The 56432-nt window shown below is 67.3% G+C and carries 49 protein-coding genes, 1 tRNA gene, 1 pseudogene and 1 riboswitch (1 of these 52 running past the window's edge); of the genes and pseudogenes, 32 read left to right on the top strand and 19 right to left on the bottom strand.

Annotated elements, in window-relative coordinates; translation table 11 throughout:
- Nucleotides 1-147 precede the first annotated feature (147 nt).
- The 3 genes from B5F79_RS04900 (at nucleotide 148) to B5F79_RS04890 (ending at nucleotide 4495) form a co-directional block, all read left to right on the top strand.
- Complete coding sequence (locus tag B5F79_RS04900) at nucleotides 148-786, top strand: RpiB/LacA/LacB family sugar-phosphate isomerase (RefSeq protein WP_087218203.1); 639 nt, start codon at nucleotides 148-150, stop codon at nucleotides 784-786.
- Between the two features lie 248 nt (nucleotides 787-1034).
- Nucleotides 1035-3161 (top strand): HelD family protein, encoded by a 2127-nt coding sequence (locus tag B5F79_RS04895; protein WP_087218200.1) that lies wholly within the window; start codon nucleotides 1035-1037, stop codon nucleotides 3159-3161.
- Between the two features lie 83 nt (nucleotides 3162-3244).
- Complete coding sequence (locus B5F79_RS04890; protein WP_087218196.1) at nucleotides 3245-4495, top strand: AlbA family DNA-binding domain-containing protein; 1251 nt, start codon at nucleotides 3245-3247, stop codon at nucleotides 4493-4495.
- A gap of 43 nt (nucleotides 4496-4538) precedes the next feature.
- On the opposite strand, the gene B5F79_RS04885 is transcribed toward B5F79_RS04890, so the two are convergent.
- A complete protein-coding gene (locus tag B5F79_RS04885; protein WP_087218192.1) occupies nucleotides 4539-5348 on the bottom strand; it encodes a fructosamine kinase family protein in 810 nt (269 codons plus the stop codon).
- Between the two features lie 329 nt (nucleotides 5349-5677).
- On the opposite strand from B5F79_RS04885, the gene yihA reads away from it, so the two are divergent.
- Entirely contained in the window at nucleotides 5678-6265 is a 588-nt protein-coding gene (gene yihA, locus B5F79_RS04880; RefSeq protein WP_087218189.1) for a ribosome biogenesis GTP-binding protein YihA/YsxC, read from the top strand.
- Between the two features lie 19 nt (nucleotides 6266-6284).
- On the opposite strand, the gene B5F79_RS04875 is transcribed toward yihA, so the two are convergent.
- The gene (locus B5F79_RS04875; RefSeq protein ID WP_087218186.1) at nucleotides 6285-6857 is read right to left on the bottom strand and encodes a manganese efflux pump MntP; all 573 of its coding nucleotides are present in this window, start codon (nucleotides 6855-6857) and stop codon (nucleotides 6285-6287) included.
- Nucleotides 6858-7178: 321 nt separating this feature from the next.
- Here B5F79_RS04875 and B5F79_RS04870 point away from each other — a divergent pair, with 321 nt between their 5' ends.
- The 3 genes from B5F79_RS04870 to B5F79_RS04860 all read left to right on the top strand — a co-directional run bounded on the left by B5F79_RS04870 (nucleotide 7179) and on the right by B5F79_RS04860 (nucleotide 9552).
- Nucleotides 7179-8039 (top strand): transporter substrate-binding domain-containing protein, encoded by an 861-nt coding sequence (locus B5F79_RS04870; protein ID WP_087218183.1) that lies wholly within the window; start codon nucleotides 7179-7181, stop codon nucleotides 8037-8039.
- A 75-nt stretch (nucleotides 8040-8114) separates the two neighbouring features.
- The gene (locus tag B5F79_RS04865) at nucleotides 8115-8768 is read left to right on the top strand and encodes an amino acid ABC transporter permease (protein ID WP_241147253.1); all 654 of its coding nucleotides are present in this window, start codon (nucleotides 8115-8117) and stop codon (nucleotides 8766-8768) included.
- Nucleotides 8761-9552 carry an amino acid ABC transporter ATP-binding protein gene (locus tag B5F79_RS04860; protein WP_087218179.1) on the top strand — a complete coding sequence of 264 codons (792 nt, stop codon included), beginning with the start codon at nucleotides 8761-8763 and terminating at the stop codon, nucleotides 9550-9552. Before B5F79_RS04865 ends, B5F79_RS04860 begins: the two co-directional genes overlap by 8 nt.
- Before the next feature lie 98 nt (nucleotides 9553-9650).
- Here B5F79_RS04860 and B5F79_RS04855 read toward each other — a convergent pair whose 3' ends face one another.
- Both B5F79_RS04855 and B5F79_RS04850 read right to left on the bottom strand, forming a co-directional pair.
- Nucleotides 9651-13763 carry an FtsX-like permease family protein gene (locus B5F79_RS04855; protein WP_087218176.1) on the bottom strand — a complete coding sequence of 1371 codons (4113 nt, stop codon included), beginning with the start codon at nucleotides 13761-13763 and terminating at the stop codon, nucleotides 9651-9653.
- A gap of 2 nt (nucleotides 13764-13765) precedes the next feature.
- A complete protein-coding gene (locus B5F79_RS04850; RefSeq protein WP_087218173.1) occupies nucleotides 13766-14467 on the bottom strand; it encodes an ABC transporter ATP-binding protein in 702 nt (233 codons plus the stop codon).
- A gap of 204 nt (nucleotides 14468-14671) precedes the next feature.
- On the opposite strand from B5F79_RS04850, the gene B5F79_RS04845 reads away from it, so the two are divergent.
- Complete coding sequence (locus B5F79_RS04845) at nucleotides 14672-15217, top strand: TetR/AcrR family transcriptional regulator (protein WP_087218170.1); 546 nt, start codon at nucleotides 14672-14674, stop codon at nucleotides 15215-15217.
- A gap of 237 nt (nucleotides 15218-15454) precedes the next feature.
- Here B5F79_RS04845 and B5F79_RS04840 read toward each other — a convergent pair whose 3' ends face one another.
- Nucleotides 15455-16300 (bottom strand): DegV family protein, encoded by an 846-nt coding sequence (locus B5F79_RS04840; RefSeq protein WP_087218167.1) that lies wholly within the window; start codon nucleotides 16298-16300, stop codon nucleotides 15455-15457.
- Nucleotides 16301-16325: 25 nt separating this feature from the next.
- The gene (locus B5F79_RS04835) at nucleotides 16326-16793 is read right to left on the bottom strand and encodes a MarR family winged helix-turn-helix transcriptional regulator (protein ID WP_087218164.1); all 468 of its coding nucleotides are present in this window, start codon (nucleotides 16791-16793) and stop codon (nucleotides 16326-16328) included.
- 487 nt (nucleotides 16794-17280) lie between these two features.
- Between B5F79_RS04835 and B5F79_RS04830 the strand changes: the two genes are divergently transcribed.
- The 3 genes from B5F79_RS04830 (at nucleotide 17281) to B5F79_RS04820 (ending at nucleotide 20453) form a co-directional block, all read left to right on the top strand.
- The gene (locus B5F79_RS04830; protein WP_087218161.1) at nucleotides 17281-17859 is read left to right on the top strand and encodes a hypothetical protein; all 579 of its coding nucleotides are present in this window, start codon (nucleotides 17281-17283) and stop codon (nucleotides 17857-17859) included.
- Between the two features lie 85 nt (nucleotides 17860-17944).
- Nucleotides 17945-19714, top strand: coding sequence for an ABC transporter ATP-binding protein (locus tag B5F79_RS04825; RefSeq protein ID WP_087218158.1), 1770 nt, complete (start codon nucleotides 17945-17947; stop codon nucleotides 19712-19714).
- Nucleotides 19707-20453, top strand: a complete 747-nt coding sequence (locus tag B5F79_RS04820) for an energy-coupling factor transporter transmembrane component T family protein (protein WP_087218155.1) — start codon at nucleotides 19707-19709, stop codon at nucleotides 20451-20453. Before B5F79_RS04825 ends, B5F79_RS04820 begins: the two co-directional genes overlap by 8 nt.
- A 187-nt stretch (nucleotides 20454-20640) precedes the next feature.
- Here B5F79_RS04820 and B5F79_RS04815 read toward each other — a convergent pair whose 3' ends face one another.
- The 3 genes from B5F79_RS04815 to B5F79_RS04805 form a co-directional block, all read right to left on the bottom strand.
- The gene (locus tag B5F79_RS04815; RefSeq protein WP_206391042.1) at nucleotides 20641-21546 is read right to left on the bottom strand and encodes a PepSY domain-containing protein; all 906 of its coding nucleotides are present in this window, start codon (nucleotides 21544-21546) and stop codon (nucleotides 20641-20643) included.
- 140 nt (nucleotides 21547-21686) lie between these two features.
- The gene (locus B5F79_RS11130; RefSeq protein WP_206391040.1) at nucleotides 21687-22511 is read right to left on the bottom strand and encodes an anti-sigma-I factor RsgI family protein; all 825 of its coding nucleotides are present in this window, start codon (nucleotides 22509-22511) and stop codon (nucleotides 21687-21689) included.
- Nucleotides 22508-23251, bottom strand: coding sequence for a sigma factor (locus B5F79_RS04805; protein ID WP_087218152.1), 744 nt, complete (start codon nucleotides 23249-23251; stop codon nucleotides 22508-22510). The genes B5F79_RS11130 and B5F79_RS04805 overlap by 4 nt, the downstream gene beginning before the upstream one ends.
- A 255-nt stretch (nucleotides 23252-23506) precedes the next feature.
- Here B5F79_RS04805 and recQ point away from each other — a divergent pair, with 255 nt between their 5' ends.
- Nucleotides 23507-25393 (top strand): DNA helicase RecQ, encoded by a 1887-nt coding sequence (recQ, locus tag B5F79_RS04800; RefSeq protein WP_087218149.1) that lies wholly within the window; start codon nucleotides 23507-23509, stop codon nucleotides 25391-25393.
- Here recQ and thpR read toward each other — a convergent pair.
- Nucleotides 25390-25923: an RNA 2',3'-cyclic phosphodiesterase gene (gene thpR, locus B5F79_RS04795; protein ID WP_087218146.1), complete on the bottom strand. Its 534-nt coding sequence runs from the start codon at nucleotides 25921-25923 to the stop codon at nucleotides 25390-25392. The genes recQ and thpR overlap by 4 nt on opposite strands.
- Before the next feature lie 153 nt (nucleotides 25924-26076).
- On the opposite strand from thpR, the gene B5F79_RS04790 reads away from it, so the two are divergent.
- Entirely contained in the window at nucleotides 26077-27405 is a 1329-nt protein-coding gene (locus tag B5F79_RS04790) for a Y-family DNA polymerase (protein ID WP_087218143.1), read from the top strand.
- Complete coding sequence (locus B5F79_RS04785) at nucleotides 27398-27730, top strand: hypothetical protein (protein WP_087218140.1); 333 nt, start codon at nucleotides 27398-27400, stop codon at nucleotides 27728-27730. The genes B5F79_RS04790 and B5F79_RS04785 overlap by 8 nt, the downstream gene beginning before the upstream one ends.
- 172 nt (nucleotides 27731-27902) lie before the next feature.
- Here the strand turns inward: B5F79_RS04785 and B5F79_RS04780 are convergent, their stop codons facing one another.
- Nucleotides 27903-29417, bottom strand: coding sequence for an aminotransferase class I/II-fold pyridoxal phosphate-dependent enzyme (locus tag B5F79_RS04780; RefSeq protein ID WP_087218137.1), 1515 nt, complete (start codon nucleotides 29415-29417; stop codon nucleotides 27903-27905).
- A 227-nt stretch (nucleotides 29418-29644) separates the two neighbouring features.
- Between B5F79_RS04780 and nth the strand changes: the two genes are divergently transcribed.
- On the top strand, nucleotides 29645-30307 hold the full coding sequence (gene nth, locus B5F79_RS04775) for an endonuclease III (RefSeq protein ID WP_087218134.1): 663 nt from the start codon (nucleotides 29645-29647) through the stop codon (nucleotides 30305-30307).
- 31 nt (nucleotides 30308-30338) lie between these two features.
- Here nth and B5F79_RS04770 read toward each other — a convergent pair whose 3' ends face one another.
- Both B5F79_RS04770 and B5F79_RS04765 read right to left on the bottom strand, forming a co-directional pair.
- Complete coding sequence (locus B5F79_RS04770) at nucleotides 30339-32831, bottom strand: excinuclease ABC subunit UvrA (RefSeq protein WP_087218131.1); 2493 nt, start codon at nucleotides 32829-32831, stop codon at nucleotides 30339-30341.
- Nucleotide 32832: 1 nt separating this feature from the next.
- Nucleotides 32833-33252: a peptide deformylase gene (locus B5F79_RS04765; RefSeq protein WP_087218128.1), complete on the bottom strand. Its 420-nt coding sequence runs from the start codon at nucleotides 33250-33252 to the stop codon at nucleotides 32833-32835.
- A 435-nt stretch (nucleotides 33253-33687) separates the two neighbouring features.
- On the opposite strand from B5F79_RS04765, the gene B5F79_RS04760 reads away from it, so the two are divergent.
- Both B5F79_RS04760 and B5F79_RS04755 read left to right on the top strand, forming a co-directional pair.
- Nucleotides 33688-34263: a tRNA (cytidine(34)-2'-O)-methyltransferase gene (locus B5F79_RS04760; protein WP_087218124.1), complete on the top strand. Its 576-nt coding sequence runs from the start codon at nucleotides 33688-33690 to the stop codon at nucleotides 34261-34263.
- A 6-nt stretch (nucleotides 34264-34269) separates the two neighbouring features.
- Entirely contained in the window at nucleotides 34270-34710 is a 441-nt protein-coding gene (locus B5F79_RS04755; protein WP_087218120.1) for a GNAT family N-acetyltransferase, read from the top strand.
- Here B5F79_RS04755 and B5F79_RS04750 read toward each other — a convergent pair.
- A complete protein-coding gene (locus B5F79_RS04750; protein ID WP_206391037.1) occupies nucleotides 34695-35300 on the bottom strand; it encodes an alpha/beta hydrolase in 606 nt (201 codons plus the stop codon). The two genes, B5F79_RS04755 and B5F79_RS04750, sit on opposite strands and share 16 nt — an antisense overlap.
- A 207-nt stretch (nucleotides 35301-35507) precedes the next feature.
- Between B5F79_RS04750 and B5F79_RS04745 the strand changes: the two genes are divergently transcribed.
- The 4 genes from B5F79_RS04745 (at nucleotide 35508) to B5F79_RS04730 (ending at nucleotide 39200) form a co-directional block, all read left to right on the top strand.
- The gene (locus B5F79_RS04745; protein WP_087218116.1) at nucleotides 35508-35876 is read left to right on the top strand and encodes a GntR family transcriptional regulator; all 369 of its coding nucleotides are present in this window, start codon (nucleotides 35508-35510) and stop codon (nucleotides 35874-35876) included.
- Between the two features lie 36 nt (nucleotides 35877-35912).
- Nucleotides 35913-36803, top strand: coding sequence for an ABC transporter ATP-binding protein (locus B5F79_RS04740; protein WP_087218113.1), 891 nt, complete (start codon nucleotides 35913-35915; stop codon nucleotides 36801-36803).
- Entirely contained in the window at nucleotides 36803-37528 is a 726-nt protein-coding gene (locus tag B5F79_RS04735; protein WP_087218110.1) for an ABC-2 transporter permease, read from the top strand. The genes B5F79_RS04740 and B5F79_RS04735 overlap by 1 nt, the downstream gene beginning before the upstream one ends.
- A gap of 307 nt (nucleotides 37529-37835) precedes the next feature.
- Nucleotides 37836-39200, top strand: a complete 1365-nt coding sequence (locus B5F79_RS04730; protein WP_087218107.1) for a PFL family protein — start codon at nucleotides 37836-37838, stop codon at nucleotides 39198-39200.
- A gap of 84 nt (nucleotides 39201-39284) precedes the next feature.
- On the opposite strand, the gene murB is transcribed toward B5F79_RS04730, so the two are convergent.
- Nucleotides 39285-40208, bottom strand: a complete 924-nt coding sequence (gene murB / locus B5F79_RS04725) for a UDP-N-acetylmuramate dehydrogenase (protein WP_087218104.1) — start codon at nucleotides 40206-40208, stop codon at nucleotides 39285-39287.
- A 75-nt stretch (nucleotides 40209-40283) separates the two neighbouring features.
- Nucleotides 40284-40425: riboswitch (FMN riboswitch) on the top strand.
- A gap of 5 nt (nucleotides 40426-40430) precedes the next feature.
- On the opposite strand from murB, the gene B5F79_RS04720 reads away from it, so the two are divergent.
- The 5 genes from B5F79_RS04720 (at nucleotide 40431) to B5F79_RS04700 (ending at nucleotide 48538) form a co-directional block, all read left to right on the top strand.
- On the top strand, nucleotides 40431-41006 hold the full coding sequence (locus tag B5F79_RS04720) for an ECF transporter S component (RefSeq protein WP_087218100.1): 576 nt from the start codon (nucleotides 40431-40433) through the stop codon (nucleotides 41004-41006).
- A gap of 36 nt (nucleotides 41007-41042) precedes the next feature.
- Nucleotides 41043-42800, top strand: coding sequence for an ABC transporter ATP-binding protein (locus tag B5F79_RS04715; RefSeq protein WP_087218097.1), 1758 nt, complete (start codon nucleotides 41043-41045; stop codon nucleotides 42798-42800).
- A complete protein-coding gene (locus B5F79_RS04710) occupies nucleotides 42801-43604 on the top strand; it encodes an energy-coupling factor transporter transmembrane component T family protein (RefSeq protein WP_087218093.1) in 804 nt (267 codons plus the stop codon).
- A 96-nt stretch (nucleotides 43605-43700) separates the two neighbouring features.
- Entirely contained in the window at nucleotides 43701-47447 is a 3747-nt protein-coding gene (locus B5F79_RS04705; RefSeq protein ID WP_087218090.1) for a phosphoribosylformylglycinamidine synthase, read from the top strand.
- A gap of 125 nt (nucleotides 47448-47572) precedes the next feature.
- Complete coding sequence (locus B5F79_RS04700; RefSeq protein ID WP_087218087.1) at nucleotides 47573-48538, top strand: DMT family transporter; 966 nt, start codon at nucleotides 47573-47575, stop codon at nucleotides 48536-48538.
- A gap of 141 nt (nucleotides 48539-48679) precedes the next feature.
- On the opposite strand, the gene B5F79_RS04695 is transcribed toward B5F79_RS04700, so the two are convergent.
- The 4 genes and pseudogenes from B5F79_RS04695 to B5F79_RS04680 form a co-directional block, all read right to left on the bottom strand.
- On the bottom strand, nucleotides 48680-48859 hold the full coding sequence (locus B5F79_RS04695; RefSeq protein WP_087218084.1) for a hypothetical protein: 180 nt from the start codon (nucleotides 48857-48859) through the stop codon (nucleotides 48680-48682).
- A gap of 38 nt (nucleotides 48860-48897) precedes the next feature.
- Nucleotides 48898-49128: pseudogene (gene rhuM, locus B5F79_RS04690) on the bottom strand (RhuM family protein); the annotation flags it as partial.
- Between the two features lie 178 nt (nucleotides 49129-49306).
- Nucleotides 49307-50485 carry an NAD(P)-dependent malic enzyme gene (locus tag B5F79_RS04685; protein WP_087218081.1) on the bottom strand — a complete coding sequence of 393 codons (1179 nt, stop codon included), beginning with the start codon at nucleotides 50483-50485 and terminating at the stop codon, nucleotides 49307-49309.
- Between the two features lie 371 nt (nucleotides 50486-50856).
- Nucleotides 50857-51372, bottom strand: coding sequence for a hypothetical protein (locus B5F79_RS04680; RefSeq protein WP_087218078.1), 516 nt, complete (start codon nucleotides 51370-51372; stop codon nucleotides 50857-50859).
- A 148-nt stretch (nucleotides 51373-51520) separates the two neighbouring features.
- Here B5F79_RS04680 and galE point away from each other — a divergent pair, with 148 nt between their 5' ends.
- The 6 genes from galE to B5F79_RS04650 all read left to right on the top strand — a co-directional run.
- A complete protein-coding gene (galE, locus tag B5F79_RS04675; RefSeq protein ID WP_087218075.1) occupies nucleotides 51521-52576 on the top strand; it encodes a UDP-glucose 4-epimerase GalE in 1056 nt (351 codons plus the stop codon).
- Between the two features lie 15 nt (nucleotides 52577-52591).
- A complete protein-coding gene (locus tag B5F79_RS04670; RefSeq protein ID WP_087218072.1) occupies nucleotides 52592-53635 on the top strand; it encodes a polyprenyl synthetase family protein in 1044 nt (347 codons plus the stop codon).
- Nucleotides 53636-53665: 30 nt separating this feature from the next.
- Entirely contained in the window at nucleotides 53666-54574 is a 909-nt protein-coding gene (locus tag B5F79_RS04665; protein ID WP_087218069.1) for a peptidoglycan-binding domain-containing protein, read from the top strand.
- A 175-nt stretch (nucleotides 54575-54749) separates the two neighbouring features.
- Nucleotides 54750-54824 (top strand) — tRNA-Gln (locus B5F79_RS04660).
- A gap of 59 nt (nucleotides 54825-54883) precedes the next feature.
- A complete protein-coding gene (glmU, locus tag B5F79_RS04655; RefSeq protein WP_087218066.1) occupies nucleotides 54884-56278 on the top strand; it encodes a bifunctional UDP-N-acetylglucosamine diphosphorylase/glucosamine-1-phosphate N-acetyltransferase GlmU in 1395 nt (464 codons plus the stop codon).
- Nucleotides 56279-56432, top strand: partial view of a ribose-phosphate diphosphokinase gene (locus B5F79_RS04650; protein ID WP_087218063.1) — the 5' end (the start) only. The gene runs 845 nt beyond the window's last position; only the first 154 of its 999 coding nucleotides appear in the window; it begins with the start codon at nucleotides 56279-56281; the stop codon falls past the right edge of the window. It abuts the gene before it with no gap.

Below are 56432 nucleotides of genomic sequence, written 5' to 3'. Positions count from 1 at the left end.
TCTTATTGTACTCATTAGAAACGCTTCGTCACTTGTAATTTTCGCCATCGCCGCAAAACATGTCCGCATCACGTTCAAACACATCACGTTTACGCATATAGTTACGTTTAACCAGTAGTGTTTCAGACATGCTCACAGGAGGGTCGCATGAGAATTGCCATCGTCAGCGAGGACAGCCAGTGCACCAAGAACCCCATGCTCGAGGGAGCGCTGAGAAGGGCAGTCGAGCCCCTGGGGCACACGGTGTTCAACTATGGGATGTACGGGGAGGACTCGAACCCCATCTCATACGTCCAGACCGGAATCCTCGCGTCGGTCCTTCTCAACGGCGGCGCCGCGGACTTTGTGGTCACGGGATGCGGAACGGGCGGCGGGGCAATGCTCTCGCTCAACAGCTTTCCCGGCGTCATCTGCGGATATGTGACCGATCCGCTCGACGCCTTCACCTTTGCCCAGATCAATGGGGGCAACGCGGTATCCGTGCCCCTGGCCCTCAAGTGCGGGCTGGGACAGGAGCTCGGCCTCAAGTACACCTTCGAGAAGCTCTTCTCCTCGCAGCTGGGGGGAGGATACCCCGCCGAGAGCGCGGCCTCGGAGCTGGAGGCGCGACAGACCCTCGACGTGGTTCGCGCGAACAACTTCCGCCCCTTCGCCGAGCTCCTGGAGAACCTTGACCGAGACCTGACGAGAGGGGCGCTCTCCGGAGAGCGCTTCCAGGAGCTCTTCTTCGCAAACGCGACGGATTCTGCGGTGGCCGCAAAGGTAAGGGAGATTCTGGAGCTCTAGGGTAGCAAGAAGAGCGTGCCACCGTCCTTCTCGCCAGCCCCCGTTGTTACAGCCTCGAGAGCGTAACAACGGGGGCCAACATCCAAGTTCTGGCACTTTGGGCCTCATTCTTACACTCTCGGGAGCGTAAGAACGGCAGGAACGGCAGGAAGGGCACGCCTCCGTCCTTCTCGCCCCGCCTGTACGCGGGCGCCGGGATGCCGTACCATTGATAACTCGATATTCCGCGCGGCGGCAGGAGGAGGCACATGGCCGAGAACGTCGAGGGCGTCCAGGGCGCTCACGCAGACGACCCGATCTTCCAGCAGGAGCAGGCCCACCTCACGGAGCTCTACGCCAAGCTCCTCCAGATCAGGGACGACCTCACCGAGGAGCTCGGCGCCGGCGAGGCGAGCGCCCGCCAGGACCTCATAGACATGTCCGAGGAGGTGCGCCTGGACTTTGGCGGCGCGGACGAGACCATCGAGACCCTCGCCGCGATCGAGGGCCTCAACGCCGTCATCGACGCCCACAACCAGCACCACGACTTCAACGTGGACAAGCTCCGCCGCGTGATGCTCCTGCTGCTGCAGCCCTACTTCGCCAAGGTCACGCTCGAGATGCGCCCGGGCCGGCCGCCGCGCGACGTCTACATCGGCGCCGCCGGCATGACCGACGAGCGCAGCCGTCCCCTCGTGGTGGACTGGCGATCCCCCGTGGCGGAGACCTACTACAACCAGCAGATGGGCCCCACGAGCTACGACGTCGACGGGAAGACCCGCACCGTGAACCTCCTGCTGCGCCGCCAGTTCGACATCGTGCGCGACCAGCTCAACATGTACTTCGACACCACGGTGGCCATCCAGGACTCGCTCTTGCTGGGCGCCCTCAAGAAGCACCACACGGAGAAGCTCCAGGCCATCACCGCCACCATCCAGCGCGAGCAGAACGAGGTCGTGCGCCACGAGGACGTGCCGGCGCTGCTGGTCAACGGCATCGCGGGCTCCGGCAAGACGTCGGTGCTGCTGCAGCGCATCGCGTTTCTCCTCTACCAGGAGCGCAAGACGCTCGACCCCAGCCAGGTGTGGCTCTTCACGCCCAACAGCGTCTTCGAGAACTACATCGACACGGTGCTGCCCTCCATGGGCGAGGCCAACCCCCAGACCTTCACCTGGCGCGCCTTCGTGAACGCCCAGGGCGCCGGCGAGCGGGACCTTGGCCTCGACACCCCGCCCGAGGCGCTGCGCCGCATAGACGCCGCGGCGGGAGACCTCGAGCTCGAGCCGGACGACCTGCGCGAGATTCGCCTTGACGGGGAGGTCCTGCTCAAGCTGGGCCAGGTGCAGGGCGCCGTCCAGAAGTTCTCGCAGTTCCCCGTGGGGCCGCGCTTCACGGCGCTCGTGAAGGACGAGCTCCACGACCGCCTGGAGCGCCGCTTCACGCAGATGGCCAAGGACGAGGAGCTGCAGGAGGAGATGCTCGGCATGGACGTCGAGCAGCAGGTCGAGATCTTTGGCGAGACCATCTCCCCCGAGGACGAGGCCCAGACCATCGAGTACGCGCGCAGGCTGGTGGAGTCGCGCTACTCCGCCGCGCACGACAAGATCGAGCGCCTGTCCTGGCTGCGCTTCGACCGCATTGGCATGCGCGTCCTGGGCAAGGGTGCCATCTCCGCCACCGAGTGGCTCTACCTGAGGCTCCTCTTTACCGGCACCGGCGAGAAGGACGCGCGCTTCGTCATGGTGGACGAGGTGCAGGACTACACCGAGGCCCAGCTCATGGTGCTCGCCAAGCACTTCTCGCGCGCGCACTTCCTGCTGCTGGGAGACGAGCACCAGGCCATCTTCGAGGGCACCGCGTCCTTTGGCCGCATCGCGGAGATCTTCCGCGAGACCCACGGCAGCGTGGACGAGTGCCGCCTGCTCACGAGCTACCGCTCCTCCCCGGAGATCACCGCGCTCTTCACCGGCCTTCTCGAGAAGGACGAGCAGCTGCGCCTCACCTCCGTCCAGCGCGCCGGAGTGGAGCCCGTGATTCGCACGTTCTCCGAGAAGGACGAGTACCTCGCCGCCCTGCACGCCGCGGTGGCCGAGCCGGGCGAGGGCCTCACGGCCGTCATCGCCGAGTCCGACGCCCGCGTGAGCTGGCTCTCCAAGCAGCTCGGCGACGCCGTCCTCACGGTTGGCAGCAACACGGGGCTGCCCGCGACGGGCGTGGTGCTCCTCCCCCTGCGCGTGGCCAAGGGCCTCGAGTTCGACCACGTCATCGTGCCGGACGCCCAGGCGGAGGTCTACCCGGACACGCCGCTCGCGCGCCGGCGCCTCTACACCGCGCTCTCCCGCGCGATGCACCGCGTCACCGTACTGGCCCAGGGGCCGCTCACCCCGCTGCTGTGACCCGGGTCTGTGAATTGGGGACAGTCCCCAATTCACAGAACGTGAGACAATGGGGCAACATCCAGCGCAGGCGAGGAGGTCCCATGTTCAGCCCCTTCCGCACCGAGCAGGGCACGCCCAAGACGATCGCCGAGGTCGAGTACGCCGACCTCGAGCAGCTGCGCGACCTCGAGGAGGGCTTTGCGCTGGAGCTCAAGCAGACCTTCTCGCCCAGCGTCCGCCGCAAGATCCCCAAGATCGTGGCGTCCTTTGCCAACTCGCGCGGCGGCTGGCTCGTCATCGGCGTTTCGGATGCCGAGAAGGACGTGTGCCCGGTCCCCCGCCCCTCGGCGGACGTGAGCCAGGTCATCGGCGAGCTCTGCCGACGGCACGTCTCGCCGGCCCCGCGCTTTGTCGCGCGCTTCCTGCCCGACCCCGCCAACTCCGAGCAGGGCGTCGTTCTGGTACAGGTGCTCGAGGGGGACTTTCCGCCCTACGTGGCGGACGGCATCGTGGAAATCCGCGAGGGCTCCACCTCCGGGCCCGCCGCCGGCACCGCGCTCGTGGACCTCTACGACAAGGCCACGCGGAGGCGCCTCGAGGTGCGCGCGTTCTGCGCACGCACCGTGTACTACCCCATGCCGGACGCCCGCCGCAGGGAGCTCCCCCTCTTTGACCTCTATCTCTTTAGGATGGGGCGCGCATCCGAGGAGTCCTACTCGCGCGACCGCACAAACGAGACGGCCGTCGCCATGCGCCGGGCCTTCAAGCGGCAGGGGCTCGACTGTCGCATCCAGCACGCCCATGACAGCCTGGTCTTTCGCATCCCCGCCCGCGACGAGACCGTGGTGCCGCACTCCGCGATAGAGCTCTTCCCGGACGAGTCGATAAAGCTCTCCGTGCCGGCGGTGCTCCTCGAGGGGGCGGAGCGCGAGCAGGCCCTTGCCACGATGACGAGGCGCGCGCTCTTTCCGCCGGCCGAGGGGGCGCGACTCATCGACGCCGCCGCCACGCTCAGCCGCGTGAAGCGCATGGCAACGCTGCTCGACCGCTACGTGCGCGTGCGCGAGATTCCCTGGCAGGAGTACGCCGTGGCGTACGAGCTCGAGAACATGGCGGGCGTCACCCTCTGGTCCGACGACGAGACGTACCTCGACTACGCCGAGAAGCACGGGGTGCTCTACTGCGCAACGACCGACTGCCTCTCGCGCGTTCGCTACCTGAGCGACGGGGCGCACGACACCTTCCGCGCGCGGCAGTTTGCGGGAAGCCACTTCTTCGAGGCGTGCGGCCTGCCGCTTGGCTCGCCGGACCCCGAGGACAACGCCCTCGTGGACGCCCTGCTCCGCTCCTGACGCGGTGACCCAAATGGGGGCTGACCCCATTTGGGTCACCGCGTCACGCGTAGCGGCGCGCCATCGCCAGCGTCTCGCCTATATACCATCCACCAAAGAGCACGCAGTGCAGGAGCAGCGGCGCCAGCTGGTGAAGGCCCACGCGCTCCCGCCAGCCGTCGGCGAGCGGAGAGACCTCGTCATAGCCGAGAAGGACCTCGTCGAGGAACGGGTACCCAAAGAGCGCGAGCATCGCGAGATCCGTCTCGGCGTGCCCGCCGTAGGCCATGGGGTCGATGAGGACACCGCCCGTGGGGGCGGAGCGATCCGCGTCCCACAGGACGTTGCCCGCCCAGAGGTCACCGTGCAGACGGGCGCAGGCGGCGCCCGAGTCGCGCACGAGCGTCGGCTGCGGGGCGTCGAAGTCACCGCTGGCCAGGCGCGAGGCAACGCGCTCGAGGAGCGCCTCGTCGGAGGAGTCGAAATCCCCTCGGTCAACGAGCGTCCGCACGTAGTTCATTATGCGGTGCTCGGCAAAGAACGCACCCCAGCGCGAGGACGCGTCCTCACGCGAGACGTAGGGGGTCCTGGCCCTCCCGCACCAGGGGTCTCCCGTCCAGCCGTCGGGCGGGCAGCCGTACCATGCCGCGCCCTCCGCGTGCATGTGCGCGAGCGCGGCGCCGATGCGACGCGCGGCCGCCGCAGAGGGGGCGCCCGTCGCCACGCGCTCCTCGACGAGCTCGCCCTCGTCGGCGCTCAGCACGCGCGCCACCCTGATACCGCCATGGGGCTCCGCCTCCGCCAGCCAGCGCAGCGCCGCAGCCTCGCCGGGCAGGTTGTCGCCGTATCCCGCCGTCTTCACGAACTGATCCATTGCTGCCTTCCCCCCGATTGGCCGCCCTCCAAAATGCAAATAACGCTCTCGGGTCAGTGAATACGATTCTAGAATGCAAAACGGCCTCTCGGGTCAGTGGATTATGGCCAGCGCGTCCGATTATAGTACGACTATTGATATCATTATCTGGGAAAACGCGCGTCGGCACTCTTCGGCCAGGCCGTCCCCGCCCAAAATCCACTGTCCCGAAGGGCAGAATTGCAGCCAGCCTCCTCGGCCACTGACCCGAAGGAGGTTTTTGCGAAGAATCTCGTCCGAAGCGAGTCCGCAGGTACAATGACTTACCTGTTCAGACCGAAAGGACCCACATGGCCGGCATCAACTACCAGACCGCGCGCTTCGAGGCCTCGTACGGCACCGTGGCGCAGCTTCCCGCCTCGACCACGCCCGAGGTCGCCGTTGCCGGCCGCTCCAACGTGGGCAAGTCCTCCCTGCTCAACAAGCTCTTCAACCGCAAGGGTCTGGTCAAGGTCTCGAGCACCCCGGGCAAGACCGCGAACATCAACTTCTTTGACGTCGACGGCATCCGCTTTGTCGACCTCCCCGGCTACGGCTTTGCCAAGGTCTCCCAGAAGGAGAAGCAGCGCTGGGCAGACCTTATCTCCGGCTACTTCGCGCAGGAGCGCAGCTTCAACCTCGTGATCGCGCTCGTGGACATTCGTCACGACGCCCAGAAGCTCGACCACGAGATGGTGGGGTTCCTGCAGGAGAGTGAGCTCCCCTTTGTGGTGGCGCTCACCAAGGCGGACAAACTCGGGCGCTCCAAGCAGGCCCAGCAGGCAGCCACCATCGCCAGGCAGCTCGGCATCGAACGCAATCAGATCGTCGTGACCTCCTCGGAAACCGGTCAGGGCATCGACGAGCTGCGCCGCCTCATCGCAGAGGCCTGTCTGTAAATTGGGGACTGTCCCCAATTTACAGAACGCCGAGGTGCTCCAGCAGGACCTTGAGGCCAATAAGGATGAGCACCACGCCGCCCACAATGCTCGCGGGCCTCTCGTAGCGCGCGCCGAAGAAGTGTCCCACGGCCACGCCCACGAAGGACAGGCCAAACGTGATGACGCCGATGAGCGAGACCGAGGCCACGATGTCCACCGAGAGCGCCGCGAACGAGATGCCGGCAGCCAGCGCGTCGATTGAGGTCGCCACCGCCAGCACGAGAAACTCGCGCAGGTCGATGCCGCTCGTGTCCTCGCACTCGCAGTCGTCCGCGTCCTCGTGAAACGCCTCCCAGAGCATCTTCCCGCCGATGAAGGCGAGCAGCACAAAGGCGACCCAGTGGTCGACCGGCTCGATCAGCCACATGAACTGCGTGCCCAGGGCCCAGCCGATGAGCGGCATGAGCGCCTGGAAGCCGCCGAAGAAGAGGGCGAGCACCGCCGCCGTACGCAGGTTGAGGCTGCGCATCCCCAGGCCGCGACAGATGGACACCGCAAACGCGTCCATCGAAAGTCCCACGGCAATGAGCACCAGCTCGACGATTCCCATGACGTCCCCTCTCCCGGTCCGCCCTGCGGGGCGCACCCGTCAAACAAAAAGACTCGCGACAAGGACCGCCCGGCAGGCAGGCCTTGTCGCGAGTCTCGTTGATTAAGGCGCGCCAGGCGTTGTCGCCAGCGTGTTGACGCGCCGCATGCCGCTGCCGGCATGCCACTACTCCCTCGTGTGCGCTGCATCATACCACAGCCCCTCTGTTTCGAACCTGAAAACGACCTTGCACTCCATCACGCTAAAGCGTATATTCGGGTCCTGTACTTTAGCGTAGTAAAGTCCACCGCCCAGCCACCTGGGCCGCCGAAAGGAACGCACATGAAGCGCCGCGCCACCTCGGTCCTCACCTGCCTCACCACCGCCGCGCTCGCCGCCGCCCTGCTCGTGGGCTGCGGCGGCACCCCCGCCGCCACCGACGACACCTCGGAGCCCACCGCCACCGAGGCCACCAGCGCCACGGACACCGGCACCCTCATCGTGGGCTTCGACTCCTCCTACCCTCCCTACGGCTACGTGGGCGACGACGGTGAGTACACGGGCTTCGACCTCGAGCTCGCCCAGGAGGTCGCAGACCGCAACGACTGGGAGGTCCAGCTCGAGGCCATCGACTGGGACGCCAAGGACACCCTGCTCGACAGCGGTGCCATCAACTGCATCTGGAACGGCTTCACCATGGAGGGCCGCGAGGACGACTACACCTTCTCCGAGCCCTACATGCTCAACGCCCAGGTCATCGTGGTCCGCGCCGACTCCGGCATCGCCAGCCTCGAGGACCTTGCCGGCAAGAACGTGATCACGCAGGTCGATTCCGCCGCCTACAACGTGCTCGCGGGCGATGACGCCGCGCAGGCCGACCTCGCGGCGACCTTTGCCAGCCTCGAGACCATCGGCGAGTACAACACCGCGTTCATGCAGCTCGAGTCCGGCGCCGTGGACGCCGTAGCCTGCGATCTCTCCATCGCCGCCTACCAGCTCGCGGCCAAGCCCGACGCCTACGTCCAGCTCGACGAGTCCCTCTCCGAGGAGCACTACGCCGTGGGCTTCAAGCAGGATGACGACGCCACCGCCACCACGGTCACCGAGACCCTCCAGGCCATGGACGAGGACGGCTTCGTCCAGGAGCTCTGCGACAAGTACGCCGACGACGGCATCTCCTACGAGAACTGGTGCCTCGAGTAGGCCCGTCTCATCCGTTCCTCCCAATGGGCCAAAAGGGGGCCGCCCCCTTTTGGCCCATTTCTTGAAAGGGGTCGCGTGGACACGCTCACCATGACAGGGATGCTCGCCGAGGGATTCCTCGTGAGCCTCCAGATCTTCGCCCTCACCCTCGTGGGGTCGCTGCCGCTCGGCATGCTGGTGGCCTTCGCCCGCATGAGCAGGTTCAGGCCCCTGGCCCTTCTCGCCAGGCTCTACATCTCCATCATGCGCGGCACCCCGCTCATGCTCCAGATGTTCGCGATCTACTTCGTGCCGTACTACGTCTTTGGGATTCGCCTCACCACGGACAGCAAGTGGTACGCCACGATTCTGGCCTTCATCATCAACTACGCGGCCTACTTCGCGGAGATCTACCGCTCCGGCATCCAGTCCATCCCGCGCGGCCAGCACGAGGCGGCCGAGGTCCTGGGCTACTCCAGGGCGCAGACGTTCTTCCGCATCGTGCTCCCGCAGGTGGTCAAGCGCATCATGCCCGCCATGACCAACGAGGTCATCACCCTGGTCAAGGACACCTCGCTCGCGTTCTCCATCGGCGTCATCGAGATGTTCACGGTGGCCAAGCAGCTCGTGGCGAGCCAGGTGAGCATGCTGCCGTTTGCCATCGCCGCGGCGTTCTACTGGGTGTTCAACCTGCTCGTGGACTTTGTCGCCGGGCGCATCGAGAGAAAGCTGAGCTACTACCATGACTAGCGCCGCACCTGCCGAGAAGAGCGTCGAGAAGAGCGAGGCGGCCCCCGTCGTCTCCCTCGAGCATGCGCGCAAGAGCTTCGGCGACGTGGAGGTCCTGCACGACATCTCGCTCTCCGTCTCGCCCGGCGAGGTCGTGGCCATCATCGGCCCGTCCGGCGGCGGCAAGTCCACGCTCCTACGCTGCCTCACGCTGCTCGAGCGCCTGGACGGCGGCGACCTTTCCTACGAGGACGTCTCCGTGGCCCGCGGCGGCGCCTATGGCGACAAGAACGTGCTCGCCGCCGCCCGTGCCCGCTTTGGCCTGGTCTTTCAGAACTACAACCTCTTCCCGCACTTCTCGGTGCTGCGCAACGTCATGGACGCGCCGGTGTGCGTGCAGAAGCGCGACCGCGCCGAGGCGGAGGCCGAGGCACGCGCGCTCCTGGCAAAGATGGGCCTCGCCGGCAACGAGGACAAGGTGCCCTGCCAGCTCTCCGGCGGCCAGCAGCAGCGCGCGAGCATCGCCCGGGCGCTGGCCATGCACCCCGACATCGTCTACTTCGACGAACCCACGAGCGCGCTCGACCCCGAGCTCACGGCCGAGGTCCTACGCGTCATCAAGCAGCTTGCAGCCGAGAACATGACGCTCGTCATCGTGACGCACGAGATGGGGTTCGCCCGTGAGGTCGCCGACCGCGTGATCTTCATGGACGGCGGCGTGATCGTGGAGGAGGGACCGGCCGAGCAGGTCATCGACCACCCGCGCGAGGCCCGCACGCGGGCGTTCCTCGCCCAGCGCGAGTGACCCAAAAGGGGATGACCCAAAAGGGGACAGGACGAAATTGGGATATCGCTTGATGTCCCAATTTCGTCCTGTCCCCTTTTGGGTCATCCCCTTTTGGGTCACTCCGCGGACTTGAGGGCGCCCACCATGTCGATGCGGTCGAGCGAGCGGTTGGTGATGAGGTTCACCAGCAGCGTGAACACAAAGGCCAGCACCGCGGAGATCACGTACGTGAGCGGGTCCACCACCACGTCGAAGTACAGCGACGGCATCCGCAGGATCCACGTGAGCGACCGCGCGAGGGCATAGCCCAGCGGCATGCCCATCACCACACCGATGCCCGTGAGGATGAGCGTCTCCTTGTTGATGTAGCCGTGGACCTCGGGGCGCTTGAAGCCCAGCACCTTGAGCGTCGCGAGCTCGCGCTCGCGCTCGGAGATGTTGGTGTTGGAGAGCGTGAACACCACGGTGAACGAGAGCGCCGCGGCAAGCACGATGACCACGTAGACCACGGTGTTGATGAGCGTGAAGGCACTCGAGAAGTCGCGCACGAGCTTGGCCGTGGAGACCACGGAGAGCAGGCGGTCATCCTGGGTGAGGCGCTCGGAGAGCTCGATCTGCTCCTCGCTCGTGCCGGAGAGGTGCGCGAGCACGCCGTTCATCTCGCACTTCTCGCCAAATGCGGCCGCGTAGGCGTCCGCCGTCATGAAGATGGTGTTGCTCAGGTAGTTGAGCGCGATGCCGTCCACACGCGCGACACCCTCGGCGAGCGTGCTGTCCTGGAGCGCCAGCTCGTCGCCGAGCGAGAAGCCCATGACCTGCTCAGCGTTCTTGGTGATGACCGCGCCCTCCCCCGAGAGCGAAAGCTCGTGGCCGCCCTCGTCCTCGAGCTGGGCGTAGCCCTCGAGGTCCGTCGCCTCGGGCACCACCACCAGCTGCACGGTCTCCTTGTCGTCCCCGTAGCTCACCGTGAGGCTGTCTATGTAGACGCGCACGAGGTCCTCGACCTCGGAGTCCGCAGCCAGGTCCTCCACCACGGAGTCGAGGTCGTCCGAGGAGCTCACCGCCATGAGGTCGTAGCGGGTCACGCCGGCGTCCCCGTACTGGCGCGGCGAGAGCGAGAGCACCGTGTCGCGGATGCCAAAGCCCGTGATGAGCAGCGCCACGCACCCCGCGATGCCAAAGGTCGTCATGAGGAAGCGCCGCTTGTAGCGGAAGAGGTTGCGCGCCGTGACCTTGTTGAGGAAGCTGAACCTGCTCCACACGGGGGCGATGCGCTCCAGGAGGATGCGCGAGCCCGCCTTGGGAGCCTTGGGGCGCATAAGCTCGGCCGGGGACTCCCGCAGCTCGCGCCAGCAGGTGAAGAGCGTGGCCCCCACGATGCCGGCCGCAAAGAGCGCGAAGGACAGTGCCGCGCTCCCCACGTCATAGCCGTACATGAACCCGGGCAGCGCGTACATGGTGGAGAAGATCGTGAAGATGATGGCGGGGAGCACCACGAAGCCGAGCACGTTGCCCACGATGGCACCCACGACGCACGCGGCGAGCGCGTAGAGCGCGTACTTGGAGAGGATGCGGCCGCGCGAGTACCCGAGCGCCTTGTAGACGCCAATCAGCCCACGCTCCTCCTCCACCATGCGCGTCATGGTGGTAAGGCTTATGAGCACGGCCACCACGAAGAACACGATGGGGATGACGGTGCCGATGGCCTCGATGGAGGAGGCGTCGGAGTCGACGCTCGCGTAGCTCGAGAGGCTCGAGCGGTCCTGCACGTACCACGTGGCATCCGGGATGTCCTCGATCTCCTCGCGCGCGTCGGCGATCTCCGCCAGGGCGTCGTCGCGCTCGGACTCGAAGGTCGCGCGGGCGTCGTCGAGATCGGCCTGGCCGTCCGCAATCTCGGCGAGGGCGTCGTCGAGCTGGCGCTGCGCGTCGGCCAGCTGCTCCAGGGCGTCCGCGCGCTGGCGGTCGAGCTCGGCCTGGCCGTCCTCGAGCTCGGCCCATCCCTCCGCGAGCTCGCGCTCGCTCTGCTCGAGCGTCGCCTGGGCGCTCGCGAGCTGGTCGTAGGCGTCGCGCAGCTCCTGCCAGCCCGAGTCTATGAGGGCCTGCTGCTTGGCAAACTCCGCCTCCGCCGTGGTCTTTGCCTGCTCGATGCCGGCATCGAGCTGCGCCAGGCCGTCGGTGGCCTGCGAGAGGCCCGCCGCGGCCTGAACGCGCCCGCTCGCCAGGGCGGTCGCGCTCTGGTCGCTCGAGGGGTCAGCGGTGCCCAGCGCAACGATCTGCTGGATGCCCACCTGGTAGCCCTCGAGGGCGGTCAGCTGGCTCTGGATGGCCTCGAGGCCCTGCTGCGCGGTCTCCCTGGTGGCCTCGAGCTCGTCTCGCTGGGCCGTGAGGCCGTCGAGCGTCGCCTGAAGCTCCTCGCGCTGGGCGAGAAGAGCCTCGAGCTCGGGATTCGTCCCCAGAACCACCATGCCGGGGCCCGCGTTCTCCCCGGAATCCTCGACACCAGGGTCCTCCCCGGGCTCAGCCTCGTCCTCCCCGGCACCCTCGCCCTCCCCGGGCTCGCCCGTGCCAGCCTGCTCGAGCTGGGCGATCTGCGCGTCAACGGCCTCGAGGGCCTGCTCGGTCTGGGCGATTCCCTCGTCGAGCTGGGCGAGCGCGGCGTCGATGGTCCCGATCTGCGCCGTGACCTCCTCGGCCTGCGCGGAGAGCTGGTCTGCGGTCTGGGCGAGCGTCTCGGAGACGGGCGTCAGCACCTGCGCCGCCTGCGCCATGGAGCTCGCGAACGCACCGACCGCCGCCTGCGTGGACTCCGCGTCGCTCGCGTCCGCCGCGCAGACCTGCTCCCACGAGCTGCGAATCTGCCCGGCCACCGCGGAGAGCGCCTCGCCGCCCTGGGGCAGCGCGCCGGCCATCGTCTCGAGCCCGTCCGCCATCTCCGCAACGCTTCCGTCCAGCATGGAGACGGTCTCCTCCAGGCTCCCCACCGTCGCCGCCACCTCGGCGCGCTGCGCCTCGAGGTCGGCGATGGTCGTGCCGTAGAACTCCTCCCGCGCGGCGTCGAGCTGGGACTGGCCGTCCCTCAGCTGCTGCTCGGCCCCCGGGAGGGACTCGTTGAACTCCCTGATGCCCGCCTCGAGCTCGGCGCGCCCGTCCGCGAGCTGAGCCTCGCCGTCCTCGAGCTGCGCCCGACCCTCGTCGATCTCCGCCTGAGCGTCATCGAGCTGCTGCAGGGCGTCGGCGCGCTCCTCGTCGAGCTCCGCCTGGCCATCCGCGACCTCGGCGCGCCCCTCGTCAAGCTCCGCCTGGCCGTCGGCGATCTCCTGCTCGGCGTCGGCCAGTTCCTCGAGCGCCTCGGCCTCCGCCTCGTCCACCTCCTCGGTGGCGTCCGCGCGCAGGCCCTCGCCGCGGGCGCGCTCGCGCTCGGCGCGGGCGTCCTCCACGCTCTGCTTGACCTTGTCCACGACGGACTCGTACTCCGCCGAGTAGCACAGCGGCTCGTCCGCGCCCTCAACGGTGAGGTAGACGACCGTGTAGGCCTCCGCGGTGGCGCACTCCCGCGTGACGAAGAACGAGTACTGGGAACCGCCGCTCGAGCGGAAGGACATCGTCCCCTCGCCGGCGTTGACGTCCATCGGGTCCAGCACGGAGCCCACGATCACGTACTCCCCGCGCTCGAAGACCTCGGTGGACTCGGAGTCAAGGGCGTCGAGCCCCTCGTCCTTCTCGGCATCTTGGTCCTGGGCGTCGTCGTCGGCGCCATGGAAGGTCACGGTGTCGCCGATGGAGAGGCCCGAGTCCTTGAGGTAGCGCTGCGTCACGGCTATCTCGTCTGCGCTCTGGGGCAGGCGCCCCTCCATGACCAGCGGCTCGTTCATGCCCGAGGGGGAGAGCGCCTTGACGTCGACCTTCTCGGAGACCGAGCCCACCGTGGTGTAGGCGGTCTCGACGTAGCCCCCCTCGACCTTCTCCACCCCGTTGAGGGCGGCGAGCGCGTCCACGTCCTCCTCGGTGAGACCCAGCGTGGACTGCACGCGAATGTCAAAGAGCTGCTGCTCGTCGAAGAAGGCGTCCGCCGAGTTGCGCAGGTCCACGCACGAGGCGCGCAGGCCGGTGAGCATCGTCACGCCAAGCGCCGTGATCGTGGCGAGCGCCACGAAGCGCTTGAGGCTCCCGCGCACCGTGCGCAGGATGCCCCTGGTGAAGGCGTTGTGTGACGAGGCCCCGGCCATGGCTACCACTCGATCTCTGCGATGGGCTTGGGGTGGTCGTTGGTGGTCATGCTCGTCACCTGGCCGCTCTTGAAGCGGATGAGACGGTCGGCCATGTCCGCCAGCGCGGCGTTGTGGGTCACGATGACCACGGTGATCTTCTCGTTGCGACACATGTCCTGCAGGAGCTGCAGGATCTGCTTGCCCGTCTGGTAGTCGAGCGCTCCGGTGGGCTCGTCGCAGAGCAGGAGCTTGGGGTTCTTGGCAAGGGCGCGCGCGATGGAGACGCGCTGCTGCTCGCCGCCGGAGAGCTGCGCGGGGAAGTTGTTGAGGCGCTCGGCCAGCCCCACCTTCTCCAGCGTCTCCACCGGGTCGAGCGAGTCGGGGCAGATCTGCGTGGCAAGCTCCACGTTCTCGAGCGCCGTGAGGTTGGGCACGAGGTTGTAGAACTGGAAGACAAAGCCCACGTCCGCGCGGCGGTACAGCACGAGGTCGTTCTCGCTCGCGCCGGAGAGGTCGCGGCCGTCCACGCGCACGGTGCCCGAGGTGGCGCTGTCCATGCCGCCCAGGATGTTGAGCGCCGTGGTCTTGCCTGCGCCCGAGGCGCCCAGGATGACGGCGAGCTCGCCCTTCTCAACGGTGAAGCTGGCGCCGTCGAGGGCGTTTATCTTGGCGGACCCCTCTCCGTAGGTCCGGACGACGTCCAGGAAGTCTATGTAGGCCATCGAAGCTCCGATTGCTCGACAACGTGTTGTCTAATCGAAGTATACTGAGGCCACGGGGCGAGAAGAACCATCACTCGACAGCCGCCCCGCAAGTGTCGAGCACGTGGCGGTTGACAGGGGGACAGTCCCTTTGTCACGTTATGTGATCGCATAACGTGACAAAGGGACTGTCCCCCTGTCAACCTGACCGGAGACGAGGGTGCCATGAAGAAGCAGCCGCAGGTCACCGAGCAGACGCGCGCCAACCTCCGCCAGGCGTTCTGGGAGCTCTACGCCGAGCGTCCCATCGAGAAGATCTCCGTCCGCGAGATCACGGACCGCGCCGGCTACAACCGGGCAACCTTCTACCTCTACTACCACGACGTCTACGAGCTGCTGGGCGAGATCGAGGACCAGGTGCTCGGCAACATCGACCGCCTGGTGAACGAGCACCTGCTCAAGGGCGACCGCCTGGACTTCTCCCAGCACATGGGACTCATCCTGCGCCTTGCCCAGAGGTCGCGCGCCTACACCGAGGTGCTCCTCGGCGAGCACGGCGACCCCACCTTTGGACAGCGCCTCAAGGAGATCGTGAGCCCCATCGTCGACCGCTTCTTCCTGCAGGACGAGACCGTGGACGAGCAGGGCAGGCGCATCGTCCGCGAGTTCTACCTCTCCGGCATCCTGGCCATCATCCGCACATGGACGGCGGAGAAGGACCCCATGCCCATCGACCGCCTCATCGACCTCGTGGTGCGCATCGCGCTGTAGGGGTCTGACCTCCGTTGGCGTTCTTTCCCTCCCGTGAGGGGAAGAACGGCCGCGAAGTCCCCATTTTTCGGCGCGAGCCCCTCTTTCTCCCCCTTGCGAGGGTGTAACAACGAGAGGGACGGGCCCTCCAGCGCCAAAAAGACGGCCGTTCTTACACCCTAGAGAGGAGAAGAACGGCCGCTCGAAGACCTGGACCAGCCCCCTTCTCGGGGGAGGGAAACCACCCCGCAGGCCCCGCTAGTTCTTGGCAAAGAACGCGAGCGCAATGGCGTTGGGCCCCACGTGCGTGCCGATGGTGGCACCCACGGAGGTGATGGGCAGGTCCTCCTCGGCCACCACGTCCTCCCAGATGGCGCGGTTGTCCTCCAGGTACTTCTTGAGGAGCTTCTGCGAGAGGCCCGTGTAGCCCAGCAGCACCGGCATCGTGAAGTCGATGCCGAACTTCTCGACCTGCTGGTGGAGCTGGTTGCGCCCGTTCTTGGAGCCGCGCGCCTTGCCCAGCATCACGACCTCGCCGTCCCTCACGCCCACCACGGGCTTGATGGAGAGCAGCTCGCCGATGGTGCCCACGCTCTTGGGGATGCGACCGCCGCGCTTGAGGAACTCGAGCGTGTCCAGAAGCGCGAGCAGGCACACGCGGCCCACGGCCGCCTCGACCTTCTGGGCGATCTCCGCCGCACCCAGGCCCTCGTCCGCGAGGCGCAGCGCGTAGAGCACGAGGATGCCCTGGCCGATGGTGGCGTTCTTGCCGTCGACAACGTGGACCTCGGGGTAGTCGGCCGCTGCGGTGAGAGCGCTCTGGTAGGTACCGGAGAGCGCAGAGGAGAGCGTGATCACCACGGCCTCCTCGCCGGCGGCGCGCACCTGGTCAAAGACCTGCTGGTAGGCATACGGCGTGGCCTGGCTCGTCTTGGGGAGCTCGTCGCTCTCGATGAGCAGCTCGTAGAAGCGGTCGTTGGAGAGGTCGACGCCATCTGCGTACGTGGTCTCGCCAAAGGTGATGCCCAGCGGCAGCGCCGTGAGGCGCGGGTCGCTCTGGTCGGGGATGTCAAAGCCGGAGTCGGTGATGATGCGAACGGGCATGGCGCTTACCTTTCTGCCTGGGCGGCTACTGCTCTTCTCGTCCTTCTCGCCCAAACGTCCTGAGGCGCTCGAGGATGTGGTTGAGGGAATCGTACATCTGAAGGCGCTGCCGCATGGCAAGCTCCCCGCCAGCCTCGTCGAGCACTCGGTGAATGATGTCGTCGAGGGGGCGCGCCGCCTCGTAGCCCTTCTCGGTCAGGCGCACGGGCGCGCGGTAGCGGGAGGCGTCCTCGTCCTCGGCGTCCCCCACCTCCACGAAGCCGTCCTCGGCAAGGTGCGCGATGGTGCGCGACATGGCGGCGCGGCTCACGTCCACCAGGCGCGCGAGCTCGGAGGCGGTGAGTCCCTCGGGATGCTTGACCAGGTAGTAGAGGCACATGACGTCGGACCCGCGAAAGCCCAGGCGCTTGGCCTCGGCCGTCTTGATGCGCTGAATCTCCTTGCCAAGGGCGCTGATGATGCCGACGAAGTCCTCGAAGCGCTTCTCGGTCACGCCGCTCGCCTCCCCGATCCCCAAGAAGGATGGATGGATGTTAACTACGTAACATCATTATCGCCCCGCCTCCCCGGGTATCAAGCGAGCCACGCGATATTCACACGGACCTTGACGCCGCGGTGCGATGCCTCAATTGTTTCCGGCGGGAAAATACCCTTGCGCACGCGTCGCCGCGCGCGTATCGTGTCCACAACGCGTAAGGCCCACGAGAGCACGAGAGGAGCGCCAGACATGAGCCAGACCTTCATCAACGTCAACGTTCGCACGTCCATGAACTGGTGGTGGCGCAACTTCTCCTCGCTCGGTCGATGGTGAGTCTCACGCGCCATACCCATTTGCGCTGAGAGGGCTCCCGGAAGACCGGGGGCCCTTTTCTTGTGGCAATCAGCGCCCAGGACGATAAGAACCGCAAGCCGATAAGAACCGCAAGCCGATAAGAACCTCCAGCCAGCACCTCCCGCCAGACTCCAGAAAGGAAACCGCCATGTCCGAGAACACCGCCGCCCAGACCTCCGCCGCCCGCACCGTCGCCACCGCCGACCACGGCAAGCTCGACATCCAGGCCCTCGTTCTTCTCGCCGTCCTCCTTGCCGCGGGCTTCATCCTCAACTTCACCGTGGGCAAGGCCATCTCCGGCATCTCCGGCGGCCTCATCAGCCCCGAGTTCATCATCTCCGCCTTCTGCCTCACCATCCTCGTGGTGCGTCCCAACCTGCCGCAGGCGCTCGTGATCGGCCTCATCTCCGCGGCAGTCATCCAGGTCACCACCACCTCGCCCTTCATCGACTTCGCGGCCGAGGGCATCGCCGCCATGCTCATGGCCGGAATCGTGGCCGCCGGCATGGCCTCGCCCGCCAAGAAGTTCGTCCCGCTCGCCGGCTCCTTTGTCACCACCGTGGTCTCCGGCGTGATCTTCATGCTCATCAAGATCGCCATGGTGGGCGGCGCGGCCGAGCTCGCCGCGGCCATGCTTCCCGTGGTCGTCCTCACCGGCGTCTTCAACGCCATCCTGGTGAGCGCGCTCTACCTCCCCATCAAGGCCGCCCTCAAACTCGCCGACTAGCCACCCAGGACTTGACAATCTGCCCGGGTCAAACTGTCAACTTGACAGCTGGCCCCGGGCAGATTGTCAAAAGAGAAAGGTCACCATGACCAGCGACTCCCCCATCATCAGGCTCGAGGACGTCTCGTTCTCATACGGTGGGTCCGACCACCCCGCGCTCGACCACGCCTCCCTCGACATCGCGTCGGGGGAGTTCGTTGGCGTGATAGGCCCCTCGGGCGCCGGAAAGTCCACGCTCGCGGCCGTCATGTCCGGGGCCATCCCCCATCACTACCGCGGGCAGCTCTTTGGCGCCGCCCTCGTGGACGGCCGGGACACCTGCGAGGTCACGCTCACGGACATCTCCCGCATCGTGGGCAGCGTGAACCAGGACATAGATGCCCAGATGGTAGCCTCCGTGACGGAGGACGAGCTGCTCTTTGGCCTCGAGAACTTCGGCGTGCCGCACGAGGAGATTCCAGCCCGCGTGGCGGAGGCGCTTGAGACCGCGGGCATTGCCGACCTGCGCGAGCGCGAGATCGCCACGCTCTCGGGCGGGCAGAAGCAAAAGGTGGCCATCGCTGCCATCCTTGCGCTCGCGCCGCGCGTCCTCGTGCTGGACGAGCCCACGGCGGCGCTCGACCCCGTCTCCTCGAGCGCGGTCTTTGACACGCTGCGGGAGCTCAACGCCAGCGCCGGCATCACGGTGGTGGTCATCGAGCAGAAGGTGGCGCTCCTCTGCGAGCACTGCGACCGCATCCTGGTGATGGACGAGGGGCGCCTGGCCTTTGACGGCACGCCTCGCGAGGTCTTCTCGCACGGCCGCGAGCTGCGGGCGCTTGGCGTGGACAGCCCCCGCGTGGCTCGCGTCTCCAACAGCCTTGCCGAGCACGGCATCATCGCCCCCGGCGCCCCCTGCCTCAGCGTGGCGGAGGCGCGCGACCTCATTGCGGGCCTCCTGCGCGGACGGAGCGGCGTGCGCGCGGGCGAGAAGAACCCGGCGCCCGCCACCGCCGCGAAGCCCGAGGCTCCGGACGCCGGACCCGCCGCCGAGCCCGTCGTTCGCTTCCACGACGTGAGCTTTGCCTATCCGGGCAGCCGCGCCACCGTGGAGCACCTCTCCTTCGAGGCGCGCCCCGGGGAGATCGTGAGCGTCATCGGCCAGAACGGAGCCGGCAAGACAACGCTCACGAAGCTTCTGAACGGCCTGCTCAAGCCCGCCTCCGGCGAGGTGGTCGTGGCGGGCCTCCGCACGAGTGACGCCCCCACGAGCCGCCTTGCCGCCCATGTGGCCACGCTCTTCCAGAACCCCGACCGCCAGCTCTGCAAGGACACCGTCCTCGACGAGGTCGCCTTTGGCCTCGAGCTCACGGGCGTCCCCGCGGACGAGGCGCGCGAGCGCGCCCGCGCCGTGGCGGAGCGCTTTGGCCTGCCCCTCGACGCCGCGCCCTTCTCGCTCTCCCGCGGGCAGCGCCAGATGGTCGCCCTGGCCTCCGTGGTGGTCATGGAGCCGGACGTGATTCTCCTGGACGAGCCCACGAGCGGTCTCGACTACCGCGAGTGCATGACGGTCATGGAGACGGTGCGCGAGATGGCCGCACGCGGGTGCGCCGTGGTGATGGTCTGCCACGACATGGAGGTGGTCTCGGACTTTGCCGAGCGCTGCGTGGTCATGGCGGAAGGACGGATCCTGGCCCAGGGCCCGGCGAGCGACGTCTTTGCCGACGAGGCCCTCATGGCCCGTGCCGGCATAGAGCCCCCGCAGGTCGTGCGCCTGGCGGGTGAGCTCGCGCGCACCGTCTCGCCCGCGTTTGCGGGCATCACCCAGGTCTCCGGCATCGTCGACACCGTGGAGGAGATGGTCCGCCGTGACTAGCGTCATCGACTACGTTCCCGGGAGCACGCTGCTCCACCGGCTGAACCCCGTGACCAAGCTCGCCCTTGCCGCAGCCATCGTGGCCGCGACGCTGCTGGCGGACACCTATGCCCTGCTCCTGGGGCTTCTTGCCCTCACGTTTGCGCTCGCGGCCCACGCCGGCGTGCCGGAACGGCTCGCGCGGCTGCTCAAGCTGGTGGTTCCGCTCGGCGTGGTGATGTTTGTCTTCCAGCTCCTCTTCACCCACACCGGCGAGGTCGTCTGGGGCTTTGTCACCACGGACGGCCTGGCCACGGCCCCCAAGGTGTGCCTGCGCCTCATGGGGGTGGCGCTGCCGCTCGTGCTCATGCTCACGGTGACCAGGCTCACGGACCTCGCCAACGCCTGCGTGGAGGTGCTGCACGTGCCCTACCGCTACGCGTTCACGTTCACCACGGCGCTGCGCTTCGTGCCCGTGTTCTCCCAGGAGATGAACGCGATCATGGAGGCCCAGACCGCGCGCGGGGTCGAGTACGACACGAGAAACCCCGTCCGCAAGCTCACGCTCATGCTGCCGCTCTGCGTCCCCCTGCTCGTGAGCTCCGTGGGAAAGACCGACGCCACGGCGCTCGCCGCCGAGCAGCGCGGCTTCTACCTGCGCACGCGCGAGAGCAGCTACCGCCGCTACCCGCTCGTCGCGCGCGACTGGGCGGTGCTCGCGCTCTGCGTGGCGCTCGTGGCGCTTGCCGTGGCGCTGTAGGGCGGCGGACGCCGGGCTGCCCGCGGGAGCGCAGCATACATCCTGCGTGACGTTCTTCTCGTCAACTGGGCAAACTTCCCCGGAATCGCGCGGGATGTATGGTGGCGATTCGCGACCGCTCCGCAACGACGCAAAAACGAGGCGGGCACCGGGCCCGCCTCACGCGAGAGTGAATTGCAGCCGTCAGCTAGTCGTCGTCGCGGTCGTCATCCCAGTCGTCGCGATCGTCGTCGCGGTCGTCGTCCCAGTCGTCACGGTCATCCAGGTCGTCATCGTCGTCCCAGTCGTCGTCTCGATCGTCCCAGTCGTCGTCTCGATCGTAGCGGTCGTCGTGCCAGTCATCCCAGTCGTCGCGGTCATCCCAGTCGTCGTTGCCGTCGATGTCAGCCTCGAGGACCTTGCCCGTGCGAGCGTCGACCTCATACTCGTACTCCACGCCGCCGGACGTGAACTCCATCTCGTAGACGCCGTCATCGAGCTCGTACTCGTGGTCGTTGAAGCTTGCCTCGCTCAGCCCCAGCTGAGACAAGACGATGTCCTTGGCTGCATCGAGGCCGATGTACCCGCGGTCGTCAAGCTGCTCGGGCGCCACCGCAAGGGCGTCGGACGCAAGGCCGAACCCGCCGACCGTTTCGCGAACGCCGCTCTCGATTCTGCGAAGGAAGTCCTCCCCCGGGTAGCTCGAGCCCTGCTCGAGCTTCACGACAACGTTTCGGTCGTGTCCGTCGACGGTCTGGTTGAAGTGGCCCGCCTCGTAGATCTCCCCCACGAGCTCGGAGACCACCTCCCGACACTCACGCCCCTCGTACCCGCCATAGCCGCCCACAACGCCTCGGCCCTCGTCGTTCACTCCCTCGATCTCGGTGACCAGGCCCTTGTTGTCATACTCGATCTCGATCTCGGGGTTGACGCTCAGGAGCAGGGTGCCCACCGCCTGGGAGACGGGAGTCTCCGCCTGGGCCTCGACCTGGGCCTCGTTCGTCTGCGCGGGGGGATTCGTCGTGGTGGTCGACCCGCATCCCGCGAGAACCGCCGCAAGGGCAACGCCCATCGTCGCGCTGGTAAGGATGCTCTTCAGGCTCGTGCTCTTCATGGTGTCCTCCTTGAGGTTGTCGTGCCTTCTTCTTGCCTTGCGGTGAGAGGTTGCGCAGGGGGCATCACCAAAACCGGGGTCGCTCGAAAAAAGATCTGGCGAGAAGAACGCGGGGCTAGGGACGCCGTTCGGAAGGCGGGTTAGTCATCGTCATCGTCATCGTCCCAGTCGCCGTCATCGTCCCCGTCGTCGTCGCTGTCGTCGTCCCAGTCCCCGTCATCGCCGTCGTCCCCGTCGTCGCCATCGTCGTCCCAGTCGTCGTCCCCGTCGTCGTCTTCGTCGCCAGCGGGCACGCTCGGGGGCGGCGTCTCCGCATCCCCCTCGACCGCATCGTCCGCCGCATCGTCATCCCAAGCGTCCCCCGGCTCTGGCCTCATGACGTCATCGCTTACGCCCGGCACCGTCACGGTCACCCTGTGGTCGAGGTGCACCTCCAGCTCCACGATCAGCCGGTCCTCCGTCGCGGTCTTCCACCCCTCGTCTTCGGACTCGACCGTCACCTCGATGGTCCCGCCCTCGTCGAGATAGCCCTCGTCCTCGGCGAGCTCCGCCAAGTCGTCCGTGACCTCGTCGACCGTCCGGCCGTAATAGGAGAAGCCGGCGATGAGCTCGGCGCCGTCGTTGTTCTCTCCCTCGAGGGAGACCACGCGGTCAAGCCGGTTGACCTCCATGCTCACCTCGGGATTGATCCTCATGTACACCGTGCCGATTGGCAGACGCCACAGCACGCCACCGGCAACAACGGCAACGACGAGACACGCCGCGGCGGCTATCAGCCCCACACGCCCGCGGGTTCTTCTCGCCGAGCGGGCCCCGAATTCAAGGACTTCCCCCTCCCCAAAGAGGACGACGTCCTCGACCACCTGGCCCATCTCGTATCCGAGGTTGGGAACCCGCAGGAAGCGCCCCTCCTCGTCAAGGGCCACCGCGTAGCTCAGCGCGCACTCCATGATCAGGTACCTCATCGTGCGTCACCTCCCGGGCGCTCCACAATCTTGTGGAGGTGTCCGCGGATGATCTCGAAGCCGTTGGTGTAGGCCAGCAGCAGCGCCACGAGATAGGTGCGGTGGCGCTCGAGGGTCTTCTTCTCCACCCCGGAGCCGCGGGCAAGGTCGGTGATCGGCAGCTTCTTGGTGGCGAGAAGACGCTCCAGGAGCTCGGGGTTGGCTCGGGCGTGCGCAAGGGCCCTGCCGCACGCCTCGAGCGTGCGCCGCTGCTGCGGGCAGCTCTCCGTCACGTCAAAGAGGGTTATCCCAAAGTCCCTGAGCTGCGAGGCAAATTCCGCTATCTCCGCCCGGCTCGCAAGACGCGTCTCGCGCTCCGAGATCTCGTCCTTCTCTGCAGCCAGCGTCTCAACGAGCGGGCGGTCGTCCTCGTCGTCGGACGCCGGGCGCCGCTCGTCCAGAGAGACCACCTCGGCGTGCCTGCTCTCTCTGCGCCTGAAGTCAATCAGGCGGTTTCTGATGCTCAGGGCGGCGAGGGGTATGAACGCTCCTCGCGCGCGGTCGTACGTCATCACCGCCTCGTGAAAGGCATACATGGCGATCCCCAGCTCGTCGTCTCGTCCCTCCTGCGGCGGCCGGCCCATGAACTTTGCCGTCTCCGCCTTGATGAACGGGAGGTAGCTCCGTACGAGCTCGTCGGCGGCACGCGGATCCCGCCTTGCTGCGCGAACCCGAGCGACTATCTCCCTGCTTTCTCTCATCGCTCCCCTCGGAGATAGGATGCGGACGCCGCCCCGCAAAAGCGGGGTCGCCTGGAAATCACCTGAAGCGTTCAGGATATCGGCCGCGCGGCACGAGAACGTAAGCGCTCCGTAAGCCGCGGCGAACGGTGCCGCGGCTTACGGGCGACGCACGAGCGGCACGACCCGAGCGCGACAAAGCCGCGTGGCGAGGGGCGATTTCCGTCCGGCCCAAGGCGCATAATGGGGCGAGAAGAACCCGGCGACAGGAGCCCCATGGCGGACGCGACGCCCCTCGACATACTGCGCACCACCTTTGGCTACCCGAGCTTCCGGCCGCACCAGGCGGAGATCGTGGACGCCGTGCTCGCAGGCCGCGACATCATGGCCGTCATGCCAACCTCCGCCGGCAAGTCCATCTGCTACCAGGTGCCGGCGCTCGCGCTCGCCGCGCGCACGGGCGGGCTCACGCTCGTGGTCTCCCCGCTCATCTCGCTCATGGCGGACCAGGTGGGAGCGCTGCGCCAGATGGGCGTGGCGGCAAGCTTCCTCAACTCCACGCTCTCGGCCAGCGAGCGCGCAGGCGTGCTCCACGGCATGGCCTCGGGGGCGCTCGCCCTCGTCTACGCGGCGCCGGAGCGCCTTGACGACCCGGCCTTCCTGGAGACCGTCTCCGCGCGCGGCGTGGCGCTCCTCGCCGTGGACGAGGCTCACTGCATCTCTCAGTGGGGCAACGACTTTAGGCCCAGCTACCAGCGCATCATTGAGTTTCTCGAGGCACTGCCCGCGCGTCCGCCCGTGATGGCGCTCACGGCCACGGCCACCCGCGCCGTGCGCAAGGACATTCTGGCCGCGCTGGGGCTTCGGGACCCCCTTGTGGTCGTGGCGAGCTTTGACCGGCCGAATCTCTCGTTCTCCGTCTCGCGCCCGCGAGGAGCTGCCGAGAAGGACCGCATGCTTGTTACCTTTGTCCGCCAGCGCGCCAGTCTCTCCGGCATCGTCTACTGCTCGAGCCGACGCGCCGTGGAGGAGGTCTGCGAGCTGCTGCGCGACGAGGGGCTGGCCGCCACGCGCTACCACGCGGGGCTCTCCGCGGAGGAGCGCGAGCGCAACCAGGAGGACTTCCTCTACGACCGAGCGCGCGTGATGGTGGCCACCAACGCCTTTGGCATGGGCATCGACAAGTCCAACGTGAGCTACGTGGTCCACTACAACCTGCCGCTCAGCCTGGAGAACTACTACCAGGAGGCCGGGCGCGCGGGCCGCGACGGCACCAAGGCGGACTGCCTGCTGCTCTACTCCCCCGGCGACGTTCACACGGCGGAGTTCCTGCTCTCGCGGAGCGAGCCTCGCGAGGGGCTCACGTCCGAGCAGGTCGAGGCGCTCGCCGAGCGCGACGCCGAGCGGCTGCGCCAGATGGTCTTCTACGCCACCACCACCGAGTGCCTGCGCGCCCACATCCTGCGCTACTTTGGCGAGGAGGCGCCAGCCTACTGCGGCAACTGCGGGAACTGCCTCACGGACTTCGAGGAGGTGGACGCCACCACGGACGCCCTCAAGGTGGTGAGCTGCGTCGCGCGCGTCGCCCAGCGCGGGCGCAGCGTCGGGGCGACCATGATCGTGGACGTGCTGCGTGGATCGCGCGGCGAGAAGGTCCTGCGCCGCGGCTTCGACTCGCTCTCAACCTACGGCATCATGGCCGACGTCCCCGCCGCGCGCGTGCGCGCCATCATGGACGAGCTGGTCTTCCGTGGCATCCTCGCGCGCACCGGAGGGGACTATCCCACGATCGAGCTCACCGGGCTCTCGGGGCCGTTCCTGCGCCGGGAGGCACCCTGGGACGAGCCGTTCGTGCTCAAGGTGGCGCGAGGCGCCCCGCGCGTCGAGCGCGTCCCCGCCGCCCCCGCCAAGACCCGGGCCGCCACGGACGTCTCCGAGCTGGACGATGCGGGGCGGGAGCTCTACGCTCGGCTCTCCGAGCTTCGGGGCGAGCTCGCGCGCGAGCAGGGCGTGCCGTCGTACTTCATCTTCTCCAACGCCACGCTCGTGGACATGTGCGCCAAGCGGCCGAGCACGGTCGAGGAGCTCCTCGGCGTCTCCGGCGTGGGCGCCAAGAAGGCCGAGCGCTACGGCGACGTCTTCCTCGAGAGGATCAACGGCTAGCCCGCCAAGAGGGGACAGGTGTAGAGCGGCTTGTAGCGGGCACCGTCCGGTCCGAGGATGCTCCTGAAGAGCGTGACGCGCGTCGCCTCGTCCGGAAGCGGGAACGCCAGGTCCCCCAGCGACCCGCGGGGCACGCGCGCCCGCCGCGCGAGCGTCACGTGCGGTAGGAAGTCCTTCTCGTCATAGGCGAGCCCGCGGGCGGAGAGCTCCTCGCGCACGCGGGCGGTAAGCCCCATGAGCTGCGGGTCCTTCTCGATGCCGAGCCAGAGCGTGGCGTCACGGGAGCGTCCGAAGGTACCAAGGCCGCACTGCTGCAGCGGCACGGGACCCCGCCCTCCGCACGCAGCGTCAAGCGCCCCCATGGCGGAGCGCGTCTCGGCCTCTCCCACCTCGCCGAGAAACGCGAGCGTGATATGGCGGTTCTCCTGCGACACGAAGCGGCCCTCGCAGACGCCCGCAAGACCACGCGCGAGCTCGTCGACCTCGTCCGCAAACGCCTCCGGCAGCTCTATGGCTATGAACGCCCTCATTCACCCTCCTGTCCTTCTCGTCACTATACCAGAACAAGTGTTGCAGTCTTTGTGATGCGCGCGCCCCAGACGATTCGCGTCCGTCGCCAGGAGCATCATAGACTCATAAAGAGAACACGTGTTTGATTCGGCAACCGAGGGGGCAAGGGGGCGATGGAGCGCAGCTATCTCTGCATAGACCTCAAGTGCTTCTATGCCTCCGTGGAGTGCGTTGATCGCGGGAAGGACCCCTTCGAGCACCGTCTTGTGGTGGCAGACCCCACGCGCGGACCCAAGACCATCTGCCTCGCCATCTCGCCTGCCATGAAGGCGCTGGGGGTGCGCAACCGCTGTCGCGTCTTCGAGATCCCGGGGGGCATCGACTACGAGATGGCGCCCCCGCGCATGCGGCGCTACATGGAGGTCTCCGCGGACATCTACGAGCTCTACCTGAGGTACTTCTCGCCAGAGGACATCCACGTCTACTCCATCGACGAGTGCTTCATAGACGTGACCCCCTACCTCGACCTCTACGGCAAGACGCCCCGGGAGCTCGCCACGATGCTCATGGACCTCGTGCTCCGGGAGACGGGCGTCTGCGCCACCGCGGGGATAGGCACCAACCTCTTCCTCGCCAAGGTCGCGCTCGACATCACGGCCAAGCACGTGGAGGACCACATAGGCGAGCTGGACGAAGAGCGCTACAAGTGCCTCATCTGGCCGCACCGCCCCATCACGGACATCTGGGGGATCGGCCCGGGCATCGCGCGAAGGCTCGCCCGCATGGGGGCGCACGACATGGGCGGCGTGGCCCTGCTGGACGAGCGAGGGCTCTACGACGAGTTTGGCATCAACGCAGAGCTGCTCATAGACCATGCCTGGGGCATCGAGCCCTGCACCATGGCGGAGATTCACGCGTATCGCCCGCGCGCGCACTCCATGGGCTCCGGGCAGGTCCTCATGCGCGACTACAGCTTCGAGGAGGCCGGCACGATCCTGCGCGAGATGGTGGACGGCCTCGTGCTCGAGCTCGTTGACAAGGGCCTGGTCTGCAGCCATATCTCGCTCTTCGTGGGCTACGCGCACGAGCGCGGGGGCGCCGACGAGGCCGGGACGCCCGCACAGACCTTCACGGGCGAGCACGGGACGCGCGTAGTCGGCCGGCGCGGGGAGGGAGCCAACGCCTCGCGCAAGCTCGCCGAGGCCACCAGCTCGCGCGAGGCGCTCACCGCGGCGTTTCTGACCCTCTACGCTGAGGTCGTAGACCCCAACCGTGCCGTCAGGCGCGTCAACATAGCCGCAGGGGAGCTCGTGCCGGAGGAGTACGCGGAGCTCACGCTCTTCTCGGACCCCGCGGCAAACACGGCCGAGAAGAGCCTCGCCCGCGCGACGATGGCCGTGAAGCGCAGGTTTGGCAAGAACGCCCTCGTGCGCGGCATCAGCCTGAGGCCGGAGGCCACGGCACGGGAGAGAAACCAGCAGGTAGGAGGCCATCATGAGTAGTCGGGACACGGGACGCCGCGCGGAGAGGGCCGCGCAGTTCATGCCGTTTGCCGCGCTCACCGGCTACTACGACCTCGTGCGCAGGAGGGAGCACGTGTGCGAGCCGCGGCGCGATCCCGGGGAGGAGGACGCGGCGCGCATCTCGGCGGAGCTTGCCAGCCTCAAACGCGGCCAGCTCGTGCGCGTGACCCATTACGACGGCACCGCCTATGCGGAGCGAACGGGCGTGGTGAGCAGCGTGGAGCCCGAGTTTCGCGCGTTCTCGATCGCGCGCGAGCGCATCTCCTTCGACGACGTATGGAGCATCGTCCCAATCTCGTCATAGAAGGCGCTTGCCCACGACCTCCGCCAGGACATTCATAAGTTGGGTACTTTTTTCCATGAGCCTTAAATACCCAACAACTATCTCGTCAGAAAATCGCAGGCAGAAAAATGGCACCTCCCCGGTCGTACTTGAGGAGGTGCCAAAAAAGTACCCTACAAACGCAGCGTGCGGCCTAGGCCTGGCGATAGTGTGCGAAGAAGTCTGCCAGGTCGGTCATGGCCTCGCGCAGCACGCCCATGCGCGGCAGGTAGACGATGCGGAAGTGGTCGGGCTCGGGCCAGTTGAAGCCGCCGCCGCGCGTGATGAGGATGTGCCTCTCGTGCAGCAGGTCAAGGGCGAACTGCTCGTCGTCCGTGATGTTGAACTTCTTCACGTCGATCTTGGGGAAGATGTAGAAGGCCGCCTTGGGCTTCACCGCCGTGATGCCGTCGATGGCGTTGAGCGCCTCGTAGACGTAGTTGCGCTGCTCGTAGACACGGCCGCCCGGCTCCACGTAGCGCTCCACGCTCTGGTAGCCGCCGAGCGCCGTCTGCACGATGGACTGGGCGGGCACGTTGGAGCACAGACGCATGTTGGAGAGCATGTTTATTCCGTAAATGAAGTCCTGCATGCAGCGCTTGTTGCCGGAGAGAATCATCCAACCGATGCGATACCCCGCCACCATGTGGGACTTGGAGAGGCCGGAGAAGGTGACGCACGGCAGGTCGGGAGCGAGGGAGGCGATGGAGATGTGCTCGTAGCCGTCCATGCACAGGCGGTCGTAGATCTCGTCCGAGAAAATCATGAGCTGGTGGCGACGAGCGATCTCAACGATCTGCTCGAGCACCTCGCGCGGATAGACAGCGCCCGTGGGGTTGTTGGGGTTGATGATGACGATGGCCTTGGTGTTGCTCGTGACCTTGGACTCCATGTCCGCGAGGTCGGGCGTCCACTCGGCCTGCTCGTCGCAGAGATAGTGCACGGGGGTACCACCCGCGAGCGTGGCGCACGCGGTCCAGAGCGGATAGTCCGGGCTGGGGATGAGGATCTCGTCACTGGTGTCGAGCAGCGCGTTCATGCAGAGCTGGATGAGCTCGGAAACGCCGTTGCCCGTGTAGATGCCGTCCATCGTCACGTTGGGCAGGTGCTTGAGCTGCGCGTACTGCATGATGGCCTTGCGCGCGGAGAAGAGGCCGCGGGAGTCCGAGTAGCCCTCGCAGTCCGGCAGCTGCTGGCGCATGTCGTAGACCACCTCGTCGGGGGTGCGGAAGCCAAACGGGGCGGGGTTGCCGATGTTGAGCTTGAGGATGCGCGTGCCCTCGTCCTCCATGCGGGCCGCCTCGTCGGCAACAGGACCGCGGACGTCGTAGAGAACGTTGTCGAGCTTGTTGGACTTCTTGAACTCTCGCATGGTGCTGCTCCTCTTTGTGGTTGCGCTGTCAGACGGGGTCGTGGAGGCGGTCTCAGGCCGCGCGGAAGCTCGCCCCCCGTCCCCCGAGGCGAGCCAGGCCTCCTCGACGTCCAGAATCGAGGAGAGCAGGCGCATCACATTGGCGCGCGGCACGACCTTGCCGCTCACGTACTGGCTGACCTGGCTCTTTCCGAGCTTCTCCCCAAGCTCGGCAGCGATGTGGATGAGATCCGCCTGCTTGAGGTTCTTCTCGGCCATCACCTGCTGCAGGCGATCGGCGAAGGTCGTTCCGTCCATCACGGCTCCTTGAGGTTCAATTTGAGAGTCAAATTGAACTAGATGGGCTCATAAGTTCAATATCAAGCACTCTACCACAGAATCAAATTGAACTTCTCAGAAACTTGCACAAAACGGTGCACAAAACGGGACGTGCCTGAAGCATGCAACTTTCTGCATGTTTCAGGCACGTCCCGTTTTGTGCAAGCTATCATCTTGGTCACGCAAGAGAGCCGGGAGGGAGCGCCATGCCGCGAGAGACCAAGCAGGCCAAAATCGACCGCGCCGTCGAGGTGTGCCGCCGCCTTGACGAGAAGTACGGCCCCGTCGAGTGCTTTCTCGACCACGAGAGCCCCTTTCGCCTGACGATTGCCGTCCTGCTCTCCGCTCAGACCACGGACGCGCAGGTCAACAAGGTCACACCGGCGCTCTTCGAGCGCTTTCCCACGCCCGAGGCCATGGCCGCCGCCTCGCCCGAGGAGGTCTCCGAGTACATTCGCAGCCTCGGCTTCTACAAGTCCAAGGCGCGTCACTGCGTGGAGTGCGCGCAGATGATCGTCTCGGAGTTTGGCGGAGAGGTCCCGCACACGATGGAGGAGCTCACGCGCCTTCCCGGCGTGGGGCGCAAGACCGCGAACATCGTCATGAACGTGGGCTTTGGGATCGTGGAGGGGATCGCGGTGGACACGCACGTCAACCGCATAGCGCACCGCCTCGCGCTCTCCCCCAAGACGCACGAGAAGGAGCCCCTCAAGACCGAGCAGGACCTCCTTCGCCTGCTGCCGCGCGAGCTCTGGGGACCGGTCAACCACCAGTGGATCAAGCATGGCCGCGACACCTGCTCCGCGCGCTCCCCCAAGTGCGACGGCTGCGTCCTCGAGGACATCTGTCCGAGCGCCCACCGCTGCTAGGGCTATCTGTAAATTGGGGACTGTCCCCAACTTACAGATAGCGACCGGTCACGCTCTGCTCGCATGCGGCAACCTGCTCGGGCGTGCCCGCGCACACGATGCGCCCGCCCGCGTCACCGCCACCGGGCCCCATGTCGATGATCCAGTCCGCACTGGCGATCATGTCCAGGTCGTGTTCGATCACCACGACGGTGGCACCGTTCTCGATGAGGCGCTGCAGCACGCCGAGAAGGACCTCCACGTCAAGCGGGTGCAGACCGATGGTGGGCTCGTCAAAGACGAAGAGCGAGCCTGCCTGGTCGCGCGTGAGCTCGCTCGCGAGCTTGAGACGCTGGGCCTCGCCGCCCGAGAGCGCGGGCGTGGCCTCCCCCAGCGTGAGGTAGCCGAGACCGAGGTCGTGCAGCACCTCGAGCTTGCCCTTGGCGGAGCGCAGCCCCGTCTCCGACAGGGCCTCCCGGGCCTGGTCGACCGTATAGGAGAGCAGCTCCGGCAGACTCAGGTCGCCTGCCAGGCGAACCTCCCACGCCTCCCGCGCGTAGCGCGCGCCGCCGCAGTCCGGGCAGGGGATGTCCACGTCCGGCAGGAACTGCACGTCGAGCGATATCTGTCCCGTGCCGTCGCACGTGGGACAGCGCAGCGACCCGGTGTTGTACGAGAACGCGCCAGCCTTGAGGCCGCGATCGCGGGCCTCCGGAAGCTTGGCGTAGGCACGTCGCAGATCGTCGAGGACGCCGGAGTAGGTGGCGACCGTCGAGCGCACGTTGGCCCCAATGGGCGTGGCGTCGATGAGGTTGGCGCGGCGCAGGCCCTCGGCCTCGACCGAGCGAACGTGCGCCGGCAGCGGCTCGCCCGCGATGGCGGCCCGCAGGGCCGGAACCAAGCTCTCCAGCACGAGCGTCGTCTTACCGGAGCCCGAGACGCCCGTCACCGCCGTGAGCCGCCCGCGGGGGATCTCGACCGCGAGCGGGCGCACGGTGTGGATGGCGTCCGTCTCGAGGCGCAGCGACCCCGCCGAGAAGACCTCCCCTGCCGCGGCCCGTACACGAGCGCGCACGCGCCGCGCCCCGGAGAGGAAGGGGCCGATGCGCGACGCCGGGTTCTTCTCGACCTCCTCGACGCTGCCCTGGGCGATGACGCGACCGCCGTCCGCGCCCGACCCGGGACCAATCTCGATCAGGTGGTCCGCGCGGCGCAGCACGCGGACGTCGTGGTCCACCAGCACGACGGAGTTGCCGTCTGCCAGCAGGTCGTCCACCACGCCGAGCAGGCCCTCCACGTTGGAGGGATGGAGGCCTATCGACGGCTCGTCAAGCACGTAGAGCACGCCCGTCGTGCGGTTGCGCACCGCTCGCGCCAGCTGCACGCGCTGGCGCTCGCCCGTCGAGAGCGTGGAGCTCGCGCGATCGAGCGAGAGGTAGCCCAGGCCAAGCTGGCGGAGGCGGCAGATGGGCTCGTCCGTCTCGGCGCAGATCGCCCGCGCCATGGGCCGCATCTCCTCCGGCACGAGCCCTGGCACCGTGGGCACCCAGGCATCGAGCTCGTCGAGCGTCATCGCCGTGGCGTCCGCGAGGTTCATGCCATCGATTCGCGGGCCGCGGGCTGCGGCAGAGAGGCGCGTGCCACCGCAGTCCGGGCACACGTCCTCGCGCAGGAACCGAGACACGCGCGCGAGGCCCTTCTCGTCCTTGGCCTTGGAGAGCGCGTTTTCCACCGTGCAGACCGCGTTGAAGTACGTGAAGTCCAGCTCCGCGAAGTCGTCGCCCTTCTTGGACCGGTAGAGGATGTGCTTCTTGACCGCGGGGCCGTGGAAGACGATGTCGCGCTCCTCGGGCGTGAGCTCGCAAAACGGCACGTTGGTGCGCACGCCCATGGCGCCGCACACCTGCTTCATGAGGTCCCACATGAGCGAGCCCCACGGCAGCACCGCGCCGTCGTCGATGGATATGCTCTCGTCGGGCACGAGCGAGGCCTCGTCAACGGTGCGCACCACGCCGGTTCCGCCGCACGTCGTGCACGCCCCGCCGCTGTTGAAGGCGAGGTCCTCCGCGCCGGGTCCCATGAACTCCACGCCGCAGACGGGGCAGCGCGTGGCACGGCCCAGGGCGACGTCCATGGAGGGTGGCACGCGATGCCCGTTGGGACAGACGTGGCTGCCCAGGCGCGAGAAGAGAAGTCGCAGGTAGTTGAGGAGCTCGGTGGAGGTGCCAAAGGTCGAGTGGACGCCCGGCACCGCGGGGCGCTGGCGCAGGGCGAGCGCAGCGGGAACGTGCAGCACCTCGTCCACGGTGGCTCGCCCCGTCTGCGAGATGCGACGGCGCGTGTACGTGGAGAGCGCGTCGAGGTAGCGTCGCGAGCCCTCCGCGTAGAGCGTGCCCAGCGCAAGCGAGCTCTTGCCCGAACCAGAAACGCCGGCAACCCCCACGAGCTCGTTCAGGGGGATGTCGACGTCGATGTTCTTGAGGTTGTGGACGCGAGCGCCCCGAACCTCTATGTGGTCCGGGGCGACCTCGGCGCGAGGAGACATGCTAGACCAGCTTGCCCTTGCAGTGGTCGACCATGTGCTGGATCATCTGCGCGGTCCAGCCCACGTAGTCGCGACGACGGGCCTTGAGCTGCCCGTCCACGAGGTCGTCGAACGACACCTTGATCTTGGCAAAGCGCGTGACCTTGGAGACCTCCTCGTGCGTGAGGCAGCTCTCCTCAACCTTGGCTCCACCCAGGCCCATGAGAATCTTGGGGTTGTACATGACGTGGACTTCGTCCTTGTCATCCTGGAAGGCGATGATGGCCTTGGTCACGCCGATCTGGTTGGCCGCCAGGCAGACCGCGTCGTCAATGGAGGCAAGCGTGTCAACGAGGTCCTGCGCCACGGGGGCGTCCTCGGCGGTCGCGGGCTCGCACGGAGTGGAGAGGATGGCGTCGTCGTGCACCAGGTCCTTGATCATGAGGTTCCTTTCGAACTGCGTGTTGCTGTCTTGCTGCTCACGATAGTATAGCGGGCCGTGGCGGCGCGATGCCTGCCGTCGAGCCCTGAGATCTCATGCCGCCGTGCAGCGTCCCGCGCTCCCCGCCTCACCCGCAAGGAGCGTGCCGGCACGGCGGTCTTCCGCCGTGCAAAACAAGCCTTCGGGTCAGTAAATCCAGCATCAGACTGCAAAACCCGCCTTCGGGTCAGTGGAAATCTGCTCGTCAGCAATGAGCATGACAGCGTTATCGCAGATATGATTATCATTATTTTAATTGCTTTGCTTCATATCGTCCCTCTGGAGGCAAAATCCACTGACCCGAAGGCAAGTTTTGCATTCGAATCGGAGATATCCTGTCCCGAAGGCGTGTTTTGCACATCCCTAGTTCTGCCCGCCAGCGAGGAGCTGAGATAGATGTTCAACATCGTGCTCGTGGCGCCGGAGATTCCGGCGAACACCGGAAACATTGGGAGGACGTGCGTAGTCACGGGATCGCGCCTGCACCTCGTGGAGCCGCTCGGCTTCTCGCTTGACGAGAAGTCCCTGCACCGCGCGGGCCTCGGCTACTGGGAGAACCTCAATGTCACGGTGCATGAGAGCTGGGACGCGTTTCTCACTGCCGCCGGACCGGACGCGCGCCTGCATCTCCTCACAAAGAAGGCGCGGCGCACCTACGTCGAGGCTCGCTACCAGGACGGCGACTACCTTGTCTTTGGCTGCGAGAGCGTGGGCCTGACCGAGGAGCTGCTGGCGGCGCACGCGCCGTGCTGCGAGCGCATCCCCATGCTGCCGGACGTCGCCTCACTCGACAACGCGCAGAGCTGGGGCGCGCCGGCCCAGAAGGACGACCACGCCGCGCTGCTCGCCCAGGACGTCTGCGGCAACTTCGTGAACCCGGAGGACTACCGCATCAGCGCGCTCAATCTCTCCAACGCCGCGGCCATCGTGCTCTATGAGGCGCTGCGTCAGACTGGATTCAAGGGAATGTGAGGATCCGTGAACAGCTATTTCATCGTCACCGAGCGCACTCCGGAGCTCATCGACCAACTCACCCGCGTGTGGGAGAGCTCCGTGCGCGCCACGCACGACTTTCTCTCCGAGGGCGAGATTGCCGAGATCAAGCCGTTCGTCCCGCAGGCACTCGCGGGCGTAGAGACACTTGTCGTAGCCGAGAGGGACGGCGAGCCCGTGGGCTTCATGGGCGCGCAGGATGGCCGCCTGGAGATGCTCTTCCTTGACCCGGACGTGCGCGGCCAGGGTCTCGGCCGTCAGCTTCTCACCCACGGCATCGAGCGCCTCGGCGTGACCGAGCTCACCGTAAACGAGCAGAACCCGCAGGCGGTGGGCTTCTACGAGCATATGGGCTTCTCAACATACCGTCGCACCGACCTCGACGAGGAGGGCCGCCCCTACCCGCTGCTCTACATGCGTCTGTAAATTGGGGACTGTCCCCAATTTACAGAGTCCAGCACAGAAAGGCCCGTGGCGAGGCGCTCGGCCAGGTGTTGCATGTGGTTGCCGGGGCCGAGCGCCACATCCACCCTGCAACCGTGCTCTCGCAGGATGTCCGCACAGGAGGCAAGGTCCTCCTCCACGTGGCGAAACGGCAGCCCGGCGCGCTTCTCCTTCTTCCCCACCGAGAAGAACGCGTAGCGTCCGACGCAGTCCGGCGCATTCGTGCGCAGCCACTCCACCCAGCCCTCGTACCAGACCGAGCCCGAGAGGCACGCGCATGCCGAGAGGCGCGGCTCGCGCACGAACGCATAGAGCGCAAAGAGTCCGCCGAGCGAGTAGCCGCAGATGGCATGGGGTCCGGGAGTCCGGTCCAGCAGCTCGGCGAGCGAGGCGAGCGTCGCGTCCGCACGGCCGCCAAAGTCCCTCTCGCCCGGGCGCAGCGCGGGGGCAGGCCACGGCGTGAGCGCATCGCCCCAGTTAGCAACCGGCACGCTCGTCACGCGCGACCGCAGTCCCTCCGACGCGTCCGCAACAGGGAGCGGATGCTCAGGCGAATCGATGACGTAGATCACGGGCACCTCCTTTACGTCAAAGATACTCGCATGCGGTTTTGCAGATGACACGCGTACGCTTTTCCAAATTCCCCCTTGCACTGTGTATAGGTGAGTATATACTGTACTTATCGGATATACACGGTATGCCGAGGGAGAGGCCGAGACGTCCGGCCGCTCCCACCGCCCCAGGGGGACGCCCCGACGGGCGAGCAGGAAGGACACGACTTGGACATCATCATCTCCAACTCCAATGGCAAGCCCATCTACGAGCAGATCACCGACCAGATCAAGGCGGCGATCGTCTCGGGCGAGCTCGCGGAGGGCGAGCGGCTGCCCAGCATCCGCGCCCTGGCCAACAGCCTTCGCGTGAGCGCCATCACCACCAAGCGCGCCTACGCGGACCTGGAGGCCGCCGGCCTCATAGAGACCGTGCAGGGCAAGGGCACCTACGTGGCCGGCGGCAACGCCGAGCTCATCCGCGAGGAGCAGCTTCGCCAGGTGGAGGCGCACATGGCGCGAGCGGTGGACGCCGGCCGCGCGATGGGCCTCACGGACGACGAGCTCGGCGAGATGTTCGCCCTGGCACTGGAGTGATGCGCGAGAAGAACCTCGCGTAGAAAGGACGTCAGCATGAGCAGCACCCTCATAGAGGCCAGCGGGCTCACCAAGCACTACGACGGGTTCTCGCTGCAAGGCGTGGACCTCACGGTCAACGAAGGCGAGGTCGTAGGCTTTGTGGGCCAGAACGGCGCCGGAAAGTCCACCACCATCAAGGCGCTTCTCGGCCTCTTCCCCACCGACGGCGGCACCTCCAGCGTGCTCGGCTGCCCGAGCGAGGAGCTCTCCCGCACCTCGGGCGCAGCCACCAAGGAGCAGGTCGGCGTGGTCTTTGACGCGATCTCGCTCCCGGAGCACCTCAAGGTGGCGGACGTCAGCCGCATCTACGCGCGCGCCTACGCCACGTGGGACGCGCATCGCTTTCAGCGCATGACCACGGAGTTTGGCCTGGACGCCAAGAAGACGGTGAAGGAGCTCTCCCGCGGCATGGGCATGAAGCTCAGCCTAGCCTGCGCGTTTGCGCACGACGCGCGCCTGCTCATCCTGGACGAGGCGACGGCGGGCCTGGACCCCATGGCGCGCGACGAGGTTCTGGACCGCCTGCGCGACTTCGTGGCCGAGCCGGGACATGCGATCCTCATGAGCAGCCACATCACGAGCGACCTCGAGCGCATCGCGGACCGCATCGTCTGCATCGACGCCGGCAGCATCATCTTTGACCTGCCCAAGGACGTCATCACGGACGAGATGGGCATCGCTCGCTGCCGCGTGGCGGACCTCGAGAAGATCGCGGACGCGGGCATGGTGCCAGAGCACGAGCTTCGCTACCTGCGCCACGACTACGGCATCGACGTGCTCGTCCCCGACCGCTACGACTTTGCCCGTCGCTTCCCGGAGATTCCCTGCGACCGCATGACCATCGACGACTACATGACCCTCACCCTGAAGGGCGGTGTCCGATAATGAAGCGCGCCTACCTGATTGAAATGACGGTCTTTCGCGACTACGCCCGCCAGCTTGTGGGGCTGGGGCTTCTCGTCTCCTTGTGCATCGGCCTGGGCATGCAGACCCCGCTGGCGATGCCCGCAACGCTGACCTGCATGTTCTTCATGATGAGCGCGATGGGCCTGGCCGCCTACGACCAGCTCAACCACTGGGAGCTCTTCAGGCTCACGCTGCCTCTCTCCCGGAGGGACGTCGTGCTCGGCCGCTACGCCGCCATCGTGACGTTCGGCCTGCTCGGCATGGCCGTGGGCCTGGTGGGCGCCCTCATCTCCATCGGGGCGGTCAGCGCGCTGGGCATCGGCGGCGAGGTGGGCGAGGCGTTCGCCCTCGACGCCGACCTGCTGGGGCCCATGGCCTTTGTCACGAGCTTCACCCTGCTCATAGGATCGGTGGTGGCGAGCGTGGTGACGCCACTCTACTTCCGCCTGGGCCAGACGCGCGCCACGCAGATTCTGCCCACAGTAATCGTGCTGCTCTTTGTAGTCCCGGTCGTCATCCTTGGCAACAGCGGCATGCTCGACGGCGGCATCCCGGGCATGGAGCTCGTCTCCGCAGCACTCGAGGCGCTGGAGACGCCGGCGGGCATGGCCTGCGGCGTGACTGCGTGCGTCGCCTTCTCAGCCGTGGTGCTGGCAATCTCCGCAGCGGTCTCGCTCAAGCTCTACGAGCGGCGCGAGCTGTAGCAAAGGACGGAGAGCCACGACGGTCAATGCCGGCCCGGCATGGCGGCAGCCGACGATGCCGAGCTGCCGCTGGGGCGTTGATACGCTCCGCAGGGTGTAACAACCGGGACGAACCTACCCGATTCCTGGATTTGAGTCCCGTTGTTACGCTCCGAAGAGGGGAACAACGGGAACCGGCAGCCTGAACCCCGCCCACGGCCCAATGCCCCATGACGTGCCGGCGTCTACCACGCCCGTTCTTCTCGCACGCCCTCCCTTGCCCTTATCTATAATGAACGGCTACAGCAACCCGCGACGAAAGGCCCGCATGGACATCACACCGCAGGAAGTGGCCGAGACCCTCTCCATGGTCTCCGAGCAGAACCTCGACCTTCGCACCATCACGATGGGCATCTCGCTCGCCGGCTGCGCGGACGAGGACATGGGCCGCATGTGCGACAAGGTCTACGACCGCATCACGCACACAGCAGAACACCTGGTGGAGACCGCTGACGACCTGCAGGCCGAGTACGGCATCCCCATTGCCAACAAGCGCGTCTCCGTGACGCCCATCGCGCAGATCGCCGCCGGCTGCAAGGACGAGGACCTCTCCCCGCTCGCGCACGCCATGGACCGCGCTGCCGAGACCCTGGGCATCGACTTCATGGGCGGCTTCTCCGCGCTCGTCCAGAAGGGCATGGGCAACGCCGACCGCCGTCTCATCGCGAGCGTGCCCGAGGCGCTGGCCACCACGGACCGCGTGTGCTCCTCCCTCAACATCGCCTCCACGCGCGCCGGCATCAACATGGACGCCGTGCTGCTCTCCGCCGAGACCATCCTCGAGTGCGCGCGCCGCACGGTGGACATCGACTGCTACGGCGCCGCCAAGTTCGTGGTCTTTGCCAACATGGTCGAGGACTCGCCGTTCATGGCGGGCGCGGTGCACGGCTCCGGCGAGGCCGACGCCGTCATCAACGTGGGCGTCTCCGGCCCCGGCGTCATGGCCGCGGCGCTGGCGGAACTCCCCGAGACCGCGAGCCTCATGGACGTGGCCGAGAAGATCAAGCAGACCGCCTTCAAGATCACGCGCGCGGGCGAGCTCATGAGCCGCGAGGCGAGCCGTCGCCTGGGTGTGGAGAAGGGCATCGTTGACCTGTCCCTCGCGCCGACGCCTGCCGCCGGCGACTCCGTGGCCCAGATTCTCGAGACCATAGGCGTGGGCGAGTGCGGCGGCCCCGGCACCACCTGCGCGCTCGCGCTGCTCAACGACGCCGTCAAGAAGGGCGGCGTCATGGCGTCCTCCAGCGTGGGCGGCCTCTCCGGCGCCTTCATCCCCGTCTCCGAGGACGCCGGGATGATCCGCGCGGCCGTGGACGGCGCGCTCTCCCTCGAGAAGCTCGAGGCCATGACCTGCGTCTGCTCCGTGGGCCTGGACATGATCGCCGTTCCCGGGGACACCTCGGTCGAGACCATCGCCGGCATCATCGCGGACGAGATGGCCATCGGCGTCATCAACACCAAGACCACGGCGGTGCGCCTCATCCCGGCCATCGGCAAGGCGGAGGGCGACATGCTCGAGTTCGGCGGCCTCTTCGGCTCCGCGCCGGTCATGCCCGTCAACAAGTTCGCAGGGTCCGTCTTCGCGCACCGTGGCGGCCGCTTCCCGGCGCCGCTCAACTCGCTGAAGAACTAGCGCATCCGGCAGCTGACAGAAAGAGGCGCGGGGTCGAGGTTCTTCTCGGCCCCGCGCCTCTGTGATCTGAGCGGTCTCGCGTCCCTACCCCAGGAAGCGGACCTCGGGCTCCAGGCGCACGCCAAACTGGCGCTCGACCTCGTCCTGCACGTGCTCGATTACGGCATGGACGTCCGCCGCCGTGGCGCCTCCCACGTTGACGACGAAGCCGGCGTGCTTGGTGGAAACGGCGGCGCCGCCGACCTGGTAGCCCTGCAGCCCGGCGTCCATGATGAGCTTGCCGGCGAAGTGGCCCTCGGGACGCTTGAACGTGGAGCCCGCGCTCGGCAGGTCAAGCGGCTGCTTGTCCTCGCGCTGGCGCATGAGGTCGTCCATAGTGGCGCGAATCTTCTCGGGGTCGCCCTTGTCCAGGTCAAAGGTGGCGGAGAGCACCACGAGGCCGTCGGAGGCAACGCGGCTGCGGCGGTAGCCAAGGTCGAGGTCGGCCGCATCGATGGTGTCGAGGGAACCGTCCGGCATCACCACGCGAACGCACTTGAGGACGTCCGCGACGCACCCGCCGTAGGCGCCGGCGTTCATGAAGCACGCGCCGCCCACCGAGCCCGGGATCCCGCACGCGAACTCGAGGCCGGAGAGCCCCAGCTCGCAGGCCATCTCGGAGGCCTCGCGCAGGTCCACGCCGGCCTGGCACGTCATCTCCGTGCCGTCCACCGAGACGCCCACCAGCCCGTCCGCCACCGCAACGATGACGCCGCGGTAGCCCTCGTCCGAGACCAGCAGGTCGGAGCCGCGCCCCAGGACAAAGCGCTCGACGCCCGCCTCGTCGCAGGCGCGCAGGACGTCGCGGACCTCGTCAAAGTCCTCGGGAATCACGTAGAGATCGGCCGGACCCCCCACCTCGAAGGTGGTGTGCTCGCTCATGGGCTCGCCCTCGAGCACGTTCTCCTCTCCGACGATGGCACGCAGGCGCCACTCGAGGGGCTCTCGACCGCTATCGCTCTCGGACATGTCGACCTTTCGACGGGTACAGGGTTGCTCATCAGTATACGCGGTTCTTCTCGTCAGAAAGTGATACGCTACAGAGGTCAGTTTCAGGGCGGGGTGAAAGTCCCCACTGGCGGTAACGGCGGCGTGCGCGCCCCGAAGTCCGCGACCCGCTAAAAAGGCGGCTGACCCGGTGAGAGTCCGGGACCAACGGTTACAGTCCGGATGGAAGAAACGGAGGCCGTCATGGCTGCTTCCACGCATGTCTCTCACGACACCCACTCCACCACCGCAGGCGGGGCCTGGTCAACCCGGCGCATCGCGACGACGGCGCTCTTCTGCGCCCTCGCGTTCGTCCTCACCTTCGTGGAGATTCCCATCTTCCCGCCCGCGCCGTGGCTCATGTACGACCCGTCGGGCATCGTCGCGTTTGTCGCCGCGCTCGCGTTTGGGCCGAGCACCGGCACCATCGTGGTGGTTCTTCCCTGGGTGCTCAAGACCCTCTTCAGCTTCAACCCGTGGGGCCACCTCATGGCCATCATCGCGGGCGTGGCGCTCTGCGTGCCCGCCGCCATCATCGCGCGGCGCATGGGCGGGACGCGCGGGCTCGTGGCCGGCATGGTCGCCGGCGCCGTCATGGCGCTTGCCGCGTGCATCGTGGGCAACATCATCGTCACGCCGCTCTACACCGCAGTCTCCACGACCGACGTGATCGCCATGATCGTGCCCATCCTGCTGCCCTTCAACGCCCTCAAGATCGTCATCAACTGCGTGGTCACGGGCCTCATCCAGAAGCCCGTCTCGCAGATGGTCTCCAAGTAGCCGCGCCGGCCGACACCAGGAAGTGCCGAGAAGAACGTGAGCCCCGAGCCCTCCCCCATACGCCTCTCCCACGTGAGCCTCTTCTACGAGGGGGGCGTCGTCGCGCTTGACGACGTCTCCCTCGAGATCGCGCGCGGCGAGCGCGTGTGCGTGCTGGGGGCAAACGGCTCCGGAAAGTCGACGCTCGCGTCCGTGATCTGCGGGCTTCTCGCCCCGGACGAGGGCGAGGTGGAGCTCGCGGGCGAGCGCGTGTGCGCAGGCGGCAGACCGGACCTCGAGGCGTACCGGCGCGCGCGGCGCTCCCTCGGCCTCGTGTTCCAGAACCCGGACGACCAGATCGTCACGAGTGTGGTGGAGGACGACGTTGCCTTTGGCCCGGAGAACCTCGGCCTGCCGCGCGAGGAGATAGCCTCGCGCGTAGCCCGCGAGCTGCACCGCGTTGCCATGGACGACTACGCGCACGCGGACCCGTCGCGCCTCTCCGGCGGCCAGAAGCAGCGCGTGACCATTGCCGGGGCGCTTGCGATGGAGCCCGCGGTGCTCGTGCTCGACGAGCCCGGCTCGCTTCTTGACGTGCGCGGTCGCTCCGCGATCCTGCGCGTGATGGGGCGGCTCGCCAACGCGGGGACCACCCTCGTCCACGTGACGCACTTCATGGAGGAGGCCCTCGAGGCGGACCGCGTCATCGTGCTCGATCGCGGACACGTTGCCCTGGAGGGAACGCCGGAGGAGGTCTTCTCCCATGGCCACGAGCTCACCGAGCTTGGCCTCGAGGTGCCCTTTGCCGCGCGCCTCTCCCAGCGTCTGGGCCTCCCCTGGACCTGCAGCGAGAAGGACGTGGTAGACAATCTCTGCAAATTGGGGACAGTCCCCAATTTGCAGAGATCTTTGATATCCGAAGACCCGCAGCGCATCAAAAGTGTGTGTGAATTGGGGACTGTCCCCATTTTGCAGGTCCAGCACGTGTCTTTCTCGTACGGGCGCAGCGTGCCCGCCCTCGACGACGTCTCCTTCGAGGTGGCGGAGGGGTCCTCGGTCGCCGTCATCGGGCAGACCGGGTCGGGCAAGTCCACGCTCCTCCGCCTGCTCTGCGGGCTCGAGGTCCCTGACCGCGGCCGTGTGGTCGTGGACGGGAACGACACCTCCTCCCGCCGCGGGCGCAAGGCCGCCCGCCGCGCCATCGGCTATGTGATGCAGCACCCCGAGCGCCAGCTCTTTGCCGAGTCGGTCGAGAAGGACGTGGCGTTTGGCCCCCGCAACCTGCACCTCCCCGAGCAGGAGGTCGACAGGCGCGTGACCCAGGCCCTCGAGCTCGTGGGGCTCGCCGGGCGTCGCGACGCCCCTCCCTTCAAGCTCTCCGGCGGGCAGCGGCGCCTCTGCGCGCTCGCCGGCATCCTCGCGATGGAGCCCTCGGTGCTCGTGCTCGACGAGCCCACCGCGGGCCTCGACCCGCGCGGCCGCGCCATGCTGCGACGCGTGCTCGCGCGCCTGCGCGAGCTCGGAATCACGCTCGTGCAGGTCACCCACTCGATGGAGGACGCCGCTCGCTGCGACCGTGTGATCGCGCTCGACCAGTCGCGGCTCGTCGCCGCCGATGCGCCGCGCGACGTCTTCTCCCGCGAGAGCGAGCCCCGCCTCGTCGCGAGCGGCCTTGGCATCCCCCGCTCCCTGCGCGTGGCGCGCGATCTGGAACGCCGCGGCTGGCCCGCGCTCGGCGACCCTCTCACCACCGACGAGCTCGTCGCCAACTTGACAAAGGGACAGTCCCTTTGTCAACCCGCGGAGGTGAGGTAGGTGGCGCTTAGGATCTCGGTAGGCCAGTACTTTGCCGCGGACTCCCCCGTCCACAGGCTCGACGCCCGGGTCAAGCTCGTCTGCACGCTCGTGGCGCTCGTGGCGATCTTCTGCGTCTCGAGCCTCCCCCAGCTCGTCGTCGCCGCGGTCTTCGTGGCGGGCGTTCTGGCCGCCGCACGCGTGCCCGCCGGCCGCGTGCTCGCGTCCGTCCGGCCGCTCCTCGTGTTTCTCGCCGTGCTCTCGCTCTTCAACCTCGTCTTCGTCCGCGCGGGCGACGTCGTGGCCGTGCTCGGCCCCCTCTCCATCACCGAGGGCGGCATCCGCGCGGCGGCCCTCTACACCGCGCGCTTTGCCCTGGCGCTCGTGACGGGCTCGCTCATCATGCTCACGACCACGCCCACGCAGCTCGCGGACGCCTTCGACCGCATGCTCTCCCCGCTCTCGCGCCTGGGCCTGCCGGGCCACGAGATCGCCATGGTCTTCTCGCTCATGATGCGCTTCGTCCCCACGCTCGCCGACGAGGCCTCTGCCATCATCGACGCCCAGTCCCTGCGCGGCGGCGCCTTCGACGAGGGCGGCCCCGTCCAGCGCGTGCGCTCCATCGTGCCCGTGGTCGTGGCCCTTCTCGCAAGTGGCCTGCGCCACGCCGACGGCCTCTCCCGCGCGCTCGACGCCCGCTGCTACGAGGGTGGCGCCGGGCGCACGCACCTCCACGAGCAGCGCATCGGCGCGCGCGAGGGCGTGGCGATGGCGCTGACCCTGGGCCTCGTGGTTCTTCTCGCCGCGGCGGCACTCGTGGCCTAGGCGCCGAGAAGGGCCGTCGGACCGCCGAACGGTAGCGTTTTGCCGTAGAATGGTGGAACTATCACCGCACCTTCAGCAACCAGGAGGTAGTCGCGCATGGTCTCACGCATCTACGTGGAGAAGAAGTCCGGGTTCGACGTCGAGGCGCAGCAGCTCAGAGCCGAGCTCGCGTCCGTCGTGACCGAGGGGCTCGCGCCCGACGCACGTCTGCGCATCGTCAACCGCTACGACGTGGAGGGGATCGACGCCGAGCTCTTCGAGCGCTGCGTGCCCATCGTCTTCAGCGAGCCGCAGGTGGACGTAACCTCGCGCGAGCTTCCCGTGGAGAAGGGCGAGAAGGACGTGAGCGTCTTCGCCGTGGAGGCGCTGCCCGGCCAGTTTGACCAGCGCGCCGACTCCGCCGCCGAGTGCGTCCAGCTCATCAGCCAGGGCGAGCGCCCCACGGTGCGCTGCGCCAAGGTCTACGTCATCGAGGGCGCCTGCACCCTCGCCGCGCTCGAGGCGGTCAAGCACTACGTGATCAACCCGGTCGAGGCGCGCGAGGCGAGCCTCGAGGAGCGCGAGACCCTGCGCCAGACCTACCCCGAGCCGGCCGACGTCGAGGTGCTGAGCGACTTCCTGGAGCTCGACCAGTCCCAGCTCAAGGCCTTCATCGACGAGCGCGGCCTCGCCATGGACCTCGCGGACATCACCTTCTGCCAGAGCTACTTCGCCGGCGAGGGGCGCGTGCCCACGATCACCGAGATCAAGATGATCGACACCTACTGGTCGGACCACTGCCGCCACACCACCTTTGGCACCGCCCTCGAGCACCTGCAGTTCGACGACCAGGTGGTCCGTGCCGCGTTTGACCGCTACATGGAGATGCGCCACGAGCTCGGGCGCGACGAGAAGCCCATCTGCCTCATGGACATGGGAACCATCGGCGCCAAGTGGCTCAAGCACACCGGACAGCTCAGGAACCTCGACGAGTCCGAGGAGATCAACGCCTGCACCGTCAAGGTCAAGGTGGACGTCAACGGCGAGGATCAGGACTGGCTCTTCCTCTTTAAGAACGAGACCCACAACCACCCCACGGAGATCGAGCCCTTTGGTGGCGCGGCCACCTGCATCGGCGGCGCCATCCGCGATCCACTCTCCGGCCGCAGCTACGTCTACCAGGCCATGCGCGTCACCGGCGCGGCGGACCCCACCGTCCCCGTCTCCCAGACCATGGAGGGCAAGCTCCCGCAGCGCAAGCTCGTGACCACCGCGGCTGCCGGCTACTCCAGCTACGGCAACCAGATCGGCCTGGCCACGGGCCAGGTCTCCGAGCTCTACCACCCCGGCTACGTGGCCAAGCGCATGGAGATCGGCGCCGTCGTGGGCGCCACCCCGGCCTCCCACGTGCGCCGCGAGTGCCCGGCGCCCGGCGACAAGATCGTGCTTCTGGGCGGCCGCACCGGCCGCGACGGCATCGGCGGCGCCACCGGCTCCTCCAAGGCCCACAACGTCGAGTCCCTCGCGCAGGACGGCGCCGAGGTGCAGAAGGGCAACCCGCCCATCGAGCGCAAGCTCCAGCGCCTCTTCCGCCGCGAGGACGCCTGCCGCCTCATCAAGCGCTGCAACGACTTTGGCGCGGGCGGCGTCTCCGTTGCCATCGGCGAGCTGGCAGACGGCCTGGACATCAACCTCGACCTCGTTCCCAAGAAGTACGAGGGCCTCGACGGCACCGAGCTCGCCATCTCCGAGTCCCAGGAGCGCATGGCCGTGGCGCTGGCCCCGGAGGACGTCGACGAGTTCATGCGCTACGCGCACGAGGAGAACCTCGAGGCCACCGTCGTGGCCACCGTCACCGAGGAGCCCCGCCTGCGCATGAGCTGGCGCGGCAACACGATCGTGGACGTGAGCCGCGAGTTCCTCGCCTCCAACGGCGCCCCCAAGGAGACCTCCGCGCACGTTGAGGCCCCCGAGGAGTTCTGCCGCACCTGGGAGGGCGACACTCTCGCCGAGAGGATGCACGCCCTCGTGACCGATCTCAACGTCGCCTCCAACAAGGGCCTCTCCGAGCGCTTTGACTCCACCATCGGCGCCGCGACCGTGCTCATGCCCTTCGGCGGGCGCACCCAGCTCACGCCCAGCATGGCCATGGCCGCCAAGCTCCCCGTGGACGGCGAGACCACCACGTGCTCCGGCATGGCGTGGGGCTTCAACCCCTACCTCATGAGCGCCAACTGCTACACCGGCGCCTATCTCTCCGTGGTCGAGTCCGTGAGCCGCATGGTGGCCGCCGGCTTCGAGCACGAGAACCTCTACCTCACGTTCCAGGAGTACTTCGAGCGCCTGCGCGAGGACCCGCGCCGCTGGGGCAAGCCCGTCGCCGCCCTTCTCGGCGCCCTCATGGCTCAGGTCGACCTCGGCATCGGCTCCATCGGCGGCAAGGACTCCATGTCCGGCAGCTTCGAGGATCTCGACGTGCCGCCCACGCTGGTCTCCTTTGCCACGGGCCTCGGCACCGTGGGCCGCGTGACCTCACCCGAGTTCAAGGGCAGCGGTCACCGCGTGCTCGTCCTCGTGCCGGACTACGCCGACGACGGCCTCACCCCCAGCGCCCAGGCCCTTCTCGACACGTTCTCCTACGTCGAGGGCCTCGTTGGCCGCGGCGACGCGCTCGCCATCTCCACGCCCGGCTACGGCGGCGTTGCCGAGGCCGCGTTCAAGATGTGCGTGGGCAACCAGATCGGCCTCGAGCTCGCGCCCGCCTTTGGCGCGGATGCCCTCTTCTGCCCGTCCTACGGCAGCTTCCTCGTTGAGCTCTCTGACGACGCCGAGCTGCCCGAGGTTCCCGCAGGCGTGACCGCCTCGCTCTTTGGTACCACGACGGACACCTACGAGCTCTCCGTCGGCGGCGAGAAGATCGACCTCGCCGAGCTCCAGGAGGCCTGGGAGGGTGCCATCGAGTCCGTCTTCCCGTATCGCGCTGAGGGCGAGAAGGTCGAGGCCATCTCGTTCGACCTCGCCTCCTCCGGCAAGAGCCGTCCCACGCCCGCCGTCCACGTGGCGCGCCCGCGCGTGATCATCCCCGTCTTCCCGGGCACCAACTGCGAGTACGACACCGCTCACGCCTTCGAGCGCGCCGGCGCCGTAGCGGACGTCTTCGTCATCAACAACCTCACGCCCGAGGCCGTGGCCGAGAGCACCCACGAGCTCGCCCGTCGCATCCGCGAGAGCCAGATCGTCATGATCCCGGGCGGCTTCTCCGGCGGCGACGAGCCCGAGGGCTCCGCCAAGTTCATCACCGCGTTCTTCCGCGCACCCGAGGTCACCGAGGCGGTGCGCGAGCTGCTGCAGAAGCGCGACGGCCTCATGCTGGGCATCTGCAACGGCTTCCAGGCCCTCATCAAGCTGGGCCTCGTGCCGTACGGCGACATCCGCCCGATGGACGACGCCTGCCCCACGCTCACCTTCAACACCATCGGTCGCCACCAGAGCCGCCTCGTGCGCACCCGCGTGGCGTCCAACCTCAGCCCCTGGCTCTCCAAGTGCGAGGTCGGCGACGTCCACAACATCGCGATCTCCCACGGCGAGGGTCACTTCGTGGCCTCGCCCGAGATGGTCTCGCAGCTCATGGCCGCGGGCCAGGTTGCCACGCAGTACGTGGACGAGGACGGCGTGCCGGGCATGAGCCTCGACGTCAACCCCAACGGCTCCGTGCTCGCCATCGAGGGCATCACCTCGCCCGACGGCCGCATCCTTGGCAAGATGGGCCACACCGAGCGCTCCGGCGCCGGGCTCTACAAGAACGTGCCGGGCAACGCCTACCAGCCGCTCATCGAGGGCGGTGTGGCGTACTTCACGGCATAGCCTGACGACAGGCTTCGCTGCGCCCGGGCTTCTCGCCGGCTCACTGGCTTCGCCAGAAGTCGCCGGTTGAGGAGTCCGGGCGCAGCTGCGTGCAGGTCCAGTAGTTTCAACCGAGAGGTCATCGCGTGAGCAATCCTGAGTCCAAGCCCTTCATCGCCACGCTGCCGGGTGTGGTGCTGGCCTGTCTGGCCGCATGCTTTCTGTGGGGATCGGCGTTCCCGTGCGTGAAGATCGGCTACGAGCTCTTTGCCGTGGACGCGGCGGACGTGCCCTCGATCTTGGCCTTTGCCGGTACGCGCTTTGTCATTGCGGGGCTCATGGTGGTGGCAGGCATGAGCGTGGCCACGCGGCGCGCGTTTGTGCCCGAGCGGCGCGACCTCCCCGCCGTCGGCGTGCTGTCGCTCTTCCAGACCGTGCTCCAGTACGTCCTCTTCTACGTGGGCCTCGCCAACTGCGCCGGTGTCACGAGCTCCATTCTTGAGGCGAGCAACTCGTTTCTCTGCGTGCTTCTGGCCGCGTTGGTCTTTCGCTTCGAGCGACTCACGAGCCGCAAGGTTCTTGGCTGCCTCATCGGCTTTGCGGGCGTAGTGCTCGTGAACGTCACGGGCGAGTCCGGCGGCTTCAGCTTCACGCTGGCCGGGGAGGGCATGGTGCTCGCGTCCACGCTGGCCGCCGCCACGTCGAGCAACCTGGCCAAGCACTTCTCCCGCGAGCACGACCCTGTGCTGCTCTCCGGCTGGCAGTTCGTTCTCGGCGGGACGATCATGCTGGTGGTGGGCCTCGCCGCGGGCGGACACGTGGCTCCGGCGGACGCCGCGAACCCGCTGCCCGCGCTCGCGCTCCTCGCCTATCTGGGCTTCATCTCCGCCGCGGCCTACTCGCTGTGGTCGCTCGCGCTGGCGGCGAACCCCGTCTCACGCGTGGCGGTCTTCGGCTTCATGAACCCGGTCTTCGGCGTGCTGCTCTCGGCCGTCCTTCTCGGCGAGACCAACGTGGTGAGCCCCATCGTGGCCGTGGCGGCCCTTGTGCTCGTGAGCCTGGGAATCGTCATCGTGAACGTGCGGGATGGGAAGGCGCTTTCTCGCGACTGAGCGGTCTCTCATTTTGAGGGTATTTCGCGGAGGTCCTTTCGAGTATCAAATGTGACTTATCACCGTGTTTCCGCAGGTAGTTGAATTGCTACTCGTAAGGTGATACTTAAGACACCCCGCCAGAAACACCCTACAAATGAGTTAGCGTCCCGGCCGGCGGTGCGTGAGGTGCCAACCGCCGCAGTACGGACACTCATAGATGAAAATCTTAGGCGCATCCTTGCGACGAGAGTTCCTCTCCGCCGCCTTGCGCGCATCCACGCGCGTGTCGTAGCGCTTCTTGCGCCCGCACGCCCTGAACTCCCGCTCCCGCTCGTCCATCACACCTCCCGATGATGAAAAGGGACGGCCCCTTTTCATTATTCCTCCAGCGTGGAGTAAAGGTCGCGTCCGTCGAAGCTCTGGAAGACGTTGCCGATGGCGCCCTTGAACGACTCGTCCTTCTCCACGCCAAAGAGCGAGCCCTCCCCACCGAAGCGCACGATGTAGCGGCGCAGCACGTCCGTTGCCCAGCGGCGGAACTCCACGCCGCGCGCGGACTTCACGCGATAGCCGACGGAAAGGACCATGTCGACGTTGTAGTGCTCGACCTGACGACAATCTCTCTCATGCCCTCAGTTTGAACTGTCGCAAATGTTGCGACAACTCGATTCTCGGACCCCGCCAGCTCCTCCCGCAATTAGAAAAGCCACCCCGACGTCCTTCTCGCAAAGGAACGTCGGGGCGGCCACATAACATGACAAAGGGACTGTCCCCCTGTCAACCTCGCTAGAGGCGGGCGACGCCGGACTTGCGGGCGGCCTCGGCAACGGCGGCGGCGACGGCGGGCGCCACGCGCTCGTCGAAGGCGCCGGGGATGATGTAGTCGGCGGCGCGGTGCTCGTCGTCAACGAGGCCGGCAATCGCGTAGGCCGCGGCCTCCATCATGTCGTCGTTGATGTCGGAGGCGCGCACGTCGAGGGCGCCGCGGAAGATGCCCGGGAACGCGAGCACGTTGTTGATCTGGTTGGGGAAGTCGGAGCGGCCCGTGGCGGCCACGGCGGCGCCCGCCGCCAGCGCCTCGTCCGGCATGATCTCCGGCACGGGGTTGGCGCAGGCGAAGACGATCGGGTCGGCGGCCATGGTGCGGACCATGTCCTGGGTGAGCACGCCCGGGGCGGACACGCCCACGAAGACGTCGGCGCCCTTGACGGCGTCGGCGAGGCTGCCCCTCACGCCCTCGCGGTTGGTCCACGTGGCGATCTCGGCCTTCTCGGGGTTGAGGCCCTCGCGGCCCTCGTAGATGGCGCCCGTGCGGTCGCAGATGATGACGTCCCTCGCGCCCATGCGCTGCATGAGCTTGGCGATGGAGATGCCCGCCGCGCCGGCGCCGGAGAAGACCACGCGCACGTCAGAGAGCTCGCGCCCGGTGAGGCGGCACGCGTTGATGAGCGCGGCGCAGGTCACGACCGCCGTGCCGTGCTGGTCGTCGTGGAAGACGGGGATGTCGCAGGACTCCTTGAGGCGACGCTCGATCTCGAAGCAGCGCGGCGCGGAGATGTCCTCGAGGTTGATGCCGCCGAAGCTGCCGGCGACGAGCTCGACGGTGCGCACGATCTCGTCCACGTCCTTGGAGCGCACGCAGAGGGGGAACGCGTCGACGTCCGCGAAGGTCTTGAACAGGGCGCACTTGCCCTCCATGACCGGCATGCCCGCCTCGGGGCCGATGTCGCCGAGGCCGAGCACCGCGGTGCCGTCCGTGACCACGGCCACCAGGTTGCCGCGACGGGTGTAGGTGTAGGAGTCCTCCACGTTCTCGGAGATCTTGAGGCAGGGCTCCGCGACGCCAGGCGTGTAGGCCACCGCCAGCTCCTCGGGGCTGGTGATCGGCGCGCGGGTGATCACCTCGATCTTGCCCTGCCACTCGCGGTGCTTGTCGAGCGCGTACTGCTTGGCGTCCTCGGCCATGGAAACTCCCATCTCACGGGGCCGGCGATCACCGGCCGTCTCAGCGATAAGAACCATGTGCAAGTGTACTCATTTTGGGAGCCTGCCGAGCGCTTGGACAAGCGCGGTTAACGTGTCCGCGCCCCGTTCGTTCATCGCGCTCAGACAACCAGTTTGCGCGGTCCCCCGACGCCAAAGACGGTCGTTTGAGCGCGATGAGCGAAGACGGCGGACCGTTCAGGCGGGCCGCCTTCAATCACCATGTTTCTCCGGACAGATAGCACCCCTCGACGCCCCGTTTTTGTCCGGAGAAACATGGTGAGTGCGCAGAGGGCAGCAAGCACGCAGACGGCGAGAAGAACCACGCGGCAGCAACGTCGCGGCCGCGCCCCTCACGCGAGCGAGATCGCGCCCAGCCAGCCCCACCGGGGCTCGGACGCCACTCCGTACGCGGAGAGCCAGAGCTCGAGCGGCACTCGGCGCACGCGGCCGTCCACGCAGTCCATGACCGCGTCGTCGCCCACGTAGAGGCCCACGTGCCCGTGGTCCCAGCCGCCGGCGCCGTACGGGTCGCGCGCCACGGCGACGATCATCCCCACCAGAAGGTCGGCCGTGTCCGTGAGGTGGCAGAACCCGTCACAGAGCTCACGCGCGTCGCCACTTACGTAGCCCATGCCCAGCCGGGAGAACGCGCGCTCCACCCAGGCGGCGCAGAGGTCCTCCCCCATCGCCGCGGTCCCGCACGCGCACTCGACCAGGCGCCGCTGCAGCGCGCCGGCGTCCATGAGAGCCTGAGGCTCATGTCCCGCCCGTACTTCTCGCCACGCGGGCTCGCCAAACGCGGTGGTCACGCCGTCGGCCGCCAGAAGACCGCGCTCCGCCAGCGCCGCCAGAAGCCGCTCCCTCACCGCGCCTCCCCTCGATGTGGTCAAAAGAGATGCGTCAAAGGGCGCGACCCTTTTAACGCGCCCAACGCCCTTTTGACTGTACTCCACGACGTATACTTATGCGCTAGGGGGAGACTGTCAGGAAGAACCACCAAACGAAAGGACTTCCATGAGCGAGAAGATCGCGCCCCAGGACACCTGCGTACTCGTGACCGGCGGTGCCGGCTTCATCGGCAGCCACACGGTTGTCGAACTCCTCCAAGGCGGCTACCAGGTCGTCGTCGTCGACGACCTCTCCAACGCGTCTGCCAAGGTCTGCGACCGCATCAAGACCATCGTGGGTGAGCCCGCCGCCGCCAATCTCACCTTCTACGAGGCCGACGTCAACGACCGCGCCGCGCTCACCAAGATCTTCGACGAGCACCGCCCGAGTCGCGTTATCCACTTTGCCGGCTACAAGGCCGTGGGCGAGTCCGTCTCCAAGCCGATCGAGTACTACTCCAACAACATCGGCAACACGCTCACGCTCGTCGACGTCATGCGCGAGCACGGCTGCAAGTCCATCATCTTCTCCAGCTCCGCCACCGTCTACGGAGACCCGGACAGCCTGCCCCTCACCGAGGAGAGCCCCAAGAAGCCCGCGACCAACCCCTATGGCTGGACCAAGTGGATGATCGAGCAGATTCTCACGGACCTCCACACGGCCGACCCGGAGTGGAACGTCGTGCTGCTGCGCTACTTCAACCCCATCGGCGCGCACCCCTCGGGCCTCATGGGCGAGGACCCCAAGGGCATCCCCAACAACCTCGTGCCCTACGTCGCGCAGACCGCCATCGGCAAGCGCGACGCCGTGCACGTCTTTGGCAACGACTACGACACGCCCGACGGCACCGGCGTGCGCGACTACATCCACGTCTGCGACCTCGCGTCCGGCCACGCCGCCGCGCTCGCCTGGATGAACGGCCGCACGGGCGTCGAGATCTTCAACCTGGGCACCGGCACCGGCACCTCGGTCCTCCAGATCATCGAGGCCTTCTCCAAGGCCTGCGGCCACGACATCCCCTACGTGGTTGACCCGCGCCGCCCGGGCGACGTCACGGCCAACTACGCGGACTGCACCAAGGCGCGCGAGCTCATGGGCTGGGAGGCCAAGTTCGACATCGAGGACATGTGCCGCGACTCCTGGAACTGGCAGTCCAACAACCCCAACGGCTACGAGGGATAAGGAAACGAGAAGAACATGGCAGCGCCCTTCGTCGACTACCTCGCCCGGCGGCTTCCCCTTGTTGAGCGCGCGCTCGCGGACAGCGCGGGCGCCCCGCTCACGGACTCGGCCGTGGCATCTGACCTAGGGCGCTACCTTTACTCGCCGCTCGAGGGCTTCACCGCGAGCGGCGGCAAGCGCGTGCGCCCCGTGCTCGCCCTCCTCGGCGCCGAGGCCGTGGGCGGGCGAGCCGAGGACGCCCTCTCCGTGGCGGTGGCGGTGGAGCTCTTCCAGAGCGCCGCCCTCATCCACGACGACATCGCGGACGAGAGCGAGCTTCGCCGCGGCGAGCCGTGCCTCTACCGCACCGCGGGGACCGGTCTCGCAATCAACGCGGGAGACCTCGCGCTCACCCGCGTCTTCGAGGTGGTGCTCGCAGACGAATCGCTCGACCCCGAGCGCAAGGTCCGCGCGCTCGCCGAGCTCGTGCGCATGGAGCGTCACACCCTCGAGGGGCAGGCGCTCGACCTCGGCTGGGTCCACGACGGACGCTGGGACGTGAGCCCGGACGACTATCTCTACATGGTCACGAGCAAGACCTCGTGGTACACCGTCGCGAGCCCGCTCTGCCTGGGCGCCCTCGTGGGCGGCGGCTCGGACGAGGCGGTGCGAGGGCTGCTTGACCTGGGCATCTCCGCGGGCATTGCCTTCCAGCTGCAGGACGACCTGCTCAACCTGGTGGGAGACGCCGCCGCGCAGGGCAAGGACTTCCGCTCGGACGTCACCGAGGGCAAGCGCACGCTCGCCGTGGTCTGGGCCCTCGAGCACCTCGATGCCGAGAAGAACCGCGAGCTCGTGGCCATTCTTAACCAGAAGACGACGGACCCGGACGAGCTCGCGCGCGCCGTCGAGCTCATCGAGCTGGGCGGCGGCATCGAGAGGTGCCGTGAGCTGGCCCGCACCGAGGCGAGCGCGGCCAAGACGCGCGCGGCGAGGCTCGCCGAGGAGGGTCACATCACCGTTGAGTCTCGCGACCTGCTAATCTCTATGTCAGACTTTTTCGTGGAGCGCGCGGGCTAGCCGGCCCCGCCCACTGTCATAGGAGAGACGATGGAAGCAATTCGTGAGGGGGCGGCGGGAAGCGCCGTCGAGGACATCCAGGAGCGCCTGCGCTCGCTCGGCTACGAGATCGACGAGGCGGAGTGCGCCGAGAAGTCCTTCGGGCGGTCCACCGCCACCGCCGTGGCGCGCTTCCGCCTTGACCACGGCCTCCAGCTGGGAGACGAGGTCGACACCGCCACCTGGATGGCGCTCGTGGACGAGTGCTACCAGCTCGGCGACCGCACCCTCTACCTCCGCCTCCCCAACTTCCACGGCAACGACGTCCGTCAGCTCCAGGAGCGCCTCAACATCCTCGGCTTCTCGTGCGGCGAGCCGGACGGCGTCTACGGCGTGCACACGGAGGCGGCCGTCAAGCTCTTCCAGGAGAGCATCGGCGTCCTCGCGGACGGCATGGCCTTCCCCGACACCTTCGACGCGATCGAGCGCCTCAAGCACGTCTGGGCCGGCAAGCCTGCGGCGGGCCCCCACCCCATGGGCGGCATGGGCTTCGCGCGCGCCGCGAGCGTGCTCGAGACCGCCCACATTGCCATCACGGCGGACGACCCCATCTCCCGCAACATCGCCGGCCGCATCTGGAACCTCGCCCACGCCACCGTGGACGACTGCGGGCTCGAGCTCGTGGACAGCCGCGAGGACGCCACGTCCGGCGCGCTCGTGGAGCTCTCCACGCAGCCCCTTCCCGAGAACGTGGCCTCCGGCCTGGGCAACGTCATGCTCGACGACTTTGACACCCTGCCGCTGCGCCTGCGCACCGCCGTCCAGAGCTCCACGGCCACGCCGCCCGCGGCCCGCATCGAGGTCCCCGTTGGAACCGGAGCCTTCACCATGGGAGACGCCCAGACCTACGCGGTGCTCCTGCTCGACGCCATCTGCGCCGCCTTCGAGGGCATCGAGTAACGTTTTCCCGACGGGGTGACAGAGGGGACTTGACAAGGGGACAGGGCAGTTTGTCGTGAAAGGGTTCACGACAAACTGCCCTGTCCCCTTGTCAAGTCCCCTCTGTCACCCCGTCGCCCCTCTGTCGGGAATCCCGTCGGCGAACTCGGCATGATACAATCTCTCTCGGCGGCACAGGGGTATCGTCCAATGGTTAGGACAGTGGTTTTTGGTGCCATCAATGTGGGTTCGAATCCTACTACCCCTGCCATCGCCACCTCGCGCTATCATGGTTTCGTAAAGGGACACACGTCACTTGGAGGCCCATAAATGCCCATGACCGCGATCATCCTCGCCGCCGGCGAGGGAACGCGCATGAAGTCCCGCCATCCCAAAGTTCTGCACAAGCTCCTCGATCGTCCGCTCGTCTCCTGGGTCACGCGCGCCGCGCGCATGGCAGGGGCCGAGCGGATTATCGTTGTCGTGGGCCATGGCGCAGACGAGGTGCGGGCACATCTTTCCGCCGAGAAGGACGTCGAGTGCGTCGAGCAGACCGAGCGCCTGGGAACCGGCCACGCCGCGCGCGTTGCCATCGAGGCCGCCGGCGTCAGCTCCGGGCCCGTCGTCATCCTCAACGGCGACCTTCCGCTCATCTCCCCGGAGACCGTCCGCTCCTTTGCCGACGCCGTCTCCGACGGAAGCCACGCGGCCGCCATTCTCACGATGACCCCGCCCGACCCGTTTGGCTACGGGCGCGTCGAGCTCGCTGGCGACGGCACCGTCGCGCGCATCATCGAGCAGAAGGACTGCACGGACGAGCAGAGCGCCGAGCTCCTCGAGTGCAACGCCGGTTGCTACGCCTTCGACGGCGCCCTTCTCGCCGAGCACATCGGCGAGATTGGCAACGACAACGCCCAGCACGAGTACTATCTGCCGGACATGGTGGAGATCCTGCGCGGCCACGGTCACGCCACCACCATCGTCCACTGCGAGGACTATCGCGAGGGCCTGGGCACCAACGACCGCATCCAGCTCGCCGAGCTCACCGCCATCGCGCGCGACCGCATCAACGCCCGCCTCATGTCCGAGGGCGTCACCATGATGGACCCCGCCACCACCTGGGTGGGTCCCGACGTCACCGTGGGACGTGACACCGTTCTTCTCCCCATGACCATGCTGTGGGGCGAGACGAGCGTGGGCGAGGAGTGCGTGCTCGGACCCAACACGCGCCTCACCAACTGCACCGTTGCGGACAACGTCAGCCTCGAGGAGACCGTGGGCGCGGACGTCACCATTGAGCGCGACGTCACCTGCGGCCCGCGCGCCTACCTCCGCGGCGGCGCGCACGTGCTCGAGGGCGCGCACGTGGGGACCCACGTCGAGATCAAGAACTCCACCATCGGCCGCGGCTCCAAGGTGCCCCACCTCTCCTACATCGGCGACTGCACCATGGGAGCGGGCGTCAACATTGGCGGCGGCTCCATCACGTGCAACTACGACGGCGTGCACAAGAACCGCACCACCATCGGAGACAACGTCTTCATCGGGTCCGACACCATGATGGTCGCGCCCGTGAACATCGGAGACGGGGCCCTCGTTGGCGCAAGCTCCTGCGTCACCAAGGACGTCCCCGCCGACGCGCTCTACCTTGAGCGCGCTGACCAGCGCATTGTTGAGGGGTATGCCGCCCGGCGCCTCGAGAGACTCAAGAAAGGTGAGGCTTAGATGTACGAGAACCTGAGCGAGCCCATGCCGCTGAAGAAGGAGATCAAGCTCTACACCGGCACCGGCAACCCCGTGCTTTCCCAGAAGATCGCCGACATCCTGCACCTCGAGCTCCAGGGCCTCAAGATCGAGAAGTTCGCCAACGGCGAGATCT

This window comes from Olsenella sp. An285 (assembly GCF_002159625.1).
Classification (GTDB): domain Bacteria; phylum Actinomycetota; class Coriobacteriia; order Coriobacteriales; family Atopobiaceae; genus Thermophilibacter; species Thermophilibacter avicola.
This window is presented reverse-complemented; position numbering and strand designations above follow the sequence as displayed.

Excerpts from the sequence above, each read along its gene's own strand:
- B5F79_RS04900 (WP_087218203.1), top strand. The coding sequence starts at position 148 with ATGAGAATTGCCATCGTCAGCGAGGACAGCCAGTGCACCAAGAACCCC.
- B5F79_RS04895 (WP_087218200.1), top strand. The coding sequence starts at position 1,035 with ATGGCCGAGAACGTCGAGGGCGTCCAGGGCGCTCACGCAGACGACCCG.
- B5F79_RS04890 (WP_087218196.1), top strand. The coding sequence starts at position 3,245 with ATGTTCAGCCCCTTCCGCACCGAGCAGGGCACGCCCAAGACGATCGCC.
- B5F79_RS04885 (WP_087218192.1), bottom strand. The coding sequence starts at position 5,348 with ATGGATCAGTTCGTGAAGACGGCGGGATACGGCGACAACCTGCCCGGC.
- yihA (WP_087218189.1), top strand. The coding sequence starts at position 5,678 with ATGGCCGGCATCAACTACCAGACCGCGCGCTTCGAGGCCTCGTACGGC.
- B5F79_RS04875 (WP_087218186.1), bottom strand. The coding sequence starts at position 6,857 with ATGGGAATCGTCGAGCTGGTGCTCATTGCCGTGGGACTTTCGATGGAC.
- B5F79_RS04870 (WP_087218183.1), top strand. The coding sequence starts at position 7,179 with ATGAAGCGCCGCGCCACCTCGGTCCTCACCTGCCTCACCACCGCCGCG.
- B5F79_RS04860 (WP_087218179.1), top strand. The coding sequence starts at position 8,761 with ATGACTAGCGCCGCACCTGCCGAGAAGAGCGTCGAGAAGAGCGAGGCG.
- B5F79_RS04855 (WP_087218176.1), bottom strand. The coding sequence starts at position 13,763 with ATGGCCGGGGCCTCGTCACACAACGCCTTCACCAGGGGCATCCTGCGC.
- B5F79_RS04850 (WP_087218173.1), bottom strand. The coding sequence starts at position 14,467 with ATGGCCTACATAGACTTCCTGGACGTCGTCCGGACCTACGGAGAGGGG.
- B5F79_RS04845 (WP_087218170.1), top strand. The coding sequence starts at position 14,672 with ATGAAGAAGCAGCCGCAGGTCACCGAGCAGACGCGCGCCAACCTCCGC.
- B5F79_RS04840 (WP_087218167.1), bottom strand. The coding sequence starts at position 16,300 with ATGCCCGTTCGCATCATCACCGACTCCGGCTTTGACATCCCCGACCAG.
- B5F79_RS04830 (WP_087218161.1), top strand. The coding sequence starts at position 17,281 with ATGTCCGAGAACACCGCCGCCCAGACCTCCGCCGCCCGCACCGTCGCC.
- B5F79_RS04825 (WP_087218158.1), top strand. The coding sequence starts at position 17,945 with ATGACCAGCGACTCCCCCATCATCAGGCTCGAGGACGTCTCGTTCTCA.
- B5F79_RS04815 (WP_206391042.1), bottom strand. The coding sequence starts at position 21,546 with ATGAAGAGCACGAGCCTGAAGAGCATCCTTACCAGCGCGACGATGGGC.
- B5F79_RS11130 (WP_206391040.1), bottom strand. The coding sequence starts at position 22,511 with ATGAGGTACCTGATCATGGAGTGCGCGCTGAGCTACGCGGTGGCCCTT.
- B5F79_RS04805 (WP_087218152.1), bottom strand. The coding sequence starts at position 23,251 with ATGAGAGAAAGCAGGGAGATAGTCGCTCGGGTTCGCGCAGCAAGGCGG.
- recQ (WP_087218149.1), top strand. The coding sequence starts at position 23,507 with ATGGCGGACGCGACGCCCCTCGACATACTGCGCACCACCTTTGGCTAC.
- thpR (WP_087218146.1), bottom strand. The coding sequence starts at position 25,923 with ATGAGGGCGTTCATAGCCATAGAGCTGCCGGAGGCGTTTGCGGACGAG.
- B5F79_RS04790 (WP_087218143.1), top strand. The coding sequence starts at position 26,077 with ATGGAGCGCAGCTATCTCTGCATAGACCTCAAGTGCTTCTATGCCTCC.
- B5F79_RS04785 (WP_087218140.1), top strand. The coding sequence starts at position 27,398 with ATGAGTAGTCGGGACACGGGACGCCGCGCGGAGAGGGCCGCGCAGTTC.
- B5F79_RS04780 (WP_087218137.1), bottom strand. The coding sequence starts at position 29,417 with ATGGACGGAACGACCTTCGCCGATCGCCTGCAGCAGGTGATGGCCGAG.
- nth (WP_087218134.1), top strand. The coding sequence starts at position 29,645 with ATGCCGCGAGAGACCAAGCAGGCCAAAATCGACCGCGCCGTCGAGGTG.
- B5F79_RS04770 (WP_087218131.1), bottom strand. The coding sequence starts at position 32,831 with ATGTCTCCTCGCGCCGAGGTCGCCCCGGACCACATAGAGGTTCGGGGC.
- B5F79_RS04765 (WP_087218128.1), bottom strand. The coding sequence starts at position 33,252 with ATGATCAAGGACCTGGTGCACGACGACGCCATCCTCTCCACTCCGTGC.
- B5F79_RS04760 (WP_087218124.1), top strand. The coding sequence starts at position 33,688 with ATGTTCAACATCGTGCTCGTGGCGCCGGAGATTCCGGCGAACACCGGA.
- B5F79_RS04740 (WP_087218113.1), top strand. The coding sequence starts at position 35,913 with ATGAGCAGCACCCTCATAGAGGCCAGCGGGCTCACCAAGCACTACGAC.
- B5F79_RS04735 (WP_087218110.1), top strand. The coding sequence starts at position 36,803 with ATGAAGCGCGCCTACCTGATTGAAATGACGGTCTTTCGCGACTACGCC.
- B5F79_RS04730 (WP_087218107.1), top strand. The coding sequence starts at position 37,836 with ATGGACATCACACCGCAGGAAGTGGCCGAGACCCTCTCCATGGTCTCC.
- murB (WP_087218104.1), bottom strand. The coding sequence starts at position 40,208 with ATGTCCGAGAGCGATAGCGGTCGAGAGCCCCTCGAGTGGCGCCTGCGT.
- B5F79_RS04720 (WP_087218100.1), top strand. The coding sequence starts at position 40,431 with ATGGCTGCTTCCACGCATGTCTCTCACGACACCCACTCCACCACCGCA.
- B5F79_RS04705 (WP_087218090.1), top strand. The coding sequence starts at position 43,701 with ATGGTCTCACGCATCTACGTGGAGAAGAAGTCCGGGTTCGACGTCGAG.
- B5F79_RS04695 (WP_087218084.1), bottom strand. The coding sequence starts at position 48,859 with ATGGACGAGCGGGAGCGGGAGTTCAGGGCGTGCGGGCGCAAGAAGCGC.
- B5F79_RS04685 (WP_087218081.1), bottom strand. The coding sequence starts at position 50,485 with ATGGCCGAGGACGCCAAGCAGTACGCGCTCGACAAGCACCGCGAGTGG.
- galE (WP_087218075.1), top strand. The coding sequence starts at position 51,521 with ATGAGCGAGAAGATCGCGCCCCAGGACACCTGCGTACTCGTGACCGGC.
- B5F79_RS04670 (WP_087218072.1), top strand. The coding sequence starts at position 52,592 with ATGGCAGCGCCCTTCGTCGACTACCTCGCCCGGCGGCTTCCCCTTGTT.
- B5F79_RS04665 (WP_087218069.1), top strand. The coding sequence starts at position 53,666 with ATGGAAGCAATTCGTGAGGGGGCGGCGGGAAGCGCCGTCGAGGACATC.
- glmU (WP_087218066.1), top strand. The coding sequence starts at position 54,884 with ATGCCCATGACCGCGATCATCCTCGCCGCCGGCGAGGGAACGCGCATG.